Source organism: Nocardia sp. GP40 (genome assembly GCF_050434125.1).
In the GTDB taxonomy this organism is placed as follows: domain Bacteria; phylum Actinomycetota; class Actinomycetes; order Mycobacteriales; family Mycobacteriaceae; genus Nocardia; species Nocardia albiluteola.
Genome location: NZ_JBNPVW010000014.1, coordinates 1 through 57,671, shown reverse-complemented (window position 1 = coordinate 57,671; position 57,671 = coordinate 1). Strand labels below are relative to the sequence as shown.

At 69.5% G+C, this 57,671-nt stretch carries 50 protein-coding genes (1 of these 50 running past the window's edge); 23 read left to right on the top strand and 27 right to left on the bottom strand.

The annotated features are described in order from the left end of the window. The 5 genes from ABH933_RS34110 to pdxH form a co-directional block, all read right to left on the bottom strand. Positions 1-1,026, bottom strand: the 5' portion of a protein-coding gene (locus ABH933_RS34110; RefSeq protein WP_429423829.1) for an AI-2E family transporter. It extends 150 nt beyond the left edge of the window; the window shows 1,026 of its 1,176 coding nt (coding positions 1-1,026); it begins with the start codon at positions 1,024-1,026; the stop codon falls past the left edge of the window. 108 nt (positions 1,027-1,134) lie between these two features. After that, positions 1,135-2,805 (bottom strand): AAA family ATPase, encoded by a 1,671-nt coding sequence (locus tag ABH933_RS34105; RefSeq protein WP_429423828.1) that lies wholly within the window; start codon positions 2,803-2,805, stop codon positions 1,135-1,137. A gap of 223 nt (positions 2,806-3,028) precedes the next feature. Next, positions 3,029-4,342, bottom strand: a complete 1,314-nt coding sequence (locus tag ABH933_RS34100; RefSeq protein WP_429423827.1) for a citrate synthase — start codon at positions 4,340-4,342, stop codon at positions 3,029-3,031. Positions 4,343-4,523: 181 nt separating this feature from the next. Continuing rightward, positions 4,524-5,807, bottom strand: coding sequence for an MFS transporter (locus ABH933_RS34095; RefSeq protein ID WP_429423826.1), 1,284 nt, complete (start codon positions 5,805-5,807; stop codon positions 4,524-4,526). A gap of 82 nt (positions 5,808-5,889) precedes the next feature. Continuing rightward, entirely contained in the window at positions 5,890-6,564 is a 675-nt protein-coding gene (gene pdxH / locus ABH933_RS34090) for a pyridoxamine 5'-phosphate oxidase (protein WP_429424049.1), read from the bottom strand. A gap of 221 nt (positions 6,565-6,785) precedes the next feature. Between pdxH and ABH933_RS34085 the strand changes: the two genes are divergently transcribed. From ABH933_RS34085 to ABH933_RS34075, 3 genes are all read left to right on the top strand, one after another. Next, entirely contained in the window at positions 6,786-7,931 is a 1,146-nt protein-coding gene (locus ABH933_RS34085) for a citrate synthase 2 (protein ID WP_429423825.1), read from the top strand. A gap of 411 nt (positions 7,932-8,342) precedes the next feature. Further along, positions 8,343-9,308 (top strand): hypothetical protein, encoded by a 966-nt coding sequence (locus ABH933_RS34080; RefSeq protein ID WP_429423824.1) that lies wholly within the window; start codon positions 8,343-8,345, stop codon positions 9,306-9,308. A 130-nt stretch (positions 9,309-9,438) separates the two neighbouring features. Beyond that, on the top strand, positions 9,439-10,401 hold the full coding sequence (locus ABH933_RS34075; protein WP_429423823.1) for a polysaccharide deacetylase family protein: 963 nt from the start codon (positions 9,439-9,441) through the stop codon (positions 10,399-10,401). A gap of 40 nt (positions 10,402-10,441) precedes the next feature. Here the strand turns inward: ABH933_RS34075 and ABH933_RS34070 are convergent, their stop codons facing one another. Further along, positions 10,442-11,200, bottom strand: a complete 759-nt coding sequence (locus ABH933_RS34070; RefSeq protein ID WP_429423822.1) for a hypothetical protein — start codon at positions 11,198-11,200, stop codon at positions 10,442-10,444. A 153-nt stretch (positions 11,201-11,353) separates the two neighbouring features. On the opposite strand from ABH933_RS34070, the gene serC reads away from it, so the two are divergent. From serC to ABH933_RS34055, 3 genes are all read left to right on the top strand, one after another. After that, positions 11,354-12,481: a phosphoserine transaminase gene (gene serC, locus ABH933_RS34065; protein ID WP_429423821.1), complete on the top strand. Its 1,128-nt coding sequence runs from the start codon at positions 11,354-11,356 to the stop codon at positions 12,479-12,481. Between the two features lie 165 nt (positions 12,482-12,646). Beyond that, a complete protein-coding gene (gene sepH, locus ABH933_RS34060; protein WP_429423820.1) occupies positions 12,647-13,903 on the top strand; it encodes a septation protein SepH in 1,257 nt (418 codons plus the stop codon). Between the two features lie 312 nt (positions 13,904-14,215). Beyond that, the gene (locus ABH933_RS34055) at positions 14,216-14,953 is read left to right on the top strand and encodes a DUF6928 family protein (protein WP_429423819.1); all 738 of its coding nucleotides are present in this window, start codon (positions 14,216-14,218) and stop codon (positions 14,951-14,953) included. A gap of 48 nt (positions 14,954-15,001) precedes the next feature. Here ABH933_RS34055 and ABH933_RS34050 read toward each other — a convergent pair whose 3' ends face one another. Next, the gene (locus ABH933_RS34050; protein WP_215916184.1) at positions 15,002-15,322 is read right to left on the bottom strand and encodes a DUF2537 domain-containing protein; all 321 of its coding nucleotides are present in this window, start codon (positions 15,320-15,322) and stop codon (positions 15,002-15,004) included. Then, complete coding sequence (locus ABH933_RS34045; protein ID WP_215916185.1) at positions 15,319-16,125, bottom strand: TrmH family RNA methyltransferase; 807 nt, start codon at positions 16,123-16,125, stop codon at positions 15,319-15,321. Before ABH933_RS34045 ends, ABH933_RS34050 begins: the two co-directional genes overlap by 4 nt. 148 nt (positions 16,126-16,273) lie before the next feature. On the opposite strand from ABH933_RS34045, the gene ABH933_RS34040 reads away from it, so the two are divergent. Continuing rightward, positions 16,274-16,633, top strand: a complete 360-nt coding sequence (locus tag ABH933_RS34040) for an FKBP-type peptidyl-prolyl cis-trans isomerase (RefSeq protein ID WP_215916186.1) — start codon at positions 16,274-16,276, stop codon at positions 16,631-16,633. A gap of 61 nt (positions 16,634-16,694) precedes the next feature. Here ABH933_RS34040 and ABH933_RS34035 read toward each other — a convergent pair whose 3' ends face one another. The 4 genes from ABH933_RS34035 to ABH933_RS34020 all read right to left on the bottom strand — a co-directional run bounded on the left by ABH933_RS34035 (position 16,695) and on the right by ABH933_RS34020 (position 21,471). Continuing rightward, on the bottom strand, positions 16,695-18,077 hold the full coding sequence (locus ABH933_RS34035; protein ID WP_429423818.1) for a sensor histidine kinase: 1,383 nt from the start codon (positions 18,075-18,077) through the stop codon (positions 16,695-16,697). Beyond that, positions 18,074-18,781: a response regulator transcription factor gene (locus ABH933_RS34030; protein ID WP_429423817.1), complete on the bottom strand. Its 708-nt coding sequence runs from the start codon at positions 18,779-18,781 to the stop codon at positions 18,074-18,076. The genes ABH933_RS34035 and ABH933_RS34030 overlap by 4 nt, the downstream gene beginning before the upstream one ends. A gap of 113 nt (positions 18,782-18,894) precedes the next feature. Continuing rightward, positions 18,895-19,281, bottom strand: coding sequence for a hemophore-related protein (locus ABH933_RS34025; RefSeq protein ID WP_429423816.1), 387 nt, complete (start codon positions 19,279-19,281; stop codon positions 18,895-18,897). A gap of 63 nt (positions 19,282-19,344) precedes the next feature. Next, positions 19,345-21,471, bottom strand: a complete 2,127-nt coding sequence (locus ABH933_RS34020; protein ID WP_429423815.1) for an AMP-binding protein — start codon at positions 21,469-21,471, stop codon at positions 19,345-19,347. A gap of 318 nt (positions 21,472-21,789) precedes the next feature. Between ABH933_RS34020 and ABH933_RS34015 the strand changes: the two genes are divergently transcribed. The 6 genes from ABH933_RS34015 (at position 21,790) to ABH933_RS33990 (ending at position 30,010) form a co-directional block, all read left to right on the top strand. Further along, entirely contained in the window at positions 21,790-25,839 is a 4,050-nt protein-coding gene (locus ABH933_RS34015; protein WP_429423814.1) for an ATP-binding protein, read from the top strand. Beyond that, positions 25,836-26,249, top strand: a complete 414-nt coding sequence (locus tag ABH933_RS34010; protein ID WP_011207200.1) for a roadblock/LC7 domain-containing protein — start codon at positions 25,836-25,838, stop codon at positions 26,247-26,249. Before ABH933_RS34015 ends, ABH933_RS34010 begins: the two co-directional genes overlap by 4 nt. Before the next feature lie 7 nt (positions 26,250-26,256). Next, positions 26,257-26,631, top strand: a complete 375-nt coding sequence (locus ABH933_RS34005) for a DUF742 domain-containing protein (protein ID WP_024800684.1) — start codon at positions 26,257-26,259, stop codon at positions 26,629-26,631. Then, on the top strand, positions 26,612-27,214 hold the full coding sequence (locus ABH933_RS34000; protein WP_215916193.1) for a GTP-binding protein: 603 nt from the start codon (positions 26,612-26,614) through the stop codon (positions 27,212-27,214). The genes ABH933_RS34005 and ABH933_RS34000 overlap by 20 nt, the downstream gene beginning before the upstream one ends. 298 nt (positions 27,215-27,512) lie before the next feature. Continuing rightward, a complete protein-coding gene (locus ABH933_RS33995; protein ID WP_429423813.1) occupies positions 27,513-29,033 on the top strand; it encodes a carboxyl transferase domain-containing protein in 1,521 nt (506 codons plus the stop codon). Positions 29,034-29,152: 119 nt separating this feature from the next. Continuing rightward, positions 29,153-30,010 (top strand): aldo/keto reductase, encoded by an 858-nt coding sequence (locus ABH933_RS33990; RefSeq protein WP_429423812.1) that lies wholly within the window; start codon positions 29,153-29,155, stop codon positions 30,008-30,010. A 21-nt stretch (positions 30,011-30,031) separates the two neighbouring features. On the opposite strand, the gene ABH933_RS33985 is transcribed toward ABH933_RS33990, so the two are convergent. Further along, positions 30,032-31,333, bottom strand: a complete 1,302-nt coding sequence (locus ABH933_RS33985; RefSeq protein ID WP_429423811.1) for an NAD(P)-binding protein — start codon at positions 31,331-31,333, stop codon at positions 30,032-30,034. Positions 31,334-31,492: 159 nt separating this feature from the next. Here ABH933_RS33985 and ABH933_RS33980 point away from each other — a divergent pair, with 159 nt between their 5' ends. From ABH933_RS33980 to thpR, 5 genes are all read left to right on the top strand, one after another. Further along, the gene (locus ABH933_RS33980) at positions 31,493-32,218 is read left to right on the top strand and encodes an enoyl-CoA hydratase (RefSeq protein ID WP_429423810.1); all 726 of its coding nucleotides are present in this window, start codon (positions 31,493-31,495) and stop codon (positions 32,216-32,218) included. An 8-nt stretch (positions 32,219-32,226) separates the two neighbouring features. Further along, entirely contained in the window at positions 32,227-33,372 is a 1,146-nt protein-coding gene (locus tag ABH933_RS33975) for an MBL fold metallo-hydrolase (RefSeq protein WP_429424047.1), read from the top strand. Between the two features lie 41 nt (positions 33,373-33,413). Next, on the top strand, positions 33,414-34,196 hold the full coding sequence (locus ABH933_RS33970; protein WP_429423809.1) for an antitoxin: 783 nt from the start codon (positions 33,414-33,416) through the stop codon (positions 34,194-34,196). A gap of 474 nt (positions 34,197-34,670) precedes the next feature. Beyond that, positions 34,671-36,932, top strand: coding sequence for an ATP-dependent DNA ligase (locus ABH933_RS33965; RefSeq protein ID WP_429423808.1), 2,262 nt, complete (start codon positions 34,671-34,673; stop codon positions 36,930-36,932). A gap of 109 nt (positions 36,933-37,041) precedes the next feature. After that, entirely contained in the window at positions 37,042-37,617 is a 576-nt protein-coding gene (gene thpR / locus ABH933_RS33960; protein WP_429423807.1) for an RNA 2',3'-cyclic phosphodiesterase, read from the top strand. A gap of 30 nt (positions 37,618-37,647) precedes the next feature. Here thpR and ABH933_RS33955 read toward each other — a convergent pair whose 3' ends face one another. Beyond that, positions 37,648-38,292 (bottom strand): cysteine hydrolase family protein, encoded by a 645-nt coding sequence (locus ABH933_RS33955; RefSeq protein ID WP_215916200.1) that lies wholly within the window; start codon positions 38,290-38,292, stop codon positions 37,648-37,650. A gap of 276 nt (positions 38,293-38,568) precedes the next feature. Between ABH933_RS33955 and ABH933_RS33950 the strand changes: the two genes are divergently transcribed. Beyond that, the gene (locus tag ABH933_RS33950; RefSeq protein ID WP_429424045.1) at positions 38,569-39,888 is read left to right on the top strand and encodes a lipase family protein; all 1,320 of its coding nucleotides are present in this window, start codon (positions 38,569-38,571) and stop codon (positions 39,886-39,888) included. Positions 39,889-39,955: 67 nt separating this feature from the next. Here the strand turns inward: ABH933_RS33950 and ABH933_RS33945 are convergent, their stop codons facing one another. From ABH933_RS33945 to ABH933_RS33920, 6 genes are all read right to left on the bottom strand, one after another. After that, a complete protein-coding gene (locus tag ABH933_RS33945) occupies positions 39,956-40,804 on the bottom strand; it encodes a GNAT family N-acetyltransferase (protein WP_429423806.1) in 849 nt (282 codons plus the stop codon). 93 nt (positions 40,805-40,897) lie between these two features. Further along, on the bottom strand, positions 40,898-41,575 hold the full coding sequence (locus ABH933_RS33940; RefSeq protein WP_429423805.1) for a response regulator: 678 nt from the start codon (positions 41,573-41,575) through the stop codon (positions 40,898-40,900). Continuing rightward, the gene (locus ABH933_RS33935) at positions 41,572-42,894 is read right to left on the bottom strand and encodes a sensor histidine kinase (protein WP_429424043.1); all 1,323 of its coding nucleotides are present in this window, start codon (positions 42,892-42,894) and stop codon (positions 41,572-41,574) included. The genes ABH933_RS33940 and ABH933_RS33935 overlap by 4 nt, the downstream gene beginning before the upstream one ends. A gap of 179 nt (positions 42,895-43,073) precedes the next feature. Beyond that, positions 43,074-43,919: a hypothetical protein gene (locus ABH933_RS33930; RefSeq protein ID WP_429423804.1), complete on the bottom strand. Its 846-nt coding sequence runs from the start codon at positions 43,917-43,919 to the stop codon at positions 43,074-43,076. Continuing rightward, the gene (locus tag ABH933_RS33925) at positions 43,916-44,851 is read right to left on the bottom strand and encodes an ABC transporter ATP-binding protein (RefSeq protein WP_429423803.1); all 936 of its coding nucleotides are present in this window, start codon (positions 44,849-44,851) and stop codon (positions 43,916-43,918) included. The genes ABH933_RS33930 and ABH933_RS33925 overlap by 4 nt, the downstream gene beginning before the upstream one ends. 233 nt (positions 44,852-45,084) lie before the next feature. After that, a complete protein-coding gene (locus tag ABH933_RS33920; protein ID WP_429423802.1) occupies positions 45,085-45,339 on the bottom strand; it encodes a hypothetical protein in 255 nt (84 codons plus the stop codon). Between the two features lie 31 nt (positions 45,340-45,370). Here ABH933_RS33920 and ABH933_RS33915 point away from each other — a divergent pair, with 31 nt between their 5' ends. From ABH933_RS33915 to ABH933_RS33905, 3 genes are all read left to right on the top strand, one after another. Further along, positions 45,371-45,784, top strand: coding sequence for a lytic transglycosylase domain-containing protein (locus tag ABH933_RS33915; protein WP_429423801.1), 414 nt, complete (start codon positions 45,371-45,373; stop codon positions 45,782-45,784). Positions 45,785-46,056: 272 nt separating this feature from the next. Further along, positions 46,057-47,370 carry a preprotein translocase subunit SecY gene (secY, locus tag ABH933_RS33910; protein WP_429423800.1) on the top strand — a complete coding sequence of 438 codons (1,314 nt, stop codon included), beginning with the start codon at positions 46,057-46,059 and terminating at the stop codon, positions 47,368-47,370. 55 nt (positions 47,371-47,425) lie between these two features. Next, positions 47,426-48,259 (top strand): LuxR C-terminal-related transcriptional regulator, encoded by an 834-nt coding sequence (locus tag ABH933_RS33905; RefSeq protein ID WP_429423799.1) that lies wholly within the window; start codon positions 47,426-47,428, stop codon positions 48,257-48,259. A 210-nt stretch (positions 48,260-48,469) separates the two neighbouring features. Here the strand turns inward: ABH933_RS33905 and ABH933_RS33900 are convergent, their stop codons facing one another. From ABH933_RS33900 to ABH933_RS33870, 7 genes are all read right to left on the bottom strand, one after another. After that, on the bottom strand, positions 48,470-49,207 hold the full coding sequence (locus ABH933_RS33900) for an energy-coupling factor transporter transmembrane component T family protein (RefSeq protein ID WP_429423798.1): 738 nt from the start codon (positions 49,205-49,207) through the stop codon (positions 48,470-48,472). A gap of 49 nt (positions 49,208-49,256) precedes the next feature. Then, positions 49,257-51,380: an ATP-binding cassette domain-containing protein gene (locus tag ABH933_RS33895; protein ID WP_429423797.1), complete on the bottom strand. Its 2,124-nt coding sequence runs from the start codon at positions 51,378-51,380 to the stop codon at positions 49,257-49,259. Positions 51,381-51,500: 120 nt separating this feature from the next. Beyond that, positions 51,501-52,349 carry an LLM class flavin-dependent oxidoreductase gene (locus ABH933_RS33890; RefSeq protein ID WP_429423796.1) on the bottom strand — a complete coding sequence of 283 codons (849 nt, stop codon included), beginning with the start codon at positions 52,347-52,349 and terminating at the stop codon, positions 51,501-51,503. A 585-nt stretch (positions 52,350-52,934) separates the two neighbouring features. Next, positions 52,935-54,146 carry an MFS transporter gene (locus ABH933_RS33885; protein ID WP_429423795.1) on the bottom strand — a complete coding sequence of 404 codons (1,212 nt, stop codon included), beginning with the start codon at positions 54,144-54,146 and terminating at the stop codon, positions 52,935-52,937. Further along, positions 54,140-54,361 carry a hypothetical protein gene (locus ABH933_RS33880; protein ID WP_429423794.1) on the bottom strand — a complete coding sequence of 74 codons (222 nt, stop codon included), beginning with the start codon at positions 54,359-54,361 and terminating at the stop codon, positions 54,140-54,142. The genes ABH933_RS33885 and ABH933_RS33880 overlap by 7 nt, the downstream gene beginning before the upstream one ends. After that, positions 54,358-54,912, bottom strand: a complete 555-nt coding sequence (locus ABH933_RS33875) for a Chromate resistance protein ChrB (protein WP_429423793.1) — start codon at positions 54,910-54,912, stop codon at positions 54,358-54,360. The genes ABH933_RS33880 and ABH933_RS33875 overlap by 4 nt, the downstream gene beginning before the upstream one ends. A gap of 78 nt (positions 54,913-54,990) precedes the next feature. Beyond that, complete coding sequence (locus ABH933_RS33870; protein ID WP_215916212.1) at positions 54,991-55,353, bottom strand: ArsR/SmtB family transcription factor; 363 nt, start codon at positions 55,351-55,353, stop codon at positions 54,991-54,993. Positions 55,354-55,451: 98 nt separating this feature from the next. Here ABH933_RS33870 and ABH933_RS33865 point away from each other — a divergent pair, with 98 nt between their 5' ends. Beyond that, on the top strand, positions 55,452-57,416 hold the full coding sequence (locus ABH933_RS33865; protein ID WP_429423792.1) for a heavy metal translocating P-type ATPase: 1,965 nt from the start codon (positions 55,452-55,454) through the stop codon (positions 57,414-57,416). Positions 57,417-57,671: the final 255 nt, after the last annotated feature.

The window sequence follows — 57,671 nt, the reverse complement described above, 5'->3', positions numbered from 1 at the left end:
CAGCAGCGCCCCGCCCGCCAGCACCGCCAGCAGTGCGACCGCGGCATTCACATCGACGGTCCGCGCGGTGATGCGCGGCTGCAGCAGGTAGTCCTGGAACCACTGGTAGACGATCGAGAACACGATGATCCACACCGCGTCGATCGGATGGATGGTGAGTGCCACCAGCACCGGCAGACTGCCCGCGATGTAGGTGCCGATCGTCGGGACGAACGAGGCGACCACGCCGAACCACACACCCAGCGCGAGCGCGTTGGGCAGCCCCAGGATCGCCAGGAACACCCCGTGCGCCAGGGCCGAGATCACCGCCAGCAGCGCCCGCGAGTACAGGTAGCCGCCGGTCTTGGCGATGGCCAGGTCCCAGGCCCGCAGCACCTCGTGCTGGCGGGCCGGGGGCAGCATCGAGCAGACCGTGCGGCGCAGCTTGGGCCCGTCCGCGGTCAGATACACGCTGAACAGCCCGGCGGTGAGCACCTGGGCCAGCCCGCCCAGCACGGTGCTGGACAGACCCCAGGCGTTGTTGGCGGCGGTCTGGGCGTAGTTGCTCAGGACGTTGGAATCGTGCAGCAGCCGATCGCGCAGCTGGGTGACCGTGAAGTGTTGATGGAACCGATGATTGATCCAGTCGACGAGGTGGTTGATCAGCCCGGGCAGCTCGTGCAGCAGATTTGTCACCGTCTCGACCAGCAGCGTGACCAGCGCCGCGAGAAATCCGCCGACACCGGCGAACAGCAGCACGAACACCGCCGCGGTGGCCAGGCCACGATGCACCCCGTGCGCGGCCAGCACGTTCACCGCGGGCTCGGTGGCCAGAGCGACGAAGAAGGCGACCATCAGGATGGTGAACAGGCCGAGCAGTTTGTGTCCGGCCCAGTCGATGATCTGATAGGCGCCCAGCAGCGCGAACGCCAGGACCATCGCCCGAGGCAGCCAGGGGGGCATGTGGCGGCCGCCGAGTGCGGTCGCCGGTGTCTGCTCGCTCTCCGGCGCCTGCGCTTCGCCTGACTCGTCCGGATTTTCAGCCACCGTCCCAGTCTGCCCGCAACGGCGCGGTTTACACCTCTGCGACCCGCGCGGCGCGTGGGCTGGAGTGTCGTTTCGGGACGTCGCGGGGCCTGGACATCACCGCGGCGCTCAGCCGACGTTCTCGAAGTCCAGCGCCGGTGGATCTTCCGCGGTGCCGAGCTCCAGCCGTGCCGACGCGCGCAGGAAACTCGTCGCCGTGGGGCTGAGGGTGGGATCGGCATGGTTGATCGCCGTGGTCAGGCGGATGCTGCGATAGAGCAGCCCGAGATCGCGTCCCGCGGAATCCCATTCGGCCGCATCCTCCTCGATTCGCTGCCGCCAGAGCAACATCGGGCGGTTGTCCGCGATCCAGCCGCGCAGCCGGTCCCAGCGCAGCAGCGCGTCGTGAATCAGGCCGGCGTGCCGGGATTCCAAGGAGATGAGCCGGGCCCGGACCAGGCGTTCCAGGAGCGCACGACCGGACGCGCTGCGGTCGGCGATGCGCCGCAGCTCGGTGACGGGGGCGCGGCGGGGCAGCACGCCGTCGCGGTGCACGGTGACCAGGGTCAGTAGAAGCTGTCGCGCGTCGACCCGTTCGGATGGGGACAGCGACGCCCACACCTGCTCCGCCAGTGCGCGGGTGACCTCCGCGACCCCGCCGATCCGGCGGTACGTCCCGAGGTCCACCCGGTCGGCCGTGTGTGCCGACCACAGCTCCTGCATCGTGGCGAACAGCAGGGGCAGGTTGCCCGGATCGGCGGTGGGGCGATCGGGCTGCCGCCGCCCGGCCTCCAGCGCGGTGAGCACCAGCTCGGTGACTCCCGGGTCGATCGAAACACCCTGCGCCCGAAGCGGTCCGGTGATCACCGACGCCATCTCCTGCCGCAGCATGGGACTCAGCGTGAAACTGTTGTGCTGCACCGCATTCAGTAGCCAGGAGTATCGCGTGCAGCCGATCAGCGCGTCGGATCGGACCGAGATGAGCACCGTGCCCGCGCCCGCCAGGCGTTTGAGCCGGATCAGAAACGACTCGCGGGCAACGGGGGAGACGTCCGGATCGTAGAGCTCCTCGAACTGATCGACGATGAGCAGCGGGCGGCGCTTGCCCGAGCGCCGTTGTGCCGCGTCGAGATCGCCGCCGAAGGCCCGGGTCAGCGCGCGCAGCGGATCTCGGCCGGGCGTGATGTAGGCGACCGACCACTGCCCGCCCTCCGCGCCCAGCGCCGGCAGCAGTCCGGCCCGCAGCAGCGCCGTCTTCCCGACCCCCGAAGCGCCGGTGAGCACGATCATGTCCGCCGGCCGCTGCGGGCTCGCGGACATGCGCACCATGCCAAGCAGGGCGGTGAGAGCCCTTCTGCGCCCGTAGAAGACCGCCTCGTGCTCCCCCGAGTACGCGCCGCCGGCGGGATAGGGGGAGCTCGTCCGGGGCGTTGCCGCCTCCGCGGGTGCGGCACGCGCGGCCTCCCACAGGGAGCGCCACGCCCGCAAATTCACTGTGTCGCTGGGAGTTCCGGCCCGCCGCCGGGCCCGCGCCCCCAGGACCTGCAACACCGGGAGCAACGACTCGAATCGCGCCGGGACATTGCGCCCGTTCAGCCAATCGCTGATCCGCTGCGCCGAGGCTCGCGCCGGGCGCCGCTCCCCGCTCGCGTGCCGGACGCGCTGCTGCGCCAGCATCGCGACGTTGCGCAACGACGGTGCGCCCGCCGCGCGATGCAGGGCGGACAGGCGCCGCGTGAACTCGAGACGTGCCGACCCCCCGAGGTCGGCGTGACGGTCAATGCCAGGTACTACCTGCATCCGATCCCCCGAAATGCTTCATGGTCCACCCCGTCGAACGGGTGCACCGTCGAATGTCTTCAAGGCGATTAGACGCAGCCGGTGCTGTTTCGGTTCCCGCCCGGCGGGCGCGAAATCTCGACGGCCGGTAGGCCCTTGCCGCCGGACGGCACAGGGGCCCGCTTCCGAATTCGGGAGCGGGCCCCTGTGGGGAGAGTCGGTGCGAGCCGCGGGGGATTCGGCCTCAGCGACCGTTGATCTCGGTGAAATCGCGCGCGCCGTAGCCGGTGTAGATCTGGCGCGGGCGGCCGATCTTCAAGGGCTCGCTCTGCAGTTCGCGCCAGTGGGCGATCCAGCCGGGGAGCCGGCCCATCGCGAACAGCACGGTGAACATGCGGGTGGGGAAGCCCATCGCGCGGTAGATGACGCCGGTGTAGAAGTCGACGTTCGGGTACAGGCGGCGTGAGACGAAGTAGTCGTCGGCCAGGGCGACCTCTTCGAGCTGCTTGGCGATGTCCAGCAGCGGGTCCTGCACGCCGAGCTTGCCGAGGATCTGGTCGGCGGTCTTCTTCACGATGGTGGCGCGGGGATCGTAGTTGCGGTAGACGCGGTGCCCGAAGCCCATCAGCTTCACGCCGTCTTCCTTGTTCTTGACCTTGCGCACGAACTCCTTGACGTCACCGCCGGAATCCTTGATGCCGTCGAGCATCTCGAGCACGGCCTGGTTGGCGCCGCCGTGCAGCGGGCCCCACAGCGCGTTGATGCCGCCGGACACCGAGGTGAACAGGTTGGCGTCCGAGGAGCCGACCAGGCGCACGGTGGAGGTGGAGCAGTTCTGCTCGTGGTCCGCGTGCAGGATCAGCAGCATGTCCAGCGCGGCGGCGACTTCCGGATCGACCTCGTAGGGCTCGGCCGGGAAGCCGAAGGTCATCCGCAGGAAGTTCTCCACCAGCGACAGCGAGTTGTCCGGGTACAGGAACGGCTGGCCGACAGACTTCTTGTAGGCGTAGGCCGCGATGGTCGGCAGCTTGGCCAGCAGGCGGATGGTGGACAGCTCGACCTGCTCGGGATCGCGCGGATCCAGCGAGTCCTGGTAGTAGGCCGACAGCGCGTTCACCGCACTGGACAGCACCGGCATCGGGTGCGCGTTGCGGGGGAAGCCGTCGAAGAACCGCTTGAGATCCTCGTGCAGCAGGGTGTGCCGGCGGATCCGGTCGGTGAAATCCTCCAGCTGGGCCGTGGTCGGCAGCTCACCGTAAATGAGCAGGTAGCTGACCTCGATGAAGTTCGAGCGGTCCGCGAGCTGCTCGATCGGGTACCCACGGTAGCGCAGGATCCCGGCCTCGCCGTCGATGTAGGTGATGGCCGACTTGGTCGGCGCGGTGTTGGTGAAACCGGGGTCGTAGGTCACGTACCCGGTGCTGGCCAGCAGCTTTCCGAGATCGATTCCGTCGTTGCCCTCGGCGGCCTTGGTGATGGTCATCGGATACTCGCCACCCGGGTAGGAAAGTACCGGCTTGGCGTCGTCGTCGACGTTGATGATGTTCTCAGCGGGCACGGAAGGATCCCTCTCAGGCTAGAACCGGTGGGCACCGGGCACGGTCGGCGTCCGATGCACTCGACGTCAACGCTAGCCGCTGGCCGTAAGTAGACAATCGGGAGGGTCGCGTTAACTACCTCTCGGTCACCTGCGTTCGAAGTGAGGTCGGAGGGGGTGGCATGGTAGAAGCGCCGGGCGCTCAGGCAACCGGGATTTCGGCATGTGCGCGGCCTACTCGGTACCGTACGAAGGCCGGGGACACCAGTGCCGCGACGACCATTCCGGCGACCACCAGCGCCCCGCCGCCCGCCGCGGCGACCGCGGTGCCCAGCGCCGCCGCGGCGAAACCGTGGGCAACATCACCCAGGCGCGGCCCGCCCGCGACCACCACGATGTACACCCCCTGCAGCCGCCCGCGCATCTCGTCGGTCGCCACCTGCTGCAGCATGGTGGTGCGCAGCGCCGCGGAGAACATATCGACCGCGCCGCCGAAGGCCAGGCAGCCCACCGCGACCCACAGCCCGGTGCTCGTGCTCAGCGCATGCCCGGTCGCGCCGACGGCCACCCCGAAACCGACCATCGCCGCACCCCACAGCGCGATGCAGATCACCACGGCCCGCCCCTGCCGGCGCACGTGCGTCAGCCAGCCCGAACAGATTCCGCCCGCCACCGCGCCCGCCGAGAGCGAGGCGAACAGCAGGCCCAGCGCGCGCCCGCCGGTGATCGGATCGCCGAAGGTCTCGTGGGCGAGTTCGGGGAACAGCGCGCGCGGCATGCCGAACACCATGGCGATGATGTCGACCGCGAACGAGGCCAGCAGGATCCGCTGGGTGGCCAGATACGCGAATCCGTCGGCGACCGCGCGCAATCCGGCCCGCCTGGTCTCGCCGGTCGGCGGCACCGCGGGCAGCCGCCACACCGCCCACAGCGTCGCCAGCAGCGCCACCGAGTCGATCAGATAGAGCGTCGCCAGCCCTGTCACGGGGATCAGCACACCGGCCAGCACGGGCCCGGCGATCGCGCCGAACTGCATCACCGTCGCGTTCAGTGAGTTGGCCGCGGGCAGCAGATGCCCGGGCAGCAGGCGCGGGTAGATGGCGCTGCGGGTGGGCTGATTGACTGCGAAGAACGCCTGCTGCACCGAGAACAGGCCCAGGACCAGCCAGACGTTGTGCACTCCGGCCGCGGCCTGGGCCCAGAAGGCTACCGAGGTCAGCCCGGTGCCGGCGCTGGTGATCAGCAGCAGCGTGCGGCGGTCCATGACATCGGCCAGCGCCCCGCCCCACAGGCCGAACACGATCAGCGGGACCAGCCCGAACAGCCCCGCGAGGCCCACATAGCCCGAGCTGTGGGTGATCTGGAAGATCTGCTGCGGCACCGCCACGACAGACAGCTGCGCGCCGATCACGGTGACGATATTGGTCGTCCAGAGACGGCGGAAGTCCGCGGTGCGGAGCGGGGTGATGTCGGCGAGCAGCTTCACCGGCGGCGCGTTAACGGTTTCGGCACGATCACCTATCTTGGGCGATTCATCCCATGACTTCAACCCGTCGCGGCGAGTCCCGCTACGGCTGGAGGCGCTCCACCGCCACCGCCACCTCCGGATTCGCCCCGTCCAGCGTCACCCGGATGCGGTTGTGCAGGCGGCTGCGACGGCCCTGCCAGAACTCGACGGTGTCGGGGCGCAGCTGATAGCCGCCCCAGTTCGCGGGCACCGGAAGCTGTTCGACGTCGGCGAAACGGGCGGTCACGTCCGCCAGGGCCTTGTCCAGCGCGGCCCGCGAGGCGACCGGCCGCGACTGCTGCGAGGCCCAGGCCCCGAGCTGGGAGTTGCGCGGGCGCGAACGCCAGTACACGGCGGTGACCTCGGGGGCGACCTGCCGCACCGGGCCGCGCAGTGTCACCTGCCGCCCGAGCGCGGGCCAGGCGAAGGTGATCGACGCGTAGGGGACCGCGGCGAGTTGATCGCCCTTCGCGGAATCGTAATTCGTGTAAAAAGTCACACCCGCGCCCGAGAGGCCCTTGCACAGGACCGTGCGCGAGGCGGGGCGCGGACCGGAATCGGTCATCTCCACGGTGGCCAGCGTCATCGCATTCGGCTCGGCCAGGCGGGCTCGGGTGGCCTGTTCGATCCAATTGCGCAGCAAAGGTTCCCAGCCGTCGTCCAGCCAGGATTCGTCCAGATCGGGGTCGCCGCCATATTCGGCGCGCATCGCCGCGATATCCATTTCCGCGCGCATCACCGCATCCACATCGGCGTGCGTTCCGGTTGCCACCGAACCTGGGAAATTCTGTTCCTCGCGCATGGACCAGACGTTACTCGGAAGTAGAACAGGGACTATCGTTCTTATCGATCGACGCGCGGCACAGTGCCGGAGACCCCCGCGTTGCCCGCGGATCGCAGTGAAACAGCGTGGTCGCCCACGGATCGTGCGGCCCGATTTGCAAGGAGAGTCATCGCATGACTACCAGCGCCGCGGCATCCGCCGGCCCCGCAGTTCCCCCCGATTTCGTCAGCGGCCTGGAAGGTGTGGTGGCCTTCACCACCGATATCGCCGAACCCGACAAGAACGGCGGATCGCTGCGGTATCGGGGCGTGGACATCCAGGAGCTGGTCGGAAACCGGGTGACCTTCGGCGACGTGTGGGCGCTGCTGGTCGACGGCGAGTTCGGGCACGGGCTGCCTCCGGCCGAGCCGTTCCCGCTGCCGATCCACACCGGCGATGTCCGGGTGGACGTGCAGGCCGGTCTCGCGATGCTCGCCCCGATCTGGGGCTATCAGCCGCTGCTGGACATCGACGACGCCACCGCCCGCGAGAATCTGGCGCGCGCCTCGGTGATGGCGCTGTCGTATGTTGCGCAGTCCGCGCGCGGCATCTACCAGCCCGCGGTGCCGCAGAAGAAGATCGACGAGTGCACGACGGTCACCGAGCGGTTCATGACCCGCTGGAAGGGCGATCCGGACCCGCGGCACACCGAGGCCATCGACGCCTACTGGGTCTCCGCGGCCGAGCACGGCATGAACGCCTCCACCTTCACCGCCCGCGTCATCGCCTCTACCGGCGCGGACGTGGCAGCGGCGCTGTCCGGCGCGATCGGCGCGATGTCCGGCCCGCTGCACGGCGGTGCCCCCGCCCGGGTGCTGCCGATGATCGAGGCGGTCGAGCGGTCCGGTGATGCGCGCGCCCTGGTCAAGGGCATCCTGGACCGCAAGGAAAAGCTGATGGGCTTCGGCCACCGGGTGTACCGGGCCGAGGATCCGCGCGCCCGCGTGCTGCGCGACACCGCCAAGCGCCTCGACGCGCCCCGCTACGAGGTGGCCTCCGCGCTCGAGCAGGCCGCCCTGGCCGAGCTGCGCGAGCGCCGCCCCGACCGTGCCATCGAGACCAATGTCGAATTCTGGGCCGCGGTGATCCTGGACTTCGCCGAGGTCCCGGCCCACATGATGCCCGCCATGTTCACCTGCGGCCGCACCGCCGGCTGGTGCGCGCACATCATGGAGCAGAAGCAGCTCGGCAAGCTCGTGCGCCCGGCCGCGATCTACACCGGCCCGGCCCCGCGCAGCCCCGAGGCCGTGCCCGGCTGGTCGCTGGTCTCCGGAAAGTAGTTCCGCACAGGAGCTTTCGAATGCCCGCAGCGCCTTGGTGCTGCGGGCATTCGATATTCGAGACCGGCGTGCGCAGGCGCACAGGGTATGCGGCGGAGGGCTTCCCGCCAGAGGGGGCAGTGACCCCGAGCATAGGCGTTAGCCTGATCACAGCGCGGCGCATGCTCGCGGGTCCCGCGAATCGTTTCGCCTCGGCCGCGAATCCCGATATCGGAGAACGGAATTCGGATCCCTGTCGGCAACCGGCACTTTCGTCCCGCTGATCTTCCACGACAGCGCCTGGCCTGTGCCCGCCACCCGAGAGTGCCAGGTGCGCTTGCCCTTGGATGCGGTCGATCCTACGGTCTGAGCTGTCATGGCCGGAGTCGTCCACGACGAATTCGATACCTCTGCACTGTCATGGCCGGAGAAATGGTTCATTCAACCCCCTCGCAAGTCCTCGAAAGCCCGCACCACCAGAGCAAAAGCGCCGAACTACCGACTCCGGCCGAACACTCCGATCGTCGCGACCACCGCTCGCGGTGGGGGCTGTTGTGCTCCGCCGGTCTCAGCCTGGCCACCCTGGTGCTGCTGTGCAAGCCCTGGTTGTCGGCACACGGTCCGAACGGGGAGGTGAGTTCCGATGCGTTCGGACGGATCAGCGGGGCCACGGGGCCGCTCGGCTGGGTGCCGGGCGGGAGCGACGGCGCCGGAACCGGCGGCAGTATAGATGTCAGCGGCGGTGTGAATATCAGCGGCGTCTGGGCCGTGCTGGCCGCCGCCGCGGCGGTCGTGACGATCTTCGCGGCCGTGATCAATCTGCGGGTGCGCCGCGAGATGCTCGCGTATCTCGTCGTCGGATCCAGTGTGGCCGGTGCGCTGTGCGTTCTTTTCACCGTGCTGTATCTGAACGGCATGGAGCCCGAGTTGCGGGCCATGACCGAGGGCAACCAGCATCTGAGCGGTGGGTTGGACAACCTGCTGGATTCGTTCCTCGGGGATCGTGCCGATGGCGGCCGACGTCAAATCGCCAGTGCGAGTCTCGATCCGGCGGCATTGCTCGGCGGCGTCACGGCCCTGGGCGCGGCCCTGAGTGCGATCATGCTCGGGTTGCCGAAGGGGATCGGTGGCGCGAATCGGTATCCGGCGCCGATCGAGACCATGCCGGTCGAAACCACGACGGTGAGCGTTCCCGTGACACCCGCGAGCCCCGCGCAGGCCCCGCGCCGAATCGGGCAGCCAGGTCGCGACGGCGATGTGCTGTTCTGGCAGCTGACCTCGGAAGGGACCCTCGCACCGATCGAGAGCAACCGGGTGACCTCGCGCGTCGTCATCCTGGCCGGCGCGACCGCAGACCGCCGCGGTGCGGTCTACCAGGAGCCGGTGCTGGTCCGGTAGGACTGTCGCGGCGCTGCCGTTTCGCGGCATTCCGCCCGGTTGAACAGTGTGCCAAGGGGATATGTCGGTTACGGGGCAAGTCTGTGACTGGGCTGGGAGTGGCCGGGGGTGTCGGCGTAGAGTTCGGCGGGTGTTCGAGCGAGGTCTGACGCGACGCGGATTGCTGGTGGCGGGCGCAGCGACCGCTGCGGGCCTGCTCAGCGCGGCATGCGGTACGGCGCAGGGGAGTTCGTCGTCCGGGGGCTCGACCTACGTCGGCACCCAACCGCTCGAGGCCGGTGCCGAGCCCGTCGCCTCCGCGGTTCCCGGGACCTTGGCCCGTGCCGTAGCGCCCACGGCGCCGGCAACTCCCGCGATGCCCCCGGCAACCACGCCCGCGCCGGCCCTGGCCGCCGAGGTGGTGCGGCCCCCGGCGGTCGCCGCGTCGCACAACGGGCAGCGCCCCACGGCCTGGGGCATGGATCTGACCGGAATCACCACCACATTCGTACCCGCGGGCAAGCAGGTCGCGCTCACCTTCGATGCCTGCGGCGGGCCCGGTAACGATGCGATGAGCGATGAGCTGATCAATTACCTTGTCGCGCAGAAGATTCCGGCGACACTCTTCCTGAACAAGCGCTGGATCGATGCCGATCCGGGGCGCGCGGCGAAGCTGGCGGACAATCCGCTGTTCGAGATCGGCAACCACGGCACCCGGCACTGCCCGCTGTCGGTGACCGGCCGCGCGGTCTACAACATCCGGGGTACGGCATCACCGCAGGAGGCGGTGGACGAGGTGTGGGGCAATCACGAACGCCTGATCCAGCTGACCGGCCGCGCACCGCGATTCTTCCGCACCGGCACCGCCCACTACGACGACGTCGCGGTCAAGATCGTGCACGAATTGGGCGAGATCCCGGTCGGTTTCAGCGTCAACGCCGACGCCGGCGCCACACTCACTTCCGTGCAGGTGCAGCGTCAGATGGCCACGGTCGTCCCCGGCGCGATCACCATCGCGCACATGCACCGCCCGAAGTCCGGTACCCCCGCCGGCATGCTGGCCTCCCTGCCTCGATTGCGCACCGCCGGTTACGATTTCGTCCACCTGCTATGACGGGGCGGCACCGCCGCCGGTGTGATCCGGCCCGCTAGTCTTAGAGCGAGGTGGCCCAGTCCACCGCGACGGACTCGCCGTGGTCGACGGTGAAGAACGCTACCTCCAAATGCCTTCCCAGATCGACCAATTCGATCGCGGACAGCGGTACCGGCTGGACGATGCGGACCAACCAGGGGTGTGGCTCGTCCCAGGCGTGCAGTTCCAGATCCAGGCGCAGGACCGGATCGTCGCGGCCGGTGTAGTCGGCCGCGACGGGGGTGGCCGCGAGCACCGTGGCGTCGGCGCGGCGGCCGTTGGTCAGGATCTTGGCGATGCTGACCCGGGTGGCCTCCTCCGCGCCGGGCACGTACAGCACCACCCGGTCGCGGTCGCCGGGATCGACGCGACACCCGACGACGTCGCCGGGCTGCATCGATTCCAGATCGGTCTCGGCTACTCGCTGGCGCACCCGCGTCTCGTAGGGGTGCTGCTCCTCGGTCAGGATGCGCACCCAGAATCGGTGGCCGGGCTCGGTGCGGCGCTCGCGCACCCCGAGAATCGTTGCGGTGCCCGCCAGTCCGCGCGCCAGCACCTCGCGCTGCGCGGGTTCGGACAGCGCGCCGTGGCGCAACGCGAAGCCGTGCGAGCTCAGGCGTGCGGCCAGCCAGCCGAGCAGGCCAGGGCCGATGCCCACGGTCGTCTCCCCGCGGCGAGCCACCGCGCCCGGTGCGGGATTGCGGTCACCGTCGGCGCCCCAAGCCGCGGCGCCCACCTCCACCACGGCGAAATCCGGCCGACCCTGCGCAGCCTTGCCCATCCGCTCACGGTAGCGGCAGTCCGGTCGCGGCAGTGCCATTACGGGCAAGTCAGTAACCGCGCCGTTACCGCACCCCGGCGCCTTTCTGTGACCTAGGTTGTACTCGGTACCCACCGGTTTTCCGCGCCATCCCCGACCACTAGTCTGGTGGCCATGACCGCTGCCTTCCCGAGCATCCCCGCCGAACTCAAGCCCGCCGACGGACGTTTCGGCTGCGGCCCCTCCAAGGTCCGTCCCGAGCAGCTGAGTTCCCTGGTGGAGGTCGGCGCCTCGGTATTCGGCACCAGCCACCGGCAGAAGCCGGTCAAGAACGTGGTCGCGCGGGTGCGCTCGGGCCTGCGCGAGCTGTTCTCGCTGCCCGACGGGTACGAGGTCGTGCTCGGCAACGGCGGCACCACCGCCTTCTGGGACGCGGCCGCGTTCGGCCTGATCCGCGAGCGCTCGCTGCACCTGACCTACGGCGAGTTCAGCTCGAAGTTCGCCACGGTGGCCAAGAAGAACCCGTTCATCGGCGATCCGATCGTGGTGTCCACCGATCCGGGCACCGCGCCCGAGCCGGTGTCCGATCCGGCCGCCGACGTGATCGCCTGGGCGCACAACGAGACCTCCACCGGTGTCGCGGTCCCCGTCCAGCGCCCGGCCGGTTCGGACAACGCGCTGATCGCCATCGACGCCACCTCGGGTGCGGGCGGCCTGCCGGTGAACATCACCGACGCCGATGTCTACTACTTCGCCCCGCAGAAGTGCTTCGCCTCCGACGGCGGCCTCTGGGTCGCCCTGATGAGCCCCAAGGCGCTGGAACGCGTTGCCGAGATTCACGATTCGGGCCGGTTCACCCCGGAGTTCCTGTCGCTGCCGATCGCGGTCGACAACAGCGGCAAGGACCAGACCTACAACACCCCGGCGCTGGCTACCCTGCTGCTGTTCGCCAACCAGCTGGAGTGGATGAACGGCAACGGCGGCCTGGAGTGGACCGTCAAGCGCACCCTGGATTCGTCCTCGCGGCTGTACTCGTGGGCCGAGTCGAGCGAGTACGCGACCCCGTTCGTCGTGGATCCGGCGCACCGCTCGCAGGTCGTCGGCACCATCGACTTCGCCGATTCGGTGGATGCGGCGCAGGTCGCGAAGGTGTTGCGCGCCAACGGAATCGTCGATACCGAGCCGTACCGCAAGCTGGGCCGCAACCAGCTGCGCGTCGGCATGTTCCCGGCCATCGACCCCGAGGACGTCAGCCAGCTCACCCGCAGCATCGACTGGGTGGTCCAGGAGATCGCCAAGTAAGTACTCGAACTGAGTCGAATTGAACACGATAGCGCGCGCGGAAGTCCGAGATGTGATTTCCGCGCGCGTGTCTTGCCCCAGGAATCCCAGAAGTGCACTACTGTTCCAGAACGTGGGCGGTGTCGCGAGCCTTGCTGTGATCGACGCGGCGATAAGGAGGTAACGGTGCGTGAGCTTCGAGTGATCGGTCTGACGCCCGATTCCGCGCACATCGTGTGCATCGATGCCGAGTCCGGCCAGAAGTACAAGCTCGCCGCAGACGAGAAGCTGCGCGCCGCCGCCCGTGGAGACCTTGCCCGATTCGGCCAGATCGAGATCGAAACGGAAGCAACTATGCGTCCTCGCGATATCCAGGCCCGTATCCGTGCCGGTGCCTCTGTCGAGCAGGTGACCGAGGAATCCGGAATGCCGCTGAGCCGCGTGGAGCGGTTCGCCTATCCGGTGCTGCTGGAGCGGGCTCGCGCCGCCGAGCTGGCCCAGAAGGCCCACCCCGTCCGCAAGGACGGCCCGGCCGTGGAGACGCTGATCGACGTGGTGTCGGCCGCCTTCGCCGAGCGTGGCCACAACATCGATATCGCCGAATGGGACGCCTGGAAGGACGAAAAGGGTTACTGGGTAACCCAATTGCAGTGGCAGGCGGGCCGTTCGGTGATCGCCGCGCACTGGCGTTTCCAGCCCGACGCGCACGGCGGCTCGGTGACCCCGCTGGACGACCCGGCCACCGATCTGGTCGATCCCGATTTCGGCCGGGCCCTGCGCGGCCTGGCCACGATCCTGCCCGAGCCCGCCGCCGAACAGCCCCTCCCGGTCGAGCCGGTCGCGCCCACCCCGGCGCCCCGCGAGGAGCCGGTCACCGCGCGCGTCGCGGTGCAGGAGCGCGAGCCCCGGGTCGAGGAGTTCTACGAGAAGCGCGCCGTCGCGGGCGGTGCCGGGGGCTCGATGCCGGTGAGCGCCAAGCCCGCCTCCAGCTCTCCGGCTCGCGAGACCGCCCCGGCCCGCGAGAACACCGCCGCTCCGGCGCGCGAGCAGTCGGCCCCCGCGGCCGAGTATGTGGCCCCCGGCCGGGACACCACCGCGGTCCGTGAGGGCGGCGCCGCCACCCGTGAGCAGTCGGCCCCCGACGCCGAGTACGTCCCACCGGCCCGCGAAAACTCCTCGCCGACACCCGAGATCGCGGCCACCTCCGCGCTCGCGACCCAGGCCGCCAAGGCGCCCGCGGTCAGTGCGCCCGTTCCCGCGGCCAAGGCCCCGGCAATCACGGAGCCTGCCGTCAAGGCTTCCCCCGCCGCGTCCGCGAGCGAGCCCGCCGCCGAGGAATCCAAGCAGCCCGCCAAGCAGGCCCGCTCGAAGGCCAAGCGCGGCAAGGCCCCGATGCCGTCCTGGGAGGACGTGCTGCTGGGCGTGCGCAGCTCGGGTCACTGATACCCAGCTCGGCGAGGGCCGGGACCGTACTCACCCGGGTTCGGGCAGCGCACCGATCGGGCCGGTATTCGTGCGGTGTGGCCTGCGGAGTCGGCAGTGCTCGTTCGAGGTCGGCACCGCCACCGCTCGGATTGCCCAGGGATTGCGCATGTTACGGGCACCTTTTCGCGCGTCTGCGAGTAGATTTTTATTGTGACGCCCAGGCAATTCGGGCGGGCGCCGGGCAGGTCGTGGGGTCGACATGCGGTTCGACCTCCTAGGTTTGCTGCGGAGTAGCTATGCTTACCCGTACGAGATCGGGAGGTGTCGCAAGTGCCATCCACTGCTTCGTCCCTCTGGTACATCGACGCGCCCGACCCGATCGCGGTGCTCCGGGACCATCCGGATCCGGATCCGGCGGCCGCGTTCGCCCTGGCCAAACAGCTCAATCCCGATCGCGACGTGATACCGGCCGCCTCGGGCACGCTGAAGGTGTGGGCCGGACCGGATCCGGGCTCGATGTACATCGGCTGCTATCCCGGCGTCACCGTGGTGTGCACGACCCAGGCCGCGCTGGGTTGCCCGACGAAACTGCCGGAGCTGCTGGTTCGCCCGCTCGCCTCCGAGCACACCTACCTGATCTCCTACGACATCTCCCACGGCTGGGGCGCGTTCGCCCATTGGGAGCGCGGTGAATTCCGTCGGGCCTTCAGCTCCACCCGGGTGAACATCCTCGAGGACGAAGGCCTGCCGCTGGTGTGGGAACGTCCGTATTGGGCGGGGGAGCATCCGGTCCGGTTGCACCCCGGCGAATTTCCCGATCCGCAGACCCTGCCGTTCGACGCGGCCGACTTCGCCGACGGCGCCAACGCCGAATGGCTCGGATTCCATTACCGCGGTGCGGTTTCCGACGACGAGCTCGGGCCCGCCGACATCGCGGTCTGCGGCTTCAGTCTCTTTCCCAAGGGGCAGGCGCCGCTGCCGATCCGGCCGGAGGAGCCGCGGGCGGGCGAGCCCGACACCAACCACCGGTGGTTCGGCTGGCTGCGCGGACCGGACCGGGTGAGCTAGGCCCACCCGTCGCCCGACCACCAACCCTCACGGAATCGCTTCGCGATGCTAGCTCGAGACCGCGACGACCAGCAGCGCGAACCAGGCCAGGGCGATCCCCACGGTGGCCCCGGCCAGCACCCATCGGACCACCGGAATCGAGCGCCAGCGCCAGGCCGTGGGCGTCGCACCCCCGACGGCGATCACGTTGACCGCCACCGACAGCGCCCAATGGACCTGTGCCAGTGCGGCTCCGAAGGAGTACACCGCCGCCGCGGTGAGCGCGGCCACCAGGGCGGCGACCGCGATGCCCGGCGCCCACGGCGTCGGTTCGGGGGCGGCGCCGGAGCGGGTGTCTCCAGGTGCGGGTGTGAGATGTGGCCCGGTCATGAGGTGCATCGCACCCTTTCGTAGAAGGCCATCGCGGCGGCGGTGGCCACGTTGAGCGAATCGGTGCCCGGCGTCATCGGGATGCGGGCGCGAATATCGGTGGCGGACATGGCCTCTTCGGTCAGCCCCGGCCCCTCGGCGCCCAGCAGCAGCGCCACCCGCTCGCCGGTCATGGCCGCGGACAGCGTGGCCGCGGACGGATTCGGAGTCAGGGCAATGATCTGGAATCCCCGCTCGCGCAACGACTCCAGGCTACCGGGCCACTCGGGCAGGCGCGCGAACGGCACGCGCAGCACATGCCCCATCGACACCCGGACCGCGCGCCGGTACAGCGGGTCGGCGCAGCGGTCGCCGAACAGCACCGCATCCGCACCCAATCCGGCGGCGTTGCGGAAGATCGATCCGATGTTCTCGTGATCGTTCACACCCTCGAGCACCACGACGGTGCGCGCGGACTCCAGCACCTCATCCAGGTTCGGTTCGGGCGGCCGTCGCGCCGCGGCCAGCACCCCGCGATTGAGATGGAAGCCGACCACCTCGGCCATCACCTCCGCGGTCGTGCGGTAGTACGGCACGTCCGTGCCCTCCAGATCGGCGGCCAGCTCCTCGTATCGCCGCGCCACCCCGAACAGCCCGAACGGCGTGAAGCGCGAGGTCAGCATCCGCTGCACCACGACGACGCCCTCGGCGATCACCAGCCCCTCGCGTCCGGGCAGATCCGGCCGCCGATCCGCGGACTTGAGGTCCCGGAACCCGTCGACGCGGGGGTCCGCGGGGTCGTCGATATCGATCACTTCGGCCACGGACGCTATCTTGCCCTGTGCCCGATCCGGCATCCCCGGCCGTTCCCGCAGGCCGCGCCGCCTACGCGGCCCTGTCGGGTTTCTGGTTTCGTCGGCAACGTTATGGTGAACAATCAAGTGGCTTTATCCATCGAACGGAAGAGGACGCATGACCAAGCCTGAAATCGAGTTCCAGGACGGCCCCGCGCCCACCACGCTGGTGATCAAGGACCTCGTCGAGGGCGAGGGCAAGGAGGCCGTGCCGGGTGGCACGGTCGAGGTGCACTACGTGGGTGTGGAATACGACACCGGCGAGGAATTCGACTCGTCCTGGAACCGCGGAGAGTCCATTACCTTCCCGCTGCGAGGTCTGATCCAGGGCTGGCAGGAGGGCATCCCCGGCATGAAGGTCGGCGGTCGCCGTCAGCTGACCATCCCGCCGGCGCTGGCCTACGGCGCCGCGGGCTCGGGCCACCAGCTGTCGGGCAAGACCCTGGTCTTCGTCATCGACCTGCTGAACGCCAACTAGGCATCGGCGCCACCGGCCGACCTCGACCTGAACACCGGGCGAGGCCGGCCCCTCGACGCGACTATCGCGGCGGCAGCTCCAGGACCAGCCGCACCCCGCCCAGCTCGCTGTCCTCGAAATAGGCTCGCCCGCCGTGCAGTTGGGCCTGCTGGGCGACCAGCGCCAGGCCCAGTCCCGAGCCGCTCTTGGTGGCCTCGCTGCCGCGGATGAAGCGCTCGAACACCATCTCGCGCTCGGCGGCGGGAATGCCGCGGCCGTTGTCGTCGACCGCGATCACGATCGTGCGGTCGGCGCCGCGATGCGCCGACACCCGCGCCTGGGTCGCCCCGCCGTGCTTGAACGAATTGGTCAGCGCGTTGTCCACGGCCAGCCGGAGCCCCGTCGGCAAACCGCGGGTGATCAGCTCCGCGTCGGTATCGATGCGCACGGTCAGCGCCGGGAAGTGCCGCATCGCGTCATGGGCGGACTGGTCGACCAGGTCGGCGATGTCGGTCTCGACGTGATCGCCCTCGTTGGTGAGCTCGCCCGCGGCCAGGCGCTCCAGCGCGGCCAGCGTCGCCTCCACCCGGCTCTCGCTGCGCTGCAGGTCGGCCAGGATCTCCGCGCGCTGGTTCGCGTCCAGGTCCAGGGTGCGCAACACCTCGATGTCGGTGCGCATGGCGGTCAGCGGGGTGCGCAGCTCGTGGGCGGAGACCGCGGCGAAATCGCGGGCGGTGTCGAGCGCCGCGGCCGTCTCGGCCTGGGCCTTGCGCACCCGTTCCAGCAGCGAGTTCACCGCCTCGGCGAGCTGCTCGGCCTCGCGCACCCCCGAGCCGTCCACCGGCGCCTCCGACTCGCCGGTGCCGCTGTGCTCGCCGACCTGCCGGGTCAGGTCCACGATCGGGCGCACCGCCCGGCCGCCGAACACCCAGCCCAGCCCGGCCGCGGCGACCATCGCCAGCGCTGCGGCGGACAGCACCCAGCGCCGCTGTTCGCTGGTCGCGTGATAGGAGTCGGTGAGCGGAATGCCCATCGACACCACCCGGCCCTGCGGCTGGTTCACGGTCGTGGTCAGCACCCGATAGGGCGTGTCGTCGAGGGTGACGGTGTGCGAGCCCGGATCCAGCTGCGGCAGCTGGACCGTGGTCGAGGCGTTCAGCGCGCCGTTGCTCTCCCGGATGGTGATCGCCAGATCCCGGTTCGCGTTGACCAGCGACAGCACACCGACCGCGATCACCGGCTGCATCAGCACGATCCGCGAGGCGACGGTCAGCTCTTGGTCGGCCTGGGCCAGGTTGTTGCGGTTGATCGCGAGCACGGACAGCCAGCCCAGCAGCACCGTGAGGATGATCGCGCCCAGCGCCGCCGCCGCGGCGACCCGGGTGCGCAGGGAGAACGAGCGGCGACGGGGACGGCGAGCCGGCGGAGCTTGCGGAGCCGGCGGGGTGGATAGGCGCTGTCTCATCTGGGGGTCCGCAGCACGAAGCCGACGCCGCGGATGGTGTGCAGCATGCGCGGGGTGCCGTCGGCCTCGAGCTTGCGCCGCAGATAGCCGACGAAGACATCGACGACGTTGGTGTCGGCGGCGAAGTCGTAGCCCCACACCAGTTCCAGTAGTCGTTCTCGGCTCAGTACCACCCCGGCATTACGGGCCAGCGTCGAGAGAAGTTCGAATTCCCGCTTGGTGAGCTCGATTTCGCGGCCGTTCAGCAGCGCGCGATAGCCGGCCTCGTCGATCTCCAAGGGGCCCACCGCGATCGCGCCCGGCAGTGCCGGGGCCGCGGTGTCGGTGCGGCGCAACAGCGCCCGGATCCTGGCGACCAGCTCGGCCAGCACGAACGGCTTCACCAGATAGTCGTCGGCCCCCGATTCCAACCCGGCGATCCGGTCGTCGACCGAATTGCGCGCGGACAGCACGCAGATCGGTACCTCGTTGCCCATCGCCCGCAGCGCCGTGACGACGCCGGCACCGTCGAGCACCGGCATATTCATGTCCAGTACGAGCGCATCCGGGGACTGTTCGGTCACGCAGCGCAGCGCGTCGGCCCCGTCGCGGGCGATCACCACCCGGAACCCGGACAGCCGCAGCCCGCGCTCGACCGACGCCAGCAGATCCTCGTCGTCGTCGACCAGCAGGACGGTCGGAATAGTGCCACGCTCGCTCGTCACGACTTCATTCTGCACAGCGAAGCCGTCCAGCCGGAGCGTTGGCGCTCCAGGCGTGCCGATCGGTCGTCATTCCCACCCGTCGTGGTGGCGGGTGGGAACGACACAGCGGCGGCTCAGTAGTTGTGGCAGGAGTCCGCGACGGCCTGGATAGTTTGCTGCATGCTGCCGGCCTGCGGGGAGTTCTGGGCCTGCTGCTTGGCCTCGGGATGCTGGGCGAGGTACTGCTGCACCTCGGCCTTGCGCTGGGCGGGCGGCCGGTCGAACTGCTGCTTCAGCATCGCCTTCTGGCTCGGGTTGGCGTCCAGCATCTGGGCCAGCTGGGGGTCCTTGGCGTGCAGCGCGCGGTCGACCTGATCGAAACTGCAGGTCGAGTTCAGCAGCGGCGCCATGAGATCGGTGGGGTCGGCGGCGGCGACACCGGGGAAGAGCAGGGCGGCGGCAACCGCCAGGCCGCCTGCGGCGGCGACGGTACCGGCGAGGCGGGAACGCAGGGTGGTCATGGTCTCGAATCTATGCGCCGGATCTGGGACCGCTGTGAACCGATCCTGAGAAGATTATGAAGATTATGAGGAGGGGCCGTTGTGGGCTCGGGAGTCGGCGGGCGCGTGGTCGGGATGCTCACCGACGATGATCTGATCGGCGATCGCGACCAGCACCGCCGGATCCTCGATCGTGGCGGGCATCTCCCAGGCATCCCCGGCCATGATCTGCCGCATGGTCTTGCGCAGGATCTTGCCCGAGCGGGTCTTGGGCAGCGCCTGCACGACGACCACGTCGTGCAGGGTGGCAATGGCGCCGATCTGCCCGCGCACCCGCTCGATCAGCTCGGCCCGCAGTTGCTCGAAGGGGATCGCGACGGTCTCGCCCGCGGAGTCGGTCTTGAGCACCACGTAGGCGATCGGCAGCTGCCCCTTGAGTTCGTCGGGGACGCCGATGACCGCGCACTCGGCCACCGCGGGATGGCCGGCGACGGCGGCCTCGATACCGCCCGCCGAGAGACGGTGCCCGGCCATGTTGATCACGTCGTCGCTGCGGCCGAGCACGTACAGGTAGCCGTCCTCGTCGAAGTAGCCGGAGTCGCCGGTCAGGAAGTGGCCCGGGAAGGCCGAGAGGTATGAGCGGACGAACCGCTCGTCGTCGCCCCACAGCCCGGTCAGCGTGCCGGGCGGCAGCGGCAGCCCGATGACGATGTTGCCCTCGGTGCCCGGGGCGACCGCGTCACCCTCGTAGTCCAGCACCCGCAGCCGGTAGCCGGGCACCGGCAGCGAGGCCGAACCGGTCTTGATCGGAAGTTCCTGCAGGCCCAGCGGATCCGCGCAGATCGGCCACCCGGTCTCGGTCTGCCACCAGTGGTCGACCACCGGGCAGTCCGGGTGGTCCGCCAGCAGCACGTCGCGGGCCCACTCCAGGGTGGCCGGATCCAGCCGCTCGCCCGCGCAGAAGAGCGCGCGCAGGGTCGACAGGTCGTGACGGTGGGCGGTGGCGGCCTCGGGATCGGCGCGCCGGATGGCGCGCAGCGCTGTGGGTGCGGTGAACATCACATGCACCCGATACTGCTCGACCAGCCGCCAGTAGGCCCCGGCGTCCGGGGTGCCGATCGGCTTGCCCTCGTACAGCACGGTCGTCGCGCCGATCAGCAGCGGCGCGTAGACGATGTACGAGTGCCCGACCACCCAGCCGATATCGGAGGTCGTGAGCATCACCTGACCGGGGGCCATGTCGTAGATGTAGCGCATCGACCAGGCCAGCGCGACGGCGTGGCCGCCGTTGTCGCGCACCACGCCCTTGGGCCGTCCGGTGGTACCGGAGGTGTAGAGGATATAGAGGGGATCGGTGGCCGCGACCGGCACCGGATCGGCCGGTTCCGCGTCGAGCACCATGTCTTCCCAGTCCAGCCACTGCGCCGCGACGCTGTCCGCCGATCCGGGCAGATGATCCGTCGCGGCCTGCGGGGCGGCGAAGCGCAGTGCCGGGAATCCGGACCGCTGCTTGACCACCACGTGTCGCGGCGCGACCGTATCGGCCAGATCGAGCGCGTCCAGCACGATCGGCGGATATTCGATGCGCCGGCCCGGCTCCAGACCGCCCGAGGCCGTGACGATCAGGACGGGTTCGGCATCGTCGATGCGGGCGGCCAGCTCATGTGCGGCGAATCCGCCGAACACCACCGAGTGGACCGCGCCGATGCGGGCGCAGGCCAGCATCGCGATGACGGCCTCGGGGATCATCGGCATATAGATGACGACCCGGTCCCCGGTGCGCACCCCCAGCCGCAGCATCGCACCGGCAAACGTCGCGACCTCCGCCAGTAGTTCCGCGTAGGTGTAGACAAGTGTGGCGCCCGTCATAGCGGAGTCATATATTAGGGCGGGCTGATCGGCGCGACCCCCGGCCGCATCACCCGCGAAAGCGCGCGAGGGTTCCGAGTCCGTATCGAAGTGATCACGGCTCGAGACATTCGCCGTAGAGGGCCCTTTCGGTGTGATATCGCGCACATGTCGATCAAGTGCGTTGTAGGAGGTGTTCAAGCGAGCGTCCGGGAACCAGCGGGCCACCGGCCGGGCGGCCCCGTCGAGGACCTGAGTGGGTGGAACATCCCAGCTGATGGCCTCTGCGGCCGCGCCCCAGAAGTCCGACGGGTCGACCAGGCTCGTCTGGTAGGTAGGCCGGTACTCCTGCTTCGCGTTCAACCGTGTGACTCCCTGCTGCGCCTCGATGCCCGCCTCGATAGATCAGCCTGATTGTGGCAGACTTCACGCGACGTCCGGGCGGACGCCGCGACCTTTGATTTTGTCTGGAACAGGCAGGTCAGTGGGCGGAGGTTGCCAAGAGGTCACACAAGAAGTTATTGATCCGTTAGAATCGCATGTCACATGTTTCGGCCGTCAAGGTCGCAATTTCACGGCCTACCGCAGTTCTCGGCCCGCTGTGCCAGACGAGCTCAGCCATGCGATCGTGGAGGCTCGCTGATGGCGCATGGCTGGGGCCAGTTTGGAAAGTGAGTGGAGATGCGTGACGCCGCTAGGTCCGGCAACAAGCGTTGGGCGCTTAGCAACTGGGACCTGCGCTGGAAGGTTACGGCGGTCCTTGCCGTCCCCCTCCTCGTCTCCGTGGTGCTCGGGGCGTCCAGGATCGCGGCGCAGTTCAGTGATTCGAGCCAGCTCGATGCCGCGGCCACCGAGGTCCAGGCGATTCCGGCCGTCACCGGCCTGAGTGCCGCGTCGGCGGTGGTGTCCAGCGAGCAGATGGTCGAGTTGAGTCCGACCCAGTCGATGGTGCAGGACGCCGACCTCACCCAGCTGGACAACGCGCTGACCGCCGCCCAGAAGGCGGCCTCGAAGCTGGACGGGGTGCCTGGCGGCCGGGCGGCCATCGACGGCATGATCAACGGGGCCAAGGCCGTGCGAGCGGGCGGCAACACCCCCTCGGCCACCGTGCAGGCCTCCATCGACCAGGAGGAGGCGATCCGGCAGGCCAGCGTCAAGACCACCGAGGCGATCACCTCGACGGTCGCCGACCAGGGCGTCGAGGCGGCCAAGCTGCGGTTGGTCGACTCGCTGAATACCCGCGCGGTGATGGTCTCCGAGGCTGCGGGCATGGCCCAGGCGCTGCGCGGGGACACCAAGGGCGGAGTGCAGGCATTCCTGGTCGCGGCCAGCACCGAGCGGCAGATGCTGGGCATTCTGGCGCACCGCTTCCCGGACGGCGATCCGATCATCGCCCAGCTGTCCCAGTGGGTGAACAACCGGATCCAGCTCGCCAGCGGTCCGCAGGTGGCCGCGGGGCAGATCCCGATCCAGGACCTGCGGCAGTCGGTGCTGGACAGCCTGAACAACTATCAGACTGTCGTGAACAAGGCGAGTAACGACATCATCAGCCGGGTCAACACCCTCGCCGACAACGCCCGCACCGGCGCGATCCGCTATGCCGCGATCGTCATCGTCACCATCATGGCGGCGCTGTTGCTCGCGGTCGTCATCGCGCGGTCGATGATCGTGCCGCTGCGCAAGCTGCGCCTGGCCGCCCTGCGCGTCGCCGAGCACGACCTCGGTCACGAGGTGGCGCGCCTGCGCGATGGCGCCAGCCCCGAGGACGTACCGCTCGAGCCGATGCCGGTGCACAGCGAGGAGGAGGTCGGCCAGCTCGCCCGCGCCGTCGACGACATCCACGGCCAGGCGCTGCGCTTGGCCGCCGACCAGGCCTCGATGCGTTCCCAGGTCAACGACATGTTCGAGACCCTGGCACGCCGCTCGAAGTCCCTCGTCGACCATCAGCTCTCGCTCATCGAGGCGATGGAGTACGACGAGAAGGACCCGCGCCTGCTGGAAAACCTCTTCCGGCTCGACCACCTTGCCGCTCGTATGCGCCGCAATGGCGACAACCTGCTGATTTTGGCCGGTACCCGGCAGCGGCGCGGCAAGTCCGCGCCGGTCGAGATCGCCGACGTGCTGCGCGCGGCCATCTCCGAGGTGGAGGACTACGAACGGGTGAAGCTGGGCGCCACCCCGCGCGGCGCCATCACCGAACCGGCGGCCTCGGACCTCGCGCACCTGTTCGCCGAGCTCCTGGACAACGCGCTGCGAGCCTCGCCGCCCGAGACCGACGTCAAGTTCACCTTTGCCCAGGCCCACGATCAGGGCCTGCTGGTCGAGGTCGCGGACCGCGGTATCGGTATGCCCCCGGCCGAGATGGCCGATATCAACCGGCGCCTCGAGACCTCCGCCGAGGTCGGCCCCGACACCGCGCGCCACATGGGCCTGTTCGTGGTCGGCCGACTGGCCGAGCGGCACGGCCTCACTGTGCGGCTGCGGTCCACCTTCGACACGGCCCGGGATCCCGGCGTGACCGTGGCGGTGCACCTGCCCAAGCCGATCATCGTGGCGCCGGTCGGCGGCACCGTGTCGGTGCCGGCGCAGTCCAGCACGTCGCAGCCGATTCCGGTGCAGCAGCCCAGCCTCGCCTCGGCGATGCAGACGCGCGCGGTGACCCGCACCGCCGGCGGCAACATGATGGTGACCGTCGATCCCGGTCTGAGCGCGCCGATCTCAGCAGATGCGGACGAACGCGCCGCGCTTGTCGACGCCCCCGTGGACGATGTCGCGGCCAACGGCGTCATCGGGCTGAGCCGTGGTGGTGCGGGTATAAGGGATGCGGTCCCGCCGCAGCGCCAGTCCGGTCCGGGCGGCCTGCCGCAGCGCCAGCCGGGCACCGCGGTCCCCGGCGGCCTGCCCCAGCGTCAGCCGGGCACGAACGGGCCCACCGTGCGCCACGGCCTCGCGGAGAGCGGCTCGGGCGGGTTGCCACAGCGCGAACCCGGTGCGAACGGCCCGCAGGCGCCGGCCTCCCAGCCGGGCGCGAATCTGCCGCAGCGTTCCTCCGGTGGCCTCGTGCAGCCGCAGGCGAACCTCGCGGCCAGCATGCTCAAGCGTCAGCCGGGCGCGGCCGGTCAGCCGCCGCGGCCGGGCAACACCGGCGGTCTGCCGCAGCGTTCGCGGAGCGAGGGGCTGCCCCCGCGTGAACCGGGTGCGGGCGGCCCGCCGCCGCGCGAGCCCGGTGCCGGTGGGCTGCCCCGGCGTGGCCTGGGCGCCGCGGGTCTGCCGCGGCGTGGTGGTCCCGCGGGCCCCGGCGGTCAGCCGGAGCGTCCGGCCGCCGCGCGGCCGCCGCAGGACGCGGTGCCGCCGCAGCGGGAGTCCGGTGCGAACGGGCTGCCGCAGCGTGGGTCCGGTGGTCTGCCGCAGCGTGATTCGGCGGCCAACGGTCTGCCGCAGCGCGGTGACACCGCGGGCAACGGCCTGCCCCAGCGTGACGCCGGGAACGGCCTGCCGCAGCGCGATGCGCTGAGTGGTGGTCTGCCGCAGCGTGACTCCGGCGGTCTGCCGCCCCGGGATTCCGATCACGGTCTATCGCAGCGGGATCCGTTGAGTGGTGGCCAGCCGCAGCGTGACTCGAGAGGCAACGGGCTGCCGCGACGTCAGCCCGGCGCGAACGGTCTGCCGCAGCGCGGGGCCGGTGGTTTGCCGCAGCGGGATTCGGCCGCCGACGGTCTGCCGCAGCGTGGTGACACCGCGGGTAATGGTCTGCCGCAGCGTGATTCGGGTAACGGTCTGCCGCAGCGCGACGCGTTGAGTGGCGGCCTGCCCCAGCGTGACTCGGGCTTGCCGCAGCGCGACAGCGCCGGTAACGGATTGCCGCAGCGTGATTCGGGCAGCGGTCTGCCGCAGCGCGGTGACATCGCGGGTAACGGTCTGCCGCAGCGTGATTCGGGTAACGGACTGCCGAAGCGCGACGCGCTGAGCGGTGGCCTGCCCCAGCGTGATGCCGGCAACGGCCTGCCCCGGCGCGACGCCGGGAACGGCCTGCCGAAGCGTGACGCGCTGGGTGGTGGCCTGCCGAGGCGTGATGCGCTGGGTGGTGGCCTGCCGCAGCGGAACACGGGTTCGTCCCGTCTGACGCAGTCGGACGCCGCCGAAACCGGTCTGCCGCAGCGCGACTCGGGGATCGGGCTGCCGCAGCGGCAGCCGGGCGCCGAATTGCCGCCGCGACCGCTGCCGACCCCCGGTCTGAGCCGTCCTCCCGTGGACGCCCCCGACAGTGCCGACGAGTCGGGCGAGGGCCGCGAGCGCGGTCGCCACAGCTTCCGCTCGAACCCGCAGAAGACGGCCGCGTTCTTCCAGACTCGGCTGCAGCCGGCGGACGACACACCGTCGTCGATGGCGGACAGCCCGATCTTCGCTGAGATGATGTCGGCCTGGTTGTCGGATCCGAACGCGGACCGGTCCTCGATGGCCGCCTCCTTCGAATCACCGGGTGACGAGGGCTGGGAGGCCGCCCGCCGGGCGGTCGAGTCGCAGGCGGAGCAACGCACCGCGTCCGGCTTGCCGCAGCGCAATCCGGGCAACCGGCTGGTTCCCGGCGGTGTCAACGGCAAGGGTGATCGGGCATCGAGCAACCGTGACCCGGAGTCGATCAGGTCAAGTCTGAGTCGTCACCAGCAGGGCGTCCGGGATGGCCGCGCAATGAAGGCAATGAACCTAACCGGAGATAAAGGAGACCGATGAACCCCGATCTAGGTGGCACGAACCGTCAGCTGGACTGGCTGGTTTCGAACTTCGCCAATGAGGTGCCTGGCGTTGCTCATGCCGTGCTGGTGTCGGCGGACGGTCTATTGATGGCCGCGAGCGCTCAGTTGCCCGTGGACCGTGCCGAGCAGTTGTCCGCGGTGACGGCGGGACTGGCCAGCCTCTCGGTTGGTGTGTCGAACCTGTTCGAAGGCGGTACCGTTCTGCAGTCGGTAGTCGAGATGGAACACGGCTACCTACTGCTGATGGCCGTCGGTGACGGGTCCTACCTGGCCGTGCTGACGAACACGTCCTGCGATATCGGCCAGGTGGGATACGAGATGGCGTTGTTGGTCGAGCGAGTGGGCCAGACAGTCCAGGCCACACCTCGCGTCACGATGGGTTCCTGATGGTGGGATGGACATAGACAACCAGCGCATGGGAAGTGCCGAGCCCAGCCTTGTACGCCCTTACTCTCTCACCGCCGGTCGCACGCGGCCGACGGTGGAGTTGGCGTTGGAGGCACTCGTCGCATCGCATCCGGTCGCCCTCGAGCGGCAGTTCGAACTCACCAATATCGAGACGTCAATCGTCGAGTTGTGCAGAGAGTCGCCTTCTGTTGCTGAATTGGCCGCCAGGCTGGGTATTCCGATCGGGGTGGCCCGAGTACTCGTCGCTGACCTCATCGAGGCCGGACACGTACGGGTTTCGGCGACATTGAAAGACGATTCGAGCGACGATGAACGTCGCGAGCTGATCGAAAGGGTTCTTAGTGGACTCCGGCGTATATGATTCGACGGCCCAGGTCGATACCCGCACCAGTAAGCCCACCTCGGCGAAGATCGTGGTCGCGGGTGGCTTCGGTGTCGGAAAAACGACCTTGGTCGGTGCAGTTTCGGAGATCGTTCCGTTGCGCACCGAGGCCTTGGTGACCAATGCCAGTGTCGGGGTCGACAGCCTGGCCGCCGTGCCGACGAAGGCCACCACCACGGTGGCCATGGATTTCGGCAGGATCAGCCTCGCCGATGATCTGGTGCTCTACCTGTTCGGTACCCCTGGGCAGTACCGCTTCTGGTTCATGTGGGACGACCTGATCCGCGGCGCCATCGGCGCGGTGGTGCTGGTCGACACCCGCCGGTTGGAGGACAGCTTCGCCGCCGTCGACTACTTCGAGGCACGGAGCCTACCCTTCCTGGTGGCCATCAACGAGTTCGACGATGCGCCCCGGTATCCGACCGAGGACATCCGGCAGGCGCTGGCGGTCCCTGCGGATGTGCCGATCATGTCGATCGACGCGCGCCGGCGCGAGCCGGTGAAGCAGGCGCTGGTCTCGGTCACCGAGTACGCGCTGCGCAAGGTCGTTCAGGGTTACTGAGTTCACCTGCCCCGCCGGATCACCATCCCCGTGGGTCCCGGCGGGTTGCCGAATGCATTACTCCGCGGCGTGTTCCGGCGCTACGGCGTAGTACGCATCACCGCGACCCGCACGGCAGGGTGTCTCCGCGGGGATACGCGCTCGCTCCACCAGACTGGAACCGGCTCGTATCTCCGACAGGGGCCGATTGCTCCTTCGGTGTGCGGTAGTTCCGGGGTGCGGGTGCGGCGAAAGCACATCGGACCGACCGGGCTGCGCGCTGGAATGCGAAGGGCCCGGCGGCGGTTACGCTCGGGCGATGAAGATCTCCGCGCGCGAACTTCTGGATGAACTGCTCGATCCCGGTTCGTTCGTGAGCTGGGATCGGCCGGTGGTCGAGGTCTCCGCGAGTCCCGGGTACCGCACGGAACTGCGGGAGGCCCGGGCGCGGTCCGGCGCCGACGAGGCCGTGCTGACCGGCGAGGGAATGCTGCGGGGTCGGCGAATAGCCGTGATCGCCTGTGAATTCGGATTTCTCGCGGGCTCGATCGGGGTGGCCGCGGCGGAGCGGATCGTGACGGCGGTCGAGCGGGCGACGGAGCTGGGGCTGCCGCTGGTGGCCTCGCCGGCCTCCGGGGGAACGCGGATGCAGGAGGGCACCGTCGCGTTCGTGCAGATGGTCAAGGTCGCCGGGGCCGTGGCGGCGCACAAGGCGGCCGGGCATCCCTATCTGGTGTATCTGCGTGATCCCACGATGGGCGGGGTATTTGCCTCGTGGGGGTCGTTGGGGCACATGACATTTGCCGAACCGGGCGCGCTGATCGGGTTCCTCGGGCCGCGGGTGTATCGGGCGCTGTATGGGCGGCCGTTCCCGGACGGGGTACAGACCGCGGAGAATCTGTATCGCAGTGGGGTGATCGATGGCGTGGTGCCGGTCAAGGTGTTTCGCCGGATCGTACATCGGGTGCTGGCTGTCGTCGAAACTGCTGCGGGATCGAAAGTTTCGAGTCTCGATATCGAAACTCCTACTCGCGCTGCCGATTCCGAGACTGCGCGCGATTCGGGCACTGAGGAATCCGCATGGGATGCCGTGCTGATCTCGCGCCGTCCGGACCGCCCTGGCATCCGCGAGCTCTTACGTCATGTGACGGACCGCGTTCCGCTGAGCGGCACCGGCCAGGGCGAGTCCGATAGGACCGTGCTGCTCGCCCTGGCCCGCCTGCGCGGCCGCCCGTGCGTGCTGTTCGGTCACGACCGCGCCGGACAGGACGGCGAAAACACCATGGGCCCAGCCGCTTTGCGAGAGGCGCGGCGGAGCATGCAGCTGGCCGCGGAACTGGCGCTGCCGCTGGTGCTGGTGATCGACACCGCCGGTGCGGCGCTATCTCGCGAGGCCGAGGAGCGCGGGCTGGCCCCCGAAATCGCGCGCTGCCTGGCCGATCTGGTCACCCTGGATACCCCGACGGTCTCTGTGCTGCTCGGGCAGGGCAGCGGCGGCGGCGCGCTGGCGCTGCTGCCGGCCGACCGGGTGCTGGCCGCTACGCACGCCTGGCTCGCGCCGCTGCCACCAGAAGGCGCCAGCGCCATAGTCTTTCGCGACACCGCGCACGCCCCCGCGCTGGCGGCCGCGCAGCGCATCCGCGCGGCCGACCTGCTGGCCGACGGTGTCGTCGATCGAATTGTGCCCGAGTATCCCGACGCCGCCGACGAGCCGACCGACTTCGCCCACCGCATGGTGCGGGCGATCGCCGAGGAGCTGACCGACCTCGGGGGCCGCTCGCCGGAGTCGCTGCGGTCCCAGCGTCACCTGCGATACCGCCGCCTGGGTCTGAGGTCTTGACCCGGCACAGGCCGGGCCCGCCGTCATCATCGGTCCGGCTACTCGAGTGGGAGCTGGGCCCCCGACACACGGTCGGGGTGTTCGTTGACGGCTCGGCCAACCGCTTCTACGGTCGTGGGGTGACCTTTCGCAGCGAGACCAGCTCCGTGCCATCGGTCGTCCTGAACGACGGGACCGTGATCCCCAAGCTCGGCTACGGCGTGTTCCAGGTCGCCGAGGAGGAGGCGTTCGACGCGGTTACGGCGGCGCTCGAGGCCGGGTACCGCAGCATCGACACCGCGGCGATCTACGGCAACGAGGTCGAGGTAGGCCGCGCGGTGAAGGAGTTCGCCCTGCCGCGTGACGAGGTCTTCGTCACCACCAAGCTGTGGAACCCCGACCAGGGCTACGATTCGACGCTGCGGGCGTTCGACGCGAGCATGCAGCGCCTCGGTCTGGACTACCTGGATCTGTACCTCATCCACTGGCCGGTGGCCCGCGCCGACCGCTTCGTGGATACCTTCCGCGCCTTCCAATCGCTGAAGTCGCAAGGCCGTGTCCACTCGATCGGCGTCTCCAATTTCACCCGCGACGACCTGGAGCGAGTCATCGCCGAGACCGGTGAGGCGCCCTCGGTCAACCAGATCGAGCTGCATCCCGGTCTCGGCCAGTCCGAGCTGCGCGCATTCCACGCCGAGCGAGGCATCGCCACGGAGGCGTGGAGCCCGCTGGGGCAGGGCGCGGAGCTGAAGGATCCGACGATCGCCCAGATCGCGACTGAAACCGGGCGCACCCCGGCCCAGGTGATCATTCGGTGGCATCTGCAGCTCGGCAATATCGTCATCCCGAAGTCGGTGACGCCGAGCAGGATCCGGGAGAATTTCGACGTCTTCTCCTTCGAGCTGTCCTCGGACCAGATGCAGATTATTTCCGCCCTGGACACCGGGCAACGAATGGGTCCGGATCCTGCCACATTCACCGCCGGTCTCGACGTCTGACGTCGCGCCGACGCGGGTCTTTCAGCTCTCGCGCAGACCGAGATAAGTCGTAAGTTCCACCGCGGCGGCCCGCCCGGCCCGGTTGGCGCCGATGGTGCTGGCCGAGGGGCCGTATCCGAGCAGGTGAATGCGCGGATCGGCGGCGACCTGGGTGGCCAGGCGCCCGGTCATCGTGATGCCGCCGCCGGGGCCGCGCAGCCGCAGCGGCGCCAGATGGTCCAGCGCACTGCGGAATCCGGTGGCCCACAGGATGACATCGGCGCGCTGGAGGGTGCCGTCCGCCCAACGCACGCCGTCGGGTTCGATGCGGGCGAAGATCGGGTGCCACTGCAGGACGCCGCGGGCGCGGGCGGCGCGGACGCGGGCGTCCACGGGCAGCCCGGTCACGGACACCACCGAGCGGGGCGGTAGCCCGCGCCGCACCCGATCCTCGACCATCGCCACCGCCGCCCGCCCGATGTCGGCGGTGAATTCGTCATCGCGCCAGCGGGGTTCGGTGCGTGCGGTCCAGGTCGTCGTGGTCACCTGCGAGATCTCGTCCAGCAGCTGCACCGCGGAGATCCCGGCCCCGACAACGACCACGTGCTTGCCCGCGAATTCGTCCGCGGTGCGATAGTCGTGCGCGTGCAGCTGCCGCCCGGCGAAGGTCTCCGCGCCGGGATAGTAGGGGATGAACGGCTTCTCCCAGGTGCCGGTGGCGTTGATCAGCCCGCGCACCCGCAGCGTTCGGCCGAGGGCGCTGTTGGGCTTTGTCTCGGGCGCGCGGCCGGGCCCGCTCGACCCGTCCGCGGCTGGGGTGGAGTTGCCGGTCGCGGTGTCGGCTCCGGGACCATCGCCGGGCGTTGCGGGGCGATCGGCCGGTACCGAGCGCCGGTCCGTCGGGCCCGCGTGCCCGTTGCCCGTGATCGTCGCGTCCGGGACGGTCTCCGCGTGCAGCAGCCCGTCGACGGTTTCGGTGGGGCACGTCGCCGGGGTGGCGCGGTCGCAGACGACCCGCACCGAGTTCGGGCGGTGCACCCGCAGCTCGAAGCGCTCCTCGTAGCGCGCGTAGTACTCCGGCACCGCGGTGGATGCCCGGGCCTGCGCCGAATCGGGCGGCAGCACCTCGGCGAACGACATTCCGGGCAGATCGTGTACCCGGTTCACGGTGGTCAGCGTCAGCGACGGCCAGCGGAACTGCCAGGCCCCGCCCGGGCCGGGAGCGTGATCGACGATGAGAAAGTCGTGTTCGGCCCGCAGTCCGAGCCGCTGCAGATGATATCCGGCCGACAGTCCCGCCTGTCCGGCGCCGACCACCAGGATTTCGACATCAGGTGCTACCACCCCGTCACAGTACGTGGGAGCTCCGAATGCTCGCCGACCGTGGCCGCGGGCCGGCCGGGTGCGTCGGGTAGGACCCCGCCGCCGGTGGCCGCATACAGTGAAGGTATTCGCAGTGCCTGATGAGACCGATCCACTACCGCAGAAATTGGGGAGGCCCCTGTGCTCGCAGTGAGCCGCGATGGTGACGTGGTCACCATCGAATTACAACGTCCGGAGCGTCGCAACGCCCTGAACGAGGAATTGGTGGAGCAGCTGCGCCGGGCCGTGGTCGAAGCCGCCGAGGACGCCCGCGTCATCGTCCTGACCGGCCAGGGCACCGCGTTCAGCGCCGGCGCCGACCTCTCGGGTGTGTACTCGCAGACCTTCCTGGACGCCCTGCAGGACATGCTGGCCACTATCGAGACAGTGCCGGTGCCCGTCATCGCCGCGATCAACGGCCCCGCGCTGGGGGCCGGGGTGCAGCTGACGCTGGCCTCGGATCTGCGCGTGATGAGCCCGGACGCCTATATCGCGATCCCGGCCGCGAAACTCGGTATCTCCGTGGACCGTTGGACGGTCCGGCGGCTGGCGTCGCTGATCGGCGGCAGCCCCGCGCGCACGATCCTGCTGGGCGCGGAAACCGTATCCGCCTCCGACGCATACGCTTTCGGCTACGCCAACAAGATCGGCACGCTGGCCGACGCGCAGGCGTGGGCGAAGTCGATCGCTGAGCTGGCCCCGCTCTCGCTGCGCCACCTGAAATTGGTGTTCAACGAGGACGGCACCCGTGGCGAGGACACCCCCGAGCAGCGCAAGGCCCTCGAGGCCGCCTGGAGCAGCGCCGATGCGCAGGAGGCGCGCACGGCGCGGCAGGAGAAGCGCCCGGCCAGGTTCGAGGGGCGTTGATGGGCGGGATGACCACGCTGGCCCGCCGCGTCGCGCTGGGCGCCGCCGGCCTGGTCGGTCTGAGCTGGGTCGCGCGGGCGGTGTGGGAGATCCCCACCGCGATGGGCGCGTCCGTGTCGGCCATCGCGCCGGTCGCCATGCGCTCAGCGCGCTATCGCAACCGGCAGTTCCACAACTCCGAGCCGAGCAGCCAGTTCGTCTCGGGATCCGGTCTGTCGCTGCTGTTTTCGGCCCTGACCCGGCGCGGCGTCGGGCGCCCGGTGGGGCGGATCCCGCTGGCCGAGCCCGATGCGCCCGAGCAGGCCGCCGAGCTGGCGGTGACCTGGTACGGGCACGCCTCGACGCTGATCGAGGTGGACGGCTACCGGATTCTCACCGATCCGGTGTGGAGCGAACGGGTTTCGCCGTCCGCGGTGGTCGGCCCGGCCCGGCTGCATCCGGTGCCGGTGGCGCTGTCGGAGCTGCCGCCGCTGGATGCTGTGGTCATCTCGCACGATCACTACGACCATCTGGACCGCGAGACGGTCGCGGCCCTCGTCGCCGGTCAGGAGGCGCCGTTCGTGGTGCCGATCGGCATCGGCGCGCACCTGCGCACCTGGGACGTGCCCGAGCAGCGGATCATCGAATTGGATTGGGGCGCCTCGATTTCCCTGTCCGATATCGGCGGTTCACGTGACGGCGGCGATCTGGTCATCACCTGTACCGAGGCTCGTCACTTCTCCGGGCGCGGGCTGGTGCGCAACACGACGCTGTGGGCCTCGTGGGCCATCGCCGGTCCCGCGCACCGCGTGTATTTCGGCGGAGATACCGGATATACCAAGGCATTCGCCGATATCGGCGCCAGCCTGGGGCCGTTCGATCTGACCCTGCTTCCCATTGGGGCCTACGACGTGCACTGGCCCGATATCCACATGAATCCGGAGGAGGCGGTGCGCGCGCACGCGGATGTGTGCGGTGGTGCCGGGCACGGCCTGCTCGTCCCGATCCATTGGGCCACCTTCAATTTGGCGTTCCACGGCTGGTCGGAGCCGGTGCGGCGGTTGGTTACGGCGGCCCGCGCCGCGGGCACCGCGGTGTCGGTTCCGTTGCCGGGTCAGCGAATCGATGCCAATGCGGTCGCGCCACAGGTGAGCTGGTGGGAGGATGTGGGCTGACCAGCGCGGCTGATTAACAATTTATGAAGGAGTCAGGGCCGATGGGCTTGATGGATACGCTCAAGGGTTTGCTCGGAAAGGGCAAGGATGTTGCGGCGGAGAACGCCGACAAGATCCAGCACGCCGTTGACAAGGCCGGGGAATTCATCGACGAGAAGACCGGTGGCAAGTACTCCGATCAGATCGAGAAGGGCGCCGCCGCAGTCAAGAGCGCCATCCCGGAACAGGCCGCGGGCGCGTCCGAGGCGAAGCCCGAGGCCGCGGCCGAGCAGGCTCCTGAGGCCGAATCTGCCACTGCCGCAACCGAACCGGCGGCCGAGGCCAAGGCCGAGCCGATCGCCGAGGAGGCGGCGGCCGATCCCGCCGCTGCGGCTCTGTCTCCGGCCGTCGCCGCGGCCGAGGCGGCCGCGAAGGCGGCGCAGGAACTGCTGAAGGAGGGCGACCTCGCTACCAAGGGCACTCCGAACCCGGCGGCCGTGATCGCGGCCCAGGCCGAGGCTGCTGCGGCGGAGGCCGCCAAGTCCGCGACCGATGCCGCTGCGGCGCAACCGGAGCAGGCCCCGGCTGCGGCCGAGCCCGAGGCCGCGGCCGAGCCCGCCGCCGAACCGGCTGCCACTGCGGCCGAACCGGCTGCTGCCGAATCGGCCGCCGCCGCTGAACCCGCGGCCGAGCCCGCTGCCGCTGAACCCGCTGCCGCTGCCGCTGAGCCCGCTGCCGCTGCTGCTGAGCCTGCGGCCGAGGCCGCACCCGCGACCGAGGCCGCACCTGCGGCCGAGGAGTCTGCCGCGGGCGATGCGGCTCCGGCCGAAACGCCGAAGGACTGATACATCCCCGACGGGCCGTTCGCTATCTCCCCGGGTAGCGAGCGGCCCGTCGGTGTGCGCAGGGCCGGACGCCATTCCGATGGGTCGCTTGACCGATACCGGCTGCGAGCGTCCGCGAGGGCGTGAGGTTGTCGCTGCGCACCCCCTTCGGGCTCGGCACTCGGGACGACCGGTCACGCTCTCGAATCCGACGATCTGTGTTCGAGATTGCACCGACTCGCCGGCTGTGATGGTGCGAGATGCTCGTTCCGTCGTCGGGTTGTGGCAGGAGGATCGTCGCCGAGGGGTGCGGTCGCGGGAGACGCTTACCTCGTCTTTCAGGGCGCCGGCACCCGCTCGCCCGCCGATTGTGGTGGCGCGATGTGTCGGCGGCCGGTCGCGGGCTTGTCGCTGCTGGACACCCGAGGAAGGTGAACGCGCTGGTGTGGCGTGCGCCGCGCCGGATTTGTCGGTCCTTGGTTCTAGACTTCGGATATGGTGGCCCGCCGGGATTTCGGGGGTATCGAGGTTGAATTGAGCAACCTCGACAAGGTGCTGTATCCGGCCACCGGCACCACAAAGGGCGAGGTCGTCGCCTATTTCACCGCAATTGCGCCCGCGCTGCTCCCGCATATCGCCGGTCGCCCGGTCACTCGCAAGCGCTGGCCCAACGGCGTGGAGGAGCCCTCGTTCTTCGAGAAGAATCTGGCCGCCCACGCGCCGAAATGGCTGGACCGAGCCGCGCAGCGGCATTCGGGCCGCGAGGTGGTCTATCCGCTGATCGATTCGGTCGCGGGCATGGCCTGGCTCGGGCAGCAGGCGGCGTTGGAAATCCATGTGCCGCAATGGATTTTCCAAGGCGGTGAGCGCGGTCCGATCACCCGGCTCGTGTTCGATCTGGATCCCGGGCCGGGCGCGGGGCTGGCCGAATGTGCGCTGGTGGCGGTGTGGATTCGCGATACGGTGCGCGACGCCGGGCTGGAGGCCTACCCGGTGACCAGCGGCAGCAAGGGGATTCACGTCTACGTTCCGCTGGATCGCACGGTCAGCGCGTCCGGCGCGTCCACGATCGCCAAACAGGTCGCCACGGGGTTGGAGCGGCTGCACCCGGATCTGGTCACGGCCACCATGGCCAAGCGCGCCCGGCCCGGAAAGGTCTTCCTGGACTGGAGCCAGAACAATCCGTCCAAGACCACCATCGCGCCATATTCGCTGCGCGGGCGCCTCCGGCCCACGGTGGCCGCGCCGCGCCGCTGGGATGAAATCGAGGATCGCAAACGCCTGCGGCACTTGACTTTCGACGAGGCGCTGGTCCGCTGGCGGGAGCACGGCGATGCGCTCGCGGGCCTCGACGCGCAGGTGCCGCCTCGCGGTGGGGGCGCCGACGCACTGAGCACCTACCGTTCGATGCGCGATCCCGCGCGCACCCCCGAACCGGTTCCGGCGCAGGCCCCGGAGCCGGGCCCGGGCGACAGGTTCGTGGTCCAGGAGCATCACGCCCGTCGCACGCACTGGGATCTGCGGCTCGAGCGCGACGGCGTGCTGGTCTCCTGGGCGGTGCCGAAGGGGCCGCCGACCTCCACCAGCGAGAACCGGCTGGCCGTGCACACCGAGGATCACCCGCTGGAATACCTGGACTTCCACGGCACCATCCCCACGGGCGAGTACGGCGCCGGGGAGATGACCATCTGGGATACGGGTACCTACGAGACCGAGAAATGGCGCGACGACGAGGTGATCGTGCGGCTGCGGGGCACCCGGCTCGACGGCCGCTACGCCCTGATCCAGACCAACGGCAACCAGTGGTTGATGCATCTGATGAAGGCGGAACCGGCGGCGCCGCAACCGATTCCGGACGGCAAGCGGGGGCCGGTGGAGTTCCCGCGGGGCCTGACGCCGATGCTGGCCACCCCGGGGGACGTGACGATTCTCGATGCGGGGGAGTGGGCGTTCGAGACGAAATGGGACGGCTTCCGGCTGATCGCCGAAATCGACGGCGGCGCGGTGACTTTGCGCAGCCGCGCCGGAAACGTTGTTACCGGACGCTATCCGCGCGTCGCCGCGATGGGCGCCGAGCTGGCGGGGCACCGCGCGGTGCTCGACGGCGAGGCGGTGGTCTTCGACGATCACGGCGTCGCGAATCTCGGCCTGCTGCAGGCGGATGCGGCGCGCGCGGTCTTCGTCGCTTTCGACGTGCTGTATCTGGACGGCACATCGCTTGTCCGCAAACGTTATTCGGACCGCCGCCGGGTGCTGGAAGCGCTGGCGGGCCGTTCGGCCGCGCTGGTGGTGCCGCCCCGGCTCGACGGTTCCGGCGCGGAGGCGCTGCAGTACAGCCAGCGGCACGGCATGGAGGGCGTGGTCGCCAAGCGCCTGGATGCGATCTATCTGCCGGGGCGGCGCGGGCAGTCCTGGATCAAGACCCGCAACTGGCGCACCCAGCAGGTGCTGATCGGCGGCTGGCGGCGCAGCGACGCCCGGCAGTTCGCCTCGCTGCTGGTCGGGGTGCATCACGAGGACCGGCTGTACTACGTGGGCCGGGTCGGCACCGGATTCAGCGAGCAGGAGATGGCGGAGCTGTCGACCCGGATGTACCGGCTGCGCCGCAAAACCAGCCCGTTCGACAACGAGCTCACCCCGGACGAGCGCAAGGACGCTCTCTGGGTCACCCCGAAGCTCACCGGGACGGTGCGCTACATGAACTGGACCGAATCCGGGCGCCTCTGGCACCCGGCGTGGATACCGTCCACCGACTGATCGGTTGCGCCCCAATTGCCGAACGCTATTCCCCGGGAAACAGCGGGGTGATACGCGATACCCGTCGTTGTAGCATGATCGGTATTCGGAAAGCGAGGTGACGTGGCCCATGCCGGAAGCTTTGCGATTATTCCTGGCCATCGAACCCGATCCGGAACTACGCCGCGGCCTGTCCCATCTGATCGGTGAACTCAAACGAGAGTCGTGGGCGGCACACGTCAGGTGGGTGCGCTCGGCTAATTTGCACCTCACCCTGAGGTTCCTGGGCGACGTTGCGGCCGAGGACATTCCGGGGATATCCGGGGGTGTGCGCACCGTAACCGGCGGGATCGAACCATTCCACATACGGGTACACAGCATCGCGCCATTCCCCACGCCACGTAGACCGCATGCGATCGTGGGCGAAACTACTCCCTGCCCGCAGCTGTTCGAGCTCGCCTCGACATTGGAACAGGTTGCCGTGAGTGCGGGTTTGGTCCCGGAAAGACGGCCATTTTCACCCCATTTCACCCTTGGGCGCTTGATCAAATCTCGGACACCGCATCTGAACGAATCCGCGAAGTCGAACCTAGGGCCGATGACGGTCGGCAGAATCGTCTTGCTGAACAGCGAGCAGACCGAACGCGGCCGGACGTACACACCGTTGGAATATTTCCCGCTGGGGAAATCCGGGAGCGCCGCGTAGCGACGCAGGGCCACGATGAACCATTTCCGCTCAGGCGTCCCCGGCCAGCAGGGGCTCGATCGTGTCGACATCGGTGACGATCGCGTTCCCCTGGAAGGCGAAATCGTCCAGCGCGCGGTCCATGGCGGCCTTGTCGCGCCCGCCGCAGGCGTCGCCGATGACGACAGGCACGAATCCGAGGTCGGTGGAATGCGAGACGGTGGGCGCGACGCCGATCTCCAGCGCCACCCCGGCGATGGCGTAGGAGACGATGCCCAGATCGCGCAGCGTCGCCGCCAGCGGGGTGCCCTCGAAGGCGGACATGGTCGTCTTGTCGAAGACGATCTCGTCCGGACCGGGCCGCAGCTCCGGCACCAGCTCGAAGCCCGGAGTGTCGCGCAGCAGGATCGGCTTCAGCTCGTCGACCGAGTCGACGCCCTGCCAGGCCATCGCCATGCGCATCGCGAACAGGCCGCTCAGCCGCGGGGGCAGGAACATGTGCCGCAGGAAGATGACCGGATATCCGCCGCGGCGCGCGGCCCGCACCACCCGCGCGACGCGCTCGATGATCGCCGCGCTGTCCTCGAGCTGCGACAACACTCCCACCTGCATGTCGTAGACGATGACGGCCATCCGCCCCGGCGTGCAGACCTCGGCCAGGCCGCCCGGTATCTGGAGCCCATTGCCTTCTCGCATCGTGCCCTCCCTGTGTTCATAGTGAGCGCCACTCCCGGGCCGCCGGCGTGCGTTCGGTTTCCGCGGTAGTCTGCTGCCCGTGCGCCGACCCCTCGGTCGGCAGTGGTCTCGCCCCACACTACCGGCGATTTTCACCCGCCCGACGGCCCTGTGATCGCCGCCGACTCGCCGTCCTCGAGTTTCCGACACGTGCCCTAGTACGGCCCGACACGCCCGAAACATTGCCGATACGCGCTTGAATGGTCGTTGACCTGGGCATTTCTGGGAGATACGGTGATGTCCCCGAAGGGTGTGGTGCCGGCGCGGATCGGTGCCCACGGTAGCCGCGCGGCGACGCAGGAGGGCTCGATGGATTTCGGGTATTTCGCGGAAAAGGCTGTGCCGCGCCGGTTCTGGGCGGCGCTACTCGTCGTGGCCGCCGCCGTGATGCTGACCTTGGTGATGTCGATATCGCCCGGGCGCGCCGACGTGCCCCTCCCCGACAACGATTCGTTCTATACCGCGCCCGCGGACCTGGACAGCCAGCCGAACGGCGCGGTGCTCGGCACCCGCCCGATCGCGGTGCTCGGGCTGCCGCTGCCGGTGTCGGGATGGCAATTACGGTATCGCACAAACGATTCCGGCGGACATCCGATTATGGATGTCGCCACGGTGCTGGTGCCGCAGACGTCCTGGCCGGACGGCCCGCGGCCGCTGCTGAGCTACCAGGTGCCCGAGGACAGCCTCGGCACCCGCTGCGCACCGTCGTTCGCGCTGTCCGGCGGGTGGGATCCGGGCGTGATCAACACGCTGCTGGACGTGCCCTTCATGACCGCGGCGCTGCTGCGCGGCTGGAGCGTGGTGGCCAGCGACTACGAGGGCCCGCAGTCGCGTTTCTTGGACGGTGTCAGTGCGGGTCGCGCGGTGCTGGACGGTGTACGCGCGGCCCGATCGTTCGCCCCGAGCGGAGTCGATGACTCGAGTCTCATTGGGGCATGGGGATATTCGGGCGGGGCCTTCGCGACGCTGTGGGCGGCTGAGCTGCGCCCGAGCTACGCGCCGGACGTCCGGTTCGCGGGCATCAGCACCGGCGGCGTGCCCGCCGACATCCCGGCGATCGCGCGGAAGGTGGACGGTGGGCCGCAGGCCGGGCTCGCCGTGCTGATTCTGCTGGCCCTCACGCGCAACCAGCCCGAGTCGGGCCTGCCCGGCCTGCTCAACGACCGCGGCTGGGAACTCCTGGCGACCAGTGAAACCGCCTGCGGTTCGGATCTTGTGCCCGCATACCTCAACGCCCACGTCGACGACTACTCCAAGATCCCGAACATCCTGGGCAGCAGCGCCTTTCTCGGCGCGGCGGCAACGAACGAGCTGGGCGGCACGGCCCCGGACACCCCGCTGTACATGTACCACAGCATCTCCGACGACGTGATACCCGTGGCGGGCTTCGACGCAGTGGTACAGCGTTACTGTGGGGAGGGCGCGACCCTGACGGCCGTCCACTCGCCGTTCCCGACGCACAACGGCGCCGCGATCGGCGAGGCCCTGGGCGGGATGAACTACCTGTCGGACCGCTTCGCGGGTGTGCCCGTCCCGCCGGGGTGCGTGATTCGGTAGTCCGGCGCTCGGGCACGGCACTGATCAATTCCGGGCCGGCGGTGGTGGCGCCGGCGAACGCGGCGCGTCAGCCCAGTTCGAGCGTGGTTACACCGAAAACCTTTTCCTGATAATGGTTTCGAACCGGCCCGGTGTACATGCGCGCGGTTTCGAAACTGGGTTGCAGGCCCGCCTCGTGCGCCAGGGCGACGGCGGGTTCGTTGCACAACGGCACGTCGATGGCCACCTCGGCCCCGTCCGCCAGCGCGGACAACAGCTCGCGCGCGTCCGCGGCGGTGTCGGCGAACAGCGGGCCGATGCGCGGGGAATCCCTTGCGGGACGGATGGTTCCGAATCCGGTGAGCGCGCCGTCGACAACGCGGACGACGGTGCGATGCGCCGGATCCGACAGCCAGGCGCCGAGCAGGGCGGGACGGTCGGCCGGGATGCACGAGGAGTCGTAGGTCCGCACGGTCGGGATATCGGCGGGACTCAGGGGGCGCACGGTGCCGTCCGGCGGCGCCAGCCGCGGCACACCCGCGAAACGTGCGGTGCGGTAAGCGAGTTCGAAGCCGCTGCGCCGATAGTTGTGCTGCTGGGCGACGACACCGTCGAGTCCCACGACCCGGGTACCGGCGTGCTCGAGCCCCGCCCGCCAGGTGGCCAGTCCCAGGCCGCGACCACGCAGGTCCGGACGCACGAGATAGAAACCCAGAAAGGCGAATTCGGGCCCGTAGTTGACCACCGAGACGGCGGTGGCGGGCTCCCCGTCCACACGCCCGAGGAAGAAACCGTCGGGGTCCTGGGCGAAGAATGCCGAGACGTCTCCCAGCCCCGGATTCCACCCCTCGTCCGCGGCCCACGCGACGATGGTCGCCCAATCATCCTGTGTGGCACGGTCGATGACCAACTCGGCGGGACACGCGGCATCCGGCATCCTTCAACAGTAATGAAGAACTGCCCCCGGGTAGGACAAGCCGGGCGGAGCGTCGTGCAGCGCGGGCTGCCGCGAACGCGCGGCAGCCACCCATCAGCTCGGCGAATTGGGCCGGGTCAGCCCCAGGTCGTAGGCCAGGATCACCGCCTGGATGCGGTCGCGAGCCCCGACCTTGGCCAGGACGCGGCCGACGTGGGTCTTGACGGTGGATTCGGAAAGCACCAGGCGCTCGGCGATCTCGCCGTTCGTCCAGCCCTGGCCGATGGCGACCAGGATTTCCCGTTCCCGATCGGTGAGTGCCAGCCAGCGCGGATCGTTGCCGCCCGGCGGTGCGGCCGGTTCCGCGGGCAGCTGCTGGGCATAGGCGTCGAGCAGGCGCCGGGTGAGCCTGGGGGCGATGACCGCGTCACCGCCCGCGACCGCGCGGATCCCGGCCAGGAGTTCCTCGGGATGCGCATCCTTGAGCAGGAACCCGCTGGCCCCGGCGCGCAGCGCTGCGTGCGCGTATTCGTCGAGGTCGAAGGTGGTCATGACGAGGATGCGGGAGCGACCCCCGGCGGCGACGATGCGCCGGGTGGCCTCGATGCCGTCCATGCCGGGCATGCGGATGTCCATCAGCACGACGTCGGGCCGGAACTCGGCGGCGGCGCGCACGGCCTCGGAGCCGTTGGCGGCCTCGCCGACCACCTCGGTCTCGGACGCGGCGTCGAGCAGCATGCGCAGGCCGTAGCGCTGCAGCGGCTGGTCGTCGACGATCAGGACGGTGATCACTGTTGTCCCCCTGCGGAATTCGGGTGTGGGTCGAGGTCCAGGACGGCCTCCACGGTCCAGCCGCCGCCGGCCGCGGGGCCCGCGGTCACGGTCCCGTCGTACAGCGCGGCGCGCTCGCGCATTCCGGCGAGTCCGTGGCCCTCCCCGGGGGAGCCGGGCCGGGTGCGGCCGTCGCGCGGCCCGGTGTCGTGGACGCGGATGCGCAGCCGGTCGCCGTCCGTGCCGACCGTGACGTCGGCCCGGCTGCCGGGGCCGACGTGCTTGAGGGTGTTCGTCAGCGCCTCCTGCACGATGCGGTAGGCCATCAGCTGCACGCCGCGATCGAGCCCGTCCAGCTCGCCGATGCTCTGGTAGACGACCTCCGTCCCCGCCGCCCGCACCCGGGCGTACAGCGCCGCGAGGTCGGCGATGCCGGGCTGCGGCTCGAGTTCGGGCGCGCTGTCCTGCTCGGGGCCGCGTTCGCGCAGGACCCCGAGCATGCGTCGCAGTTCGCCCAGCGCCTGCCGTCCGGCGTCACCGATCAGTAGCAGCGCCTCCCGGCCCCGCGCGGGATCGGACTGCGCGGCATACGCCCCACCGTCCGCCACGGTGATGATGACCGACAGGTTGTGGCCGATGATGTCGTGCATTTCCCGGGCCACCCGGGTGCGTTCGGTGGCGGTGGCCAGCCGGCTGCGCTGGTCGCGCTCGATTTCCAGCCGGGCCGCGCGCTCGCGCAGGGCGGCGAGCTGCGCCCGGCGCGACCGCACCGTCAACCCCAGGGCGACGGCCGCGGTCACGGTGCTGAGCAGGAAGAACAGCACCTCCAACCGGAGCACGGCGCCGGTCGCGACCCGGAGCGCGACGGGCACCAGCACCGCGGCGGCCACGGCACAGACCCACGGCAGGTGAGCCGGGCGGGCCCGCAGGGCCACGCTGTACAGCGCGATCAGCAGCGCGACATCCGCGCGCAGGCCCGCACCCAGCGACCACTGCAGCAGGAAAACCGCCGCGATCACCCCGAAGGCCGCCGACGGCGCGCGACGCCGCCACAGCAGCGGCAGCAGCAGTCCGGCCTGCAGCGCGAGGGTGACGGGTGCGGACAGCTGGGTGAGCACGATCTGCGGGTCGTGCGGTCCGCCGGAGTGCGCGGGCCCTCCGAAATCCGGCCCGCCGAAGATCAGGAAGACCACCGCGGTGAACGCGGCGTCGAAAATCCACGGGTGCGCCCGGTCCAACCGCCCCAGCCGCTGCCGCAGCCGGGCGAGCCGCGCGATGACCGGCGCGGCGAATCCCGGGATCGGCCAGGCGGCAAGCCCGGCCTCGGCGTCGGTGCCCATCGGTGTCACCCGTCCATCGTCTAGGAGAACTGTGCGTAGTAGAAACTGCCCGCGCCGCCGGCGCCCGGCCACCCACCCGCAGGCCGCGCCGGTAACAACCCGACACCGTCATTCGCGGCATCGGGCAAGGCCCGGTGCCGCGAATGCGAGTGTCGCCTCATGCGTCGGTACAAGCAGGCTCAGGCGTCCGTGCGTGCCAGGCGGTAGGCCGCCCCGCCCAGCGCCAGCGCCGTCCAGCCGAGGAAGACGAACAGTCCGGCCATCGGAGACAGCGCGTTCGCGTCGTGGTGCAGGGCGAACATCGCCTGTCCGGCATTGCTGGGCAGGAATTCGGAGACGTGGTTCTGCCAGCTGTGCGGCAGCAGCGAGACCAGGGTGGGAACCAGCAGCAGCGCGCCGATCAGCACCGCGACGCTGCCCGCCACCGACCGCATCAGCACGCCCAGGGCGGCGCCGATGACGCCGACCAGCGCCAGGTACAGCCCCGCTCCGAAGAGGCTGCGCAGCACCCCCGACTCCGTAATGGACTGCGCCGCAGGGGTTCCGGCGAGGAGGTAGTGGTCGATCAGGTAGGTGGCGAAGGCACCGGCCGTGCCGGCGACCAGCGCGACCACGCCGTAGACGGCCGCCTTGGACCACAGCACGGGCAGCCGGCGCGGAACCGCGGCCAGCGTCGAGCGGATCATGCCGGTCGAATACTCGCCCGCCACGATCAGCACCCCGAGCACCCCCAGCGCGAGTTCGGCGAAGTTGATCCCGAACAGCGACAGGCTCAGCACGGTGGATCCGATCCACTGCGCGTCCAGGCTCTGCCCGGAGTGCACCTTCGACTTGTATTGGATCGCCGCGATGACGCCGAAGCCCACCAGGAACACCAGCCCGAGGCCGAGCGTGATCCAGGTCGAGCGCAGCGACCACATTTTCGTCCACTCCGAGCGCAGTACGCGCGGTCCGGTCACCCGGTAGACGGGCCGGGCGGACCGCGCCGGGGCGGGTGTGGATGGTGTCGCGATGGTGGTAGTCATGCCGCCCTCCCGAGGGTGTCGATTCCGGTGTTGCCGTGGTACTCGACCGAATCCCGGGTCAGGTCCATGAAGGCCTGCTCGAGCGAGACGGTCCGTGCGGTCAGTTCGTAGAGTGCGATGCCGTGCGCTGCGGCCGTAGATCCGATTGCGCGCGCGGACAATCCGCTCACCTGCAGGGTCTCGGAGCCGGAGCGTCCGGTGATCTCCACGCCGGGCCCGGCCAGCACCTCCCGCAGCCGCACCGGATCCGCGCTGGCGACGGTGACAGCATTGCCACCGGCCTCGCGGACCAGGTCGGCCACGGTGGTGTCGGCCAGCAGCCGGCCGCGGCCGACGATGATGAGATGCTCTGCGACCAAGGCCATTTCGCTCATCAGATGCGAGGAGACGAAGACCGTGCGGCCCTCGGCGGCCAGCGTGGTGAGCAGGTTGCGGATCCACAGCACGCCCTCGGGATCCAGGCCGTTCACCGGCTCGTCGAGCATGACGGTGGCCGGATCGCCGAGCAGCGCGGCGGCGATGCCGAGCCGCTGTCCCATGCCCAGCGAGAAGCCTCCGGCCCGTTTGCCCGCCACGGCGCTCAGCCCGGTCAGCTCGATCACCTCGTCCACCCGGCGGCGCGGGATCCCGTGCGTCTGCGCCTGTGCCAGTAGATGATTGAAGGCCGACCGGCCGGGGTGGATCGACCGGGCCTCCAGCAGCGCGCCGACCTCCTGCAGCGGTGCGGCATGCTCGGCGTACCGGCGGCCGTTCACCGTGACCGAGCCGTCGCTCGGCGCGTCCAGGCCCACGATCATCCGCATCGTGGTCGATTTCCCCGCCCCGTTCGGCCCGAGGAATCCGGTCACGATTCCGGGCCGGACGGTGAAGTCCAGCCGGTCCACCGCGGTCCTGTCCCCATATCGCTTGGTCAGCCGATGTGCCTCGATCATCACTCGTCCCTGCGGTCACGCGGTCCGGCCGATCCGGGCTCGCCTCTGCATCCGACGGTAGGAGCGCGGGCGAGGCGATTCGTGGTACCGCGGAAGGAATTCCGGGGCGCGTGGTGGTACCGCGGTACGACCTCGACTCAGGGTTTGATGCACATTGCGCGGCCGTTGTCGGTACAGTGGCATCCGCTCGTATGAGGCGTGCGCATGTCACGGAGGTAGCACCGAGTGGGACGTCACCGGATGAAGTCGGAGTCAACGATCCGGCGTAAGTCAGTGATCGCATTGTCCGGACTGGTTCCCGGGGTGGTGTCCGTAACCGCCCTTGCCACACAGGCTTCGGCCGCCACGACCGCGCCAGAGGTCCGCATGGTGGCGCTACCCACCGGATCGAGCTCCGGTTCCGCCGACTCCGGATCGAGTTCCGGTTCTGCCGATTCCGGATCGTCGAGCGGGTCGAGCAACGCGAACATCCCGGGGATCGCCGCCACCGCATACAAGGTCGCCGCGTTCGAACTCTCCATGGACCAACCGCAGTGCCATATGCCCTGGCAGCTGCTCGCCGGTATCGGACGGGTCGAGTCCCATCACGCCGACAACGGGGACGTCGACATGTTCGGCACTACCCGGCGCGCGATCTACGGTCCGGCCCTGGACGGTACGTTGCCCGGCAACGAGATCGACCGCGCCGCGAGCGGCAAGTATCTCCGTGCCGAGGGTCCCATGCAGTTCATGCCCGCGACGTGGGCGCACTACGCCCGGCCGGGCAGCAACCCGCAGAATCTGTTCGACGCAGCCTACACCGCCGGAAACTACCTCTGCTCCGGCGGTCTCAACATGCAGGACCCGGCGCAGCGCACCCGAGCGATCCTGCGCTACAACCACTCCATGGATTACGTCAACCAGGTCAACGGCTGGGCCCGCAGCTACCAATAGCCCCGCCCGGATCCGGCCCTTCGCGGTCGAACCGATAGACCGAAGATCAACGGCCCGAAACCATCTCGGGCCGTTTGTCATGTGCACACCCGTCGATGACGGCCGTGTCGATTCGCCCGGACTTCCCCCGATCGGGGGAAGCGGAATTGCGACTTCCGGCCGACGTGTACGGGTATGGATTTCCGTACCGTCGAATGCGTTCGACAGGTTCATCTTCCCGTTGTCGTGGGGTGAATTCTGCTGTCCTGCAATCATATTCGACGGGAGGACCGGTGCTGTCCGCACTCGCGACTGGGCTCCGGACGCCGGATGTCCGGCGCAGGATTCTGTTCACGCTGAGCCTGCTCGCGCTGTTCCGTCTCGGCGCGACACTGCCGTCGCCGGGTGTGGACTACGCGGCGGTGCGCGACTGCATCGGCGCCGCCTCCGGCGGTAGTGCCGGCGGCATCTATCAGCTCATCAGTCTCGTGTCCGGCGGCGCACTGCTGCAGCTGTCGGTCTTCGCGATCGGCGTCGGGCCGTACATCACCGCGAGCATCATCACTCAGCTGCTGACCGTCGTGATCCCGCGGTTCGAGGCGTTGCGCCGCGAGGGCGAGTCCGGCCAAGCCAGGATCGCGCAGTACACCCGCTACCTGGCGATCGCGCTGGCGGTGCTGCAGGCCTCGACCGTGGTGGCGCTCGCCGCGCGCGGGCTGCTGTTGCGCGGCTGCCGCACGCATGTGCTGGCCGATTCCTCGCTGCCGGGGATGATCAGCATCGTGCTGGTGATGACCGCGGGGGCGGCGCTGGTGATGTGGTTCGGTGAACTGATCAGCGAGCGCGGCATCGGCAACGGCATGTCGCTGCTGATCTTCGCCGGCATCGCGGCGCAACTCCCGAGCCAGGGCAGGGCGATTCTGGACGCTCGGGGCGGGATCGTTTTCGCTGGGGCCTGCGTCGCGGTATTCCTGACGATGGTCGCGGTGATCTTCGTCGAGCAGGGCCAGCGCCGAATTCCGGTGCAGTACGCCAAGCGCATGGTCGGCCGCCGGATGTACGGAGGTTCGTCGACGTATCTACCGTTGAAGGTCAACCAGGCGGGCGTCATCCCGGTCGTCTCCGCCTCCTCGGTGCTCTACGTGCCGGGACTGATCGCGAAGTCGTTCCAGGGCTCGAGCCATCCGCCCGAGTGGCAGAAGCTGATTCAGGAATATCTGTCGAATCCGGACAGTCCGCTGTACGTCGCGGCGTATTTCGCGCTGATTCTGTTCTTCGCCTACTTCTACGTCGCGATCACCTTCGATCCGCACGAGCGAGCCGAGGAGATGAAGAAGTTCGGCGGCTTCCTTCCGGGATACCGTCCCGGCCCGGCGACCGCCGACCACCTGAGCCACGTGCTGAGCCGGATCACGCTACCGGGCTCGATCTATCTCGGTTGCGTTGCCGTGCTGCCCAAGCTGGTTCCGCTCGGCGCCGCCGGGGCGGCGCGGGGTCTCGCGTTCGGCGGCACCTCGGTACTGATCCTGGTGACCGTCGGCCTGGACACCCTGAAACAGCTGGAGAGTCGGGTGATGACCAAGAACTACACCGGATTCCTTCGCTGACAGGCCTTCCCGGCTTCGCTTCGGCGCACATGCCGGCCCGCTACGATCGGAGAACATGACCACGACGTCATCGACGCGCCCCCTCCTGCGGCTGGTGTCGTCGCTCGTGCTTGCGATCAGCGCCATGATGCTGGCAACGGGCAGCGCGATCGCCGAATCGCCGATCTCGGCATCGAATGAAGCCGCCGAACTCGACGTCGGTGCCGCTCGGCATGCAGCGATCTCGATACTGCTGACCGGCGAGCACGTACTGTTCCGCACCGGGCTGCACGCGGTGATCAACGGCCAGCCGGACATGCACTGTGTCGCCGAGATCGGCGACGGGGCGGCGGCAGCGGGGGAAATCCGGCGCCTGCGCCCCGATATCGTCCTGCTGGATCTGGACATGCCCGGACTCGACGATCCGGCGATCGACAGGATTGCGACCCTCGGCCATTCGACCCGCATCCTGACCCTGGCCACCTCCGGCAGCGATGAGAACCTATACCGCGCACTACGTCTCGGCGCGAGCGGCTTTCTCACCAAATCGCTGCCCGCGCTGGAACTGATCGAGGCCGTCCGCACCGCCGCCCGTGGCAACGCGCTGATCGACCCGCACCAGACGCGCCGCCTGATCACGCGACTGACCAACGGAATCGAGCCGTTTCCGGCCGCGCCGGAGATCGAAACACTGACCGCCCGTGAGCATCAGGTGCTGCTGCTGATCGCGCGGGCGTACACCAACCCGGAGATTGCTCGAGCCCTCGGCGTGGGCGAGCAGACGGTGAAGAGCCATGTCTCCAATTTGCTCACGAAACTCGGTGTGCGCGATCGGGTGCACGCCGCGGTGTACGCGCACACTCGCCGCATCGTTTCCCCGCATCCGGCGCCGGACACCTTGCCGGGCTAGCCGGGGTGCCGCGCGGATTCGGCTGCGTTATTTGTCATTCCAGATAGTGGTGCTGGTGCCGTCAATGCCTGGATGAGTCCGATGCCCGCGACGACCAAGGTCGGGCCGCGGCGACCAGGGCGCCGACGATGCAAAATTATCGGTGTGCGGGGTCGGTCGGGCGATCTGTCCAGCGGATATGTTCGGCCGCTGCGGGTTTCGTACCGCGAATCAGTGCACGAACGTGACGACGATGGCGGCCACGCAGATCGCGGCGACGATGGTCAGCGCGATCGCATCGCGTCGCCCCGGCTTGCTCGGGTAGGCGGTGAGCTGTCCGGTGCCACCGCGCGCGGTGATCGCCTCGCCGAGTTCCCCTGCGCGGCGGGTGGATACCGCCATCGTCGCGGTGAGGATGTCGACCAGCGGATTGTCGGTGGCCCGCTGGACCAGGCTGTCCTTGGGGCGCAGGCGGCGTGCGGCCCGCAGGATGCGCATCTCCTCGATCAGCAGCGGCAGCCCGCGCAGCGTCAGCGCGACCACCACCGCCCACTCGTCGACGGGCACCCGCAGCACACGCAGCGGCGCACCCAATTTCGCCAGGGCGGGCGCGATTTCGCCCATGGGCGTGGTCCAGGCGATCAGGAACGAGGTGACGATCATGATCAGCCCGAACGTCATCGTCAGCGCATACTGCAGGACCGCACCGCCCCCGGCCGGAATGTTGAGCACCGCACCGATGCCGAGCAGCGCCCAGAACTGCCAGGGCAGCCGGGGCAGTGTGCCCAGTGGCAGCCGCGCGACCAGGCCGATGACGATCAGGAACGCCACCACCATGCCGAGCACCGGCCAGGACGGCAGCAGCATCACGACCAGGTTGATCAGGAAGACCGCGATCACCTTCGTCCCGGCCCAGAGCCGGTGCACCGGACTCTGGACCGGCACCTCGCGCAACAGCACCATGGTCATTGTCCGGCTCCCGTCGTGCCGTGCGAAATCCGTTCTGCGGTCCGGTGTCTCATTGGTGACCTCCGGTCGCGTCGGGCCGGTGTAGGTCCAGCCGGGCAAGGGTGGGGGCGGAGGGCCGCGGGGAGTGCACGGCGGCGGGTTGCGTCGCGGTTTCCGGGATGCGGCCCGCGACCAGATGCACGGTGCGGTCGCACACCGCCGCCATGTCCTCTACATCGTGCGAGATGACGATCAGCGTCAGCCCCGAATCCCGCAGCCGGGCAAGCAGTTCCACCACCTCGGCGCGGCCCGCCGGATCCAGCCCGGCCAGTGGTTCGTCGAGCACCACCACCTGCGGGCGGCTCGCCACGATCGCCGCGAGCACCACGCGCTTGGCCTGGCCACCGGACAGTTCCTCGATCGAGCGGGAGGCCACCGTGCGGTCCAATCCGACCGCGTCCAGCGCCTTTCCGACCGCGGCCGATCCGGTGCCCTGACCGCCCCAGTCCTCGATCTCCGTGGCGACGGTCTGGCGCTGCAGCTGCAGGCGCGAATGCTGGAAGGCCAGCGCCACCGCGCCGATCCGCTTGGCGACAGGCCGCGTGCCCGCGTAATCGCGCAGCTCGCAACGGCCCTCAGTCGGGTCGACGAGTCCGGCCATGATCCAGGCCAGCGTCGACTTGCCGGATCCGTTGCCGCCCACGATCAGCAGCGCCTCGCCGCGCCGGACGGTCAGGTCGACGCTGTGTAGGGCCGTTGCGGCCCAGGGGGTTCCGCGGTTGTAGGTGTGCCGGACGCCGGTCAGCTCCAGCAGCGGATCGCCCATCGGGCGGCTGCGCTCGTCGCGTGCCGGCCGCGGCCAGGCGGGCAGCCGGTCCACCTGCCGTCCGCCGGACAGATGGATCACCCGGTCCGCCGCGGCCGCGTCGGCCTCGTGATGGGTGACCAGGACCACCGCCATCGGGTGCCGCCTGGGCAGTTCGGACAGCAGCGCGACCAGTTCCCGGCGGCCGTCGGGGTCGATCATCGAGGTCGCCTCGTCGGCGATGAGCAGTGCGGGCCGCCGGGCCAGCGCCGCGGCCACGGCCAGACGCTGCTGCTGGCCACCCGACAGCGTCGCGGTCTCGGTCTTGCCCATGCCGGCGAGCCCGACCTCGCCCAGCATCGATTCGATGTCGACCCGGTCGGCGAGCTCCGGCGGCAGGCCCCACACCACGTCGTCCGCGACCTGCACGCCGAGGGTCTGGCTCTCGGGCCGCTGCAGCACCAGCGCGGTGCCGCCGAGCATGCCCAGTCCGGCCGAACCGGGCCGCTCCACCGTGCCGCCCGTGGGCGGGCGCCCGGCAAGCAGCCTGGTCAGCGTGGATTTGCCTGAGCCGTTGTGCCCGACCACCGCCACGAATTCGCCGACTCGGATGGTGAGATCGATCTCGCGCAGGGCCTCGGCGCGCGCCCCCGGATAGCGGAACGAGGCCCGGTGCAGCGTGACCGGCAGCGGCTCGACGGGCCGCGGGTCCGGCGGGGCGGCCAGCTGATCGCGGCCGGGCAGCCAGGTCAGCCGGTCCAGGACCGAGCCGAGCGCGAACCACGAGAACACCGCCGTCGCGATGACTCCGACGGCCACACCGGCCGCGATGTAGACCCACCACCAGTGCAGGACCAGATCGGTGATCGTCCCGATGGTGTGGCTCACCCCGTGCAGTTTCGGCTGGCGATCGATGATCTTCTGCACGCCCTCGGAGGTATTGCGGATGGTCCGGAACAGCAGTTCCCGTGCCTTCGAGAACACCAGCAGGAACCCCACCGATATCACCGACCACGCCAGCCCGGCCAGCACGGACAGCCCCACCACCGCCGGAAGTCCGCCGCGCCGCCGCTTGACGATCCCGACGATGCCGCCGATCGTAGCCATGGACACCGTCGTGAAGGCGGGTAGCAGCCCGGCGACGACGAAGGTGACCAGGCTGGCCGCCACGGTCGCGGTGAACAGCGTCCGCAGCCGGTACCGATGCGCGAGCAACCCCAGCGGCACGGCCGCGATCAGATTCAGCGCCGCGGCGATCGGAACCACTGTCCCGACCACCACCAACCCGACCGTCACCCCGGCCAGCACCGCCCCGGTCGCAAGCTCGATCGGCCGCAACGGACCTTCGCCGATGCGCGGGCGGTCGCTGTCTGCTGGTAGAGCGGTCACGCGTTCAAGTCTGCCAGTTCCACTCGAGTCGGGTTCGGGGCGAGTGCGCGGGGGCGGATTGGCTGTGGGCCTAGTAGGGCTGCAGGGACGACGGCTGTGCGGCAGGCACGGCGTCTGGCGTCACAGCACGATCTCGGCCAGGCGGTCGACCTGATCAGGATCTGTGCCGTAGCAGTAGAGCATGACCTCATCGGCGCCGAGATCCTCGAATTGCCGGATAGCGGAACGGATCTGGTCCGTTGTGGTGAGCATGCCGTCGGCCATGTAATCGGCGCGGCCGCTGAACTCGTAATAGTCCAGGATGGCGCGGCGGGCCCGTTCGATCAGTGGCTGCGGGCCCACGACCGTGTTCAGCTGGGCAACGATTCGCGGCGATCCGGACCGGCCGTGCTCGCACCAGGACTTGCGGGCCAGATCGATGAGGTTGCCGGCCCAGGACGGCGCGGCGGCCGCCAGCAGCCCACCACCCCAGCGGCCGACGCGGTCGATGGCGGCGGGCCGGAAGCCGCCGAACAGCAGCTCGGGACCGCCGGACGTGCGGGGTGCGGGACCGATGGGACCGCAACTATCGCTGAACCGCTCACCGGACCACAGGCGTTGCATCACACTGAGCTGCTGATCCAGGCGGCGGCCGCGCTCGTGCATATCGGTACCGCTGGCCTCGTGGTCGTCCTCGCGACCGCCGACACCGAGGCCGAGCACAAAACGGCCGCCGGACATCAGATCCAGCGTGGCGGCCTGCTTGGCCAGCAGCGCAGGATCGCGCAGCGGTGCGATCAACACCTCGGTCTGTATCCGGATCCGGCTGGTGGCGCCGGCGAGCATCGCCAGCGTGACCAGCGGTTCCGGATTGTCGTAAACAAGGCGGTCGAGCAGGCCGAGCGTCGAGAACCCGGTGGCTTCGGCGCGGCGAGCCCATTCGGGCAGCGCACTGGGATCGGCAATGGGCAGGCCGAGACCGATATGCATGAAATCCTCCGTAGAAGTTGGGCGTGCGTCATCACGTCGCCCACCCCACGCCTCCTCAGATGAGGCGGGTCTCCCACTCTGCGACTGTCTTTCCTGGAGAGCACCTATCGGGTTGCGGTCACGGTACGACGTCCGCGACCCAGCTCGCAACTCGCCTCGGCCCCACTGCTATCGGCGCGCGCCTCCCCGGCCGGGCCCCAGTCCCTCGGCCGGCGCACGATCCGCCCACTGCCTCGTTCAGGTCGAAGGCCCGATCACCCGAGCCCTCGAAAGGCTGTGCCGCGCAACTCGATAACCGCTAATCGTCGAGCGCAGAACGCAGATTCTCCGCAGCGCCATAGATGTAACGCCCCACCGCGGCTACATCATCGGGAACCACCGAGATCGATTGCCCCGCTGCAGAATTACCCCCGTCATCTCCCATGGCTACTTACGGTAGCAGCCAGCCTCGGCGTTCGGCGGATGACGGCGGCGCTCTCGGAAACAGCCAGAGCCGCGATTACATCCACGGGTGGCCGGGCAAGACCAGAGTCGATGATCTGGACGGATTCACCTGTCCGAAAGCCGTTTCCGGTCGCGCGGAACTTAGCCGGCGGATCGGGTCCGGTGGTCTGCTTGCCGGGGGGCGCTGCGGCAGGCGACGAGGACGGCGAGTACCCCCAGCATGGTTGTGAGGGTCAGTAGTCCCGTATTCATGGTGGCCGCGGCGGCGACGGCGCCGACGAGCAGCGGCCCGCCCGCGTCGCCGAGTTCGCGTCCGAGTTCGGCGGCACCCATGGTTTGGCCCAGGCGTTCGGGTGGGCTGGTCGCGGCCAGGTGGGCGAAGCCGAGGGGTGTGATAAGCCCAGTGCCCGTTCCGATCAGCACGGCAGCGAGCATGATGCCCGCGATTCCCGGTAGGAGGGCGGCCACCGCGATTCCTGTCGCGGCCAAGCCCAACCCGGCCGCCATGCCGGTGCGGTCGCGCAGACGCCCGGCGTCTCGGGCGCGTCCCGCCCGCGGCTGGACCAGTGCCGCCGTGGCGGCGAGCAGCGAGACGACGACACCGGTCTCGAGGGGGCCCAGTCCGTGCCGGGCCCCGATCGCGGGCAGAAAGCCGACCCCGGTGGCGAGGGCGGCGGTGGCTCCGGCCAGGGCCGCGGTGGGACGCAGGAATGCTCCGCCGGTGAGCCGGCGGGCCAGATCCAGCACGGTCTGGCGGGTTTTCGGCAACACCTCGACGGCGGGCACGGCCAGCGCGGCCCACACCGCAACTGCCGCAGCGAGTGCCGCCAGGGCGGTGAACAGCAGTCGGTAACCGCCGAGGGTGACCAGCAATCCACCGAGCACAGGGCCCAGCGCGTAGCCCGCGCCCTTCCACGCGCCATAGCTTCCGAACGTCCGGCCGTGCCCGGTCGCGGGTGTGAGACGGGCGACCAACGCCGAGGCCGCCGGGGAAAACGCGGCCGCGGCCGCGCCCTGAGCGAAGCGCGCGACCCCGACCAGTCCGGGATTGCCCGCCACCACGAACGCCGCGGACGCGAGCGCGAACGCCACCAGCCCGCCCAGCAGTACCCGGCGCGGGCCGACGCGATCCGCGAGCGCTCCGAAGACCGGTTTGAGCAGCACTTCCGCACCGTCGTAGACCGCCAGCAGCGCACCCAGTGCGAGCAGGCTCGCGTGTTCGGCCGCGGTGAAACCGGCCAGGCTCGCGGCAATGCTGTGCGCACCGAACGCGGTGACGAATCCGGCCGCATACAGCGGCAGCAGTCGTGGCCGGCGCGGGCCGGTCGATTCATCGGGGGTAGCGCTCACCATGAGCTCACCGCAGCTACCATCCGCGCGGGATCGCGGTCACTGCGGGCGATCCACCGTCCGGCCGGCAGCAGCGCCGCGAACAGCACGACTCCGTAGTTGGCGTACCCCGGCACAATCGGATGCGGCCAGGGGGTGTCGCGGGCGAAGTCGTTGATGCCGTGGAAGATTCGCGTGTCCGGGCTCACTGTGGTCTTTCCGGTCTCGGTGGTGGTCACATCTGGTGCAGGGCCGCGAAGACCCGCTCGGTGTAGTCGGCCAGCCGCTCGGTGCAGTGCTCGAGCTGCCCGGCGGCCTCGGCGGCGGCGGGAGCGCCGAACACGTCGCGGGCCTTGATGTCGCGGTGCCAGCGGCGTAGTCGTTCCAGGCTCTGCTCTTCCTCCTCGAGTTCGGCCATGGTGAATTTCGCCTTCGCGATCTCCTTGTCGATCTCGGCGTCGAATCCCGCGCAGTCGGAGAGGAATTCGGCCCATTCCTCGCTGCGCTCGGCGGTGAACAGCGCCTCGAGACGGGCGGAGTCGGGCTCCTCGCGTCCGGCGGCATCGAGCACCAGGACCTCGCCCTCGCCGCGGCGCGCCAGCTCGATCACTTTGGTAACGCCCTCGGCGAACACGGGCACGTCCGGCACGACCCACACGCCCTGCCCGATCTGCAGCGCACCGACCCGGCGCAGCTCGCGCCACACCGCAACCCGATGCCGCGACGGTTCGGTCGGCACCCGCACCACCAGCACCAGCCAGCGCACACCGGCGCCCCGATTGTCTGTCACGGATTGAAATGTAACAGCAGTTACTTATGAGAAGGTAGCGTTCGGTTCAATATTGGGTGCGATGGCGTGCAGCGGCGCTCAGCTTGCGGTTTCGGGCCGGTCGGACAACCCGAGGCGCAGGTGTTCGCTGTGGTAAACCGCTTCGTCCAGGAGTTGAGCGACGTGGTTGTCGTACAGGCTGTAGACGATGGAGCGGCCGGCGCGGGTGCCGGTCACCAGGCCCAGGTTGCGCAGCAACCGGAGCTGATGGGAGACCGCGGACTGCTCCATACCGACCGCTTCTGCCAGGTCGGTGACCGGGCGCGGGCCGTGGCGCAGCTCGGTCAGGATCAGCAACCTGCTCGGGGTGGCCAGAGCCTGCAGAGTGGTCGCGACGTGGGCGGCGGATTCGGCATCCAGCCGCGCGGCGGGGCGGTCGCGGCCCTCGATCCCGTGTCCCATACCTGCGCAGCCTACCCCCCAGCAGACACATGAAGACATGTTCATGTCTTCTGTTATGGTGGGTCGAGTCCGTCGAAATGCACATGTGGAGGTGACTCGTGGTCGCGCCGACCCTCGCGCCCAATCGCTCGGTCCCGGCTGCCGACCGGGTACCTGCGCGCCGCACGAGGCTGTTTACGCTGCCCGAGATTCGCTGGGCGGTAATGGCTTTGGTCTTGTTCTCGGTCGGTCTGGCCGCACAGCTCGCCGGTGTGCCGCAGGGGATCTGGTGGGCGTTGTATCTGGCCTGTTATGCCGCGGGCGGCTGGGAGCCCGGCCTGGCCGGGCTGCAAGCGCTGCGCGAGAAGACCCTGGACGTGGATTTGCTGATGGTCGTCGCGGCGATCGGTGCGGCGTCGATCGGGCAGATCACCGACGGTGCGCTGCTGATCGTCATCTTTGCCACCTCCGGCGCGCTGGAGGCCTTGGCGACCGCCCGTACGGAGGACTCGGTGCGCGGGCTGCTGGACCTGGCCCCGGACACCGCCACCCGCATCGACGCCGTCGGAAAAGAGACGACGGTGCCCGCGGCCGACCTCGGGGTCGGTGACGAACTCGTAGTGCGCCCGGGTGAACGGATTCCCGCCGACGCCACCGTGATCGGCGGCGGGAGCGAGGTCGACCAGGCCACCATCACCGGCGAACCGCTGCCGGTGGACAAGGCCCGCGGTGACGAGGTGTTCGCGGGCACGATCAACGGCACCGGCGCGCTGCGTCTGCGGGTGGACCGCCGCGCCGAAGACTCCGTCGTGGCCCGCATCGCCACCCTGGTCGAGCAGGCCAGCCGGACCAAGGCCCGCACCCAGCTGTTCATCGAGAAGGTCGAACAGCGCTACTCGGTCGGCATGGTGGCGGTCACCCTGGCCGTGTTCCTCGTGCCGCTGCTGCTGGGCGACCCGCTACAGCGAGCTCTGCTGCGAGCGATGACATTCATGATCGTCGCCTCTCCCTGCGCGGTAGTCCTCGCGACCATGCCACCGCTGCTGGCGGCGATCGCGAACGCGGGCCGCCACGGCGTGCTCGTCAAATCCGCGGTCGTGATGGAACAACTCGGCGCCACCACCCGTATTGCGTTCGACAAGACCGGCACCCTGACCCGCGGCACCCCCGAACTCGCCGAAATCCGCACTCTCGACACGCAATTCGACGACGACGAACTGCTGCGGTACGCCGCCGCGGCCGAACACCCCAGCGAACACCCCCTCGCCGCGGCGATCGTGCGCGCCGCGCGCGCACACGGCCTGGATCTGCCCGCAGTCGAGGAGTTCACCGCCCAACCCGGTCGCGGAGTCAGCGCCCTGGTCGGCGACCGCTTCATCGGTGTGGGATCCCCCGCCACGCTGCTGCCCGCCGCCGACGGCAGCGCCGAGTCCGCCGCGGTGGAGGCGCTGGAGGCGCGTGGCTATACCGCGGTGATCGTCACCTGCGAGCAGCGTCCGGTCGGTGTCCTGGCGCTCAGCGATCAACTGCGCGGCGAGGCCGCCGCCGCGGTGACCGCCGCCGCCGCGCTCACCAGCGCCGGGCCGGTGCTACTGACCGGCGACAACCCCGCCACCGCCCACCGGCTGGCCGAACAGGTCGGTATCACCGATGTGCGGGCCGGGCTGCTGCCCGAGGACAAGGTCGGCGCCGTACAGCAACTGCAAGCCGACGGTGCCAAGATCGCGATGGTCGGCGACGGCATCAACGACGCTCCCGCCCTGGCCGTCGCGCACGCAGGGATCGCGATGGGCGGCGCCGGATCGGACCTGACCCTGCAGACCGCCGACGCGGTCGTGGTCCGCGACGACCTCACCGCCATCCCCACCGTCATCAACCTCTCCCGCCGCGCCCGCCGCGTGGTCATCGCCAATCTGATCATCGCCGCGACCTTTATCGGCGTGCTCGTGATCTGGGACCTGGCAGGCACACTGCCACTGCCGCTGGGCGTGGCAGGACACGAAGGCTCCACGGTCATCGTCGGCCTCAACGGCCTGCGGCTGCTGCGCGCTGCCGCCTGGCGCTGCGCCGCTCGCCTCGGTTGACCAACCGGCACACGCGGCGGCTCGCGAACACCCCACCCCGCACCCGGTGACCCCGAACCACCTTCTTCGACGCAGTCCCACAACCTTTTTCGTGCGGAGGCCGCCTGGTGGATTCCGGAGACAAGGCGCGGGAGTAGCCGTCGGCCCGGCTGTGATGGGCCTAGATGCTGCCCGCGTTCCGGAATCCGCCCTGATCGAACCGGCCCGCACGGGCCGGGTACCTACCGAGAGTCACGCGGGGGTTGACGAAAATAT

What these genes read in the sequence shown, in the direction of transcription:
- ABH933_RS33995 (WP_429423813.1), top strand. Translation starts at nt 27,513, where the DNA reads ATGAAGATCTCCGCGCGCGAACTTCTGGATGAACTGCTCGATCCCGGT.
- ABH933_RS33950 (WP_429424045.1), top strand. Translation starts at nt 38,569, where the DNA reads ATGTCCCCGAAGGGTGTGGTGCCGGCGCGGATCGGTGCCCACGGTAGC.
- ABH933_RS34035 (WP_429423818.1), bottom strand. Translation starts at nt 18,077, where the DNA reads ATGAGACAGCGCCTATCCACCCCGCCGGCTCCGCAAGCTCCGCCGGCT.
- ABH933_RS33890 (WP_429423796.1), bottom strand. Translation starts at nt 52,349, where the DNA reads ATGCATATCGGTCTCGGCCTGCCCATTGCCGATCCCAGTGCGCTGCCC.
- ABH933_RS33965 (WP_429423808.1), top strand. Translation starts at nt 34,671, where the DNA reads ATGGTGGCCCGCCGGGATTTCGGGGGTATCGAGGTTGAATTGAGCAAC.
- ABH933_RS34010 (WP_011207200.1), top strand. Translation starts at nt 25,836, where the DNA reads ATGAACCCCGATCTAGGTGGCACGAACCGTCAGCTGGACTGGCTGGTT.
- thpR (WP_429423807.1), top strand. Translation starts at nt 37,042, where the DNA reads ATGCCGGAAGCTTTGCGATTATTCCTGGCCATCGAACCCGATCCGGAA.
- ABH933_RS34070 (WP_429423822.1), bottom strand. Translation starts at nt 11,200, where the DNA reads ATGGGCAAGGCTGCGCAGGGTCGGCCGGATTTCGCCGTGGTGGAGGTG.
- ABH933_RS33930 (WP_429423804.1), bottom strand. Translation starts at nt 43,919, where the DNA reads ATGACTACCACCATCGCGACACCATCCACACCCGCCCCGGCGCGGTCC.
- ABH933_RS34080 (WP_429423824.1), top strand. Translation starts at nt 8,343, where the DNA reads ATGGTTCATTCAACCCCCTCGCAAGTCCTCGAAAGCCCGCACCACCAG.
- pdxH (WP_429424049.1), bottom strand. Translation starts at nt 6,564, where the DNA reads ATGCGCGCGGAAATGGATATCGCGGCGATGCGCGCCGAATATGGCGGC.
- ABH933_RS33925 (WP_429423803.1), bottom strand. Translation starts at nt 44,851, where the DNA reads ATGATCGAGGCACATCGGCTGACCAAGCGATATGGGGACAGGACCGCG.
- ABH933_RS33900 (WP_429423798.1), bottom strand. Translation starts at nt 49,207, where the DNA reads ATGACCATGGTGCTGTTGCGCGAGGTGCCGGTCCAGAGTCCGGTGCAC.
- ABH933_RS33955 (WP_215916200.1), bottom strand. Translation starts at nt 38,292, where the DNA reads ATGCGAGAAGGCAATGGGCTCCAGATACCGGGCGGCCTGGCCGAGGTC.
- ABH933_RS34025 (WP_429423816.1), bottom strand. Translation starts at nt 19,281, where the DNA reads ATGACCACCCTGCGTTCCCGCCTCGCCGGTACCGTCGCCGCCGCAGGC.
- ABH933_RS33915 (WP_429423801.1), top strand. Translation starts at nt 45,371, where the DNA reads ATGGACCAACCGCAGTGCCATATGCCCTGGCAGCTGCTCGCCGGTATC.
- ABH933_RS34005 (WP_024800684.1), top strand. Translation starts at nt 26,257, where the DNA reads ATGGACATAGACAACCAGCGCATGGGAAGTGCCGAGCCCAGCCTTGTA.
- ABH933_RS34085 (WP_429423825.1), top strand. Translation starts at nt 6,786, where the DNA reads ATGACTACCAGCGCCGCGGCATCCGCCGGCCCCGCAGTTCCCCCCGAT.
- ABH933_RS34040 (WP_215916186.1), top strand. Translation starts at nt 16,274, where the DNA reads ATGACCAAGCCTGAAATCGAGTTCCAGGACGGCCCCGCGCCCACCACG.
- ABH933_RS33905 (WP_429423799.1), top strand. Translation starts at nt 47,426, where the DNA reads ATGACCACGACGTCATCGACGCGCCCCCTCCTGCGGCTGGTGTCGTCG.
- ABH933_RS33885 (WP_429423795.1), bottom strand. Translation starts at nt 54,146, where the DNA reads ATGGTGAGCGCTACCCCCGATGAATCGACCGGCCCGCGCCGGCCACGA.
- ABH933_RS33870 (WP_215916212.1), bottom strand. Translation starts at nt 55,353, where the DNA reads ATGGGACACGGGATCGAGGGCCGCGACCGCCCCGCCGCGCGGCTGGAT.
- serC (WP_429423821.1), top strand. Translation starts at nt 11,354, where the DNA reads ATGACCGCTGCCTTCCCGAGCATCCCCGCCGAACTCAAGCCCGCCGAC.
- ABH933_RS34105 (WP_429423828.1), bottom strand. Translation starts at nt 2,805, where the DNA reads ATGCAGGTAGTACCTGGCATTGACCGTCACGCCGACCTCGGGGGGTCG.
- ABH933_RS34015 (WP_429423814.1), top strand. Translation starts at nt 21,790, where the DNA reads ATGCGTGACGCCGCTAGGTCCGGCAACAAGCGTTGGGCGCTTAGCAAC.
- ABH933_RS34050 (WP_215916184.1), bottom strand. Translation starts at nt 15,322, where the DNA reads ATGACCGGGCCACATCTCACACCCGCACCTGGAGACACCCGCTCCGGC.
- ABH933_RS33975 (WP_429424047.1), top strand. Translation starts at nt 32,227, where the DNA reads ATGACCACGCTGGCCCGCCGCGTCGCGCTGGGCGCCGCCGGCCTGGTC.
- ABH933_RS33970 (WP_429423809.1), top strand. Translation starts at nt 33,414, where the DNA reads ATGGGCTTGATGGATACGCTCAAGGGTTTGCTCGGAAAGGGCAAGGAT.
- ABH933_RS33935 (WP_429424043.1), bottom strand. Translation starts at nt 42,894, where the DNA reads ATGGGCACCGACGCCGAGGCCGGGCTTGCCGCCTGGCCGATCCCGGGA.
- ABH933_RS33945 (WP_429423806.1), bottom strand. Translation starts at nt 40,804, where the DNA reads ATGCCGGATGCCGCGTGTCCCGCCGAGTTGGTCATCGACCGTGCCACA.